The organism is Clostridium sp. D53t1_180928_C8 (genome assembly GCF_015667795.1).
Lineage (GTDB): Bacteria > Bacillota > Clostridia > Clostridiales > Clostridiaceae > Clostridium.
In genome coordinates, this window is sequence record NZ_JADPEL010000020.1 from 1 (window position 1) to 57671 (window position 57671).

General features: G+C 26.9%; 56 protein-coding genes and 1 riboswitch (1 of these 57 running past the window's edge). Of the genes, 12 read left to right on the forward strand and 44 right to left on the reverse strand.

Going from position 1 to position 57671, the window contains the following annotated elements:
• Window positions 1-53 precede the first annotated feature (53 nt).
• Both I4V51_RS12465 and I4V51_RS12470 read left to right on the forward strand, forming a co-directional pair.
• A complete protein-coding gene (locus tag I4V51_RS12465; RefSeq protein ID WP_195988759.1) occupies window positions 54-1742 on the forward strand; it encodes an HD domain-containing phosphohydrolase in 1689 nt (562 codons plus the stop codon).
• A gap of 210 nt (window positions 1743-1952) precedes the next feature.
• On the forward strand, window positions 1953-2297 hold the full coding sequence (locus I4V51_RS12470; protein ID WP_195988760.1) for a hypothetical protein: 345 nt from the start codon (window positions 1953-1955) through the stop codon (window positions 2295-2297).
• Between the two features lie 107 nt (window positions 2298-2404).
• On the opposite strand, the gene I4V51_RS12475 is transcribed toward I4V51_RS12470, so the two are convergent.
• The 6 genes from I4V51_RS12475 to I4V51_RS12500 all read right to left on the reverse strand — a co-directional run bounded on the left by I4V51_RS12475 (window position 2405) and on the right by I4V51_RS12500 (window position 10589).
• Window positions 2405-2968, reverse strand: a complete 564-nt coding sequence (locus I4V51_RS12475) for a hypothetical protein (protein WP_195988761.1) — start codon at window positions 2966-2968, stop codon at window positions 2405-2407.
• Between the two features lie 123 nt (window positions 2969-3091).
• Complete coding sequence (locus I4V51_RS12480; protein WP_195988762.1) at window positions 3092-5353, reverse strand: glycogen/starch/alpha-glucan phosphorylase; 2262 nt, start codon at window positions 5351-5353, stop codon at window positions 3092-3094.
• A gap of 284 nt (window positions 5354-5637) precedes the next feature.
• Window positions 5638-7113 carry a UDP-N-acetylmuramoyl-L-alanyl-D-glutamate--2,6-diaminopimelate ligase gene (locus I4V51_RS12485; protein ID WP_195988763.1) on the reverse strand — a complete coding sequence of 492 codons (1476 nt, stop codon included), beginning with the start codon at window positions 7111-7113 and terminating at the stop codon, window positions 5638-5640.
• A 633-nt stretch (window positions 7114-7746) separates the two neighbouring features.
• On the reverse strand, window positions 7747-8106 hold the full coding sequence (locus I4V51_RS12490; protein ID WP_195988764.1) for a hypothetical protein: 360 nt from the start codon (window positions 8104-8106) through the stop codon (window positions 7747-7749).
• Window positions 8090-8587, reverse strand: coding sequence for a hypothetical protein (locus tag I4V51_RS12495; RefSeq protein WP_195988765.1), 498 nt, complete (start codon window positions 8585-8587; stop codon window positions 8090-8092). Before I4V51_RS12495 ends, I4V51_RS12490 begins: the two co-directional genes overlap by 17 nt.
• Entirely contained in the window at window positions 8577-10589 is a 2013-nt protein-coding gene (locus I4V51_RS12500; protein WP_195988766.1) for a leucine-rich repeat domain-containing protein, read from the reverse strand. Before I4V51_RS12500 ends, I4V51_RS12495 begins: the two co-directional genes overlap by 11 nt.
• A gap of 358 nt (window positions 10590-10947) precedes the next feature.
• Here I4V51_RS12500 and asnB point away from each other — a divergent pair, with 358 nt between their 5' ends.
• Window positions 10948-12534: an asparagine synthase B gene (gene asnB, locus I4V51_RS12505; RefSeq protein WP_195988767.1), complete on the forward strand. Its 1587-nt coding sequence runs from the start codon at window positions 10948-10950 to the stop codon at window positions 12532-12534.
• 45 nt (window positions 12535-12579) lie between these two features.
• Here asnB and I4V51_RS12510 read toward each other — a convergent pair whose 3' ends face one another.
• Window positions 12580-13431, reverse strand: a complete 852-nt coding sequence (locus I4V51_RS12510) for a hypothetical protein (RefSeq protein WP_195988768.1) — start codon at window positions 13429-13431, stop codon at window positions 12580-12582.
• A 76-nt stretch (window positions 13432-13507) separates the two neighbouring features.
• A complete protein-coding gene (locus I4V51_RS12515; protein WP_195988769.1) occupies window positions 13508-14338 on the reverse strand; it encodes a hypothetical protein in 831 nt (276 codons plus the stop codon).
• Between the two features lie 243 nt (window positions 14339-14581).
• Here I4V51_RS12515 and I4V51_RS12520 point away from each other — a divergent pair, with 243 nt between their 5' ends.
• Window positions 14582-15538: an alpha/beta hydrolase gene (locus tag I4V51_RS12520; protein WP_195988770.1), complete on the forward strand. Its 957-nt coding sequence runs from the start codon at window positions 14582-14584 to the stop codon at window positions 15536-15538.
• Between the two features lie 110 nt (window positions 15539-15648).
• Here I4V51_RS12520 and I4V51_RS12525 read toward each other — a convergent pair whose 3' ends face one another.
• Both I4V51_RS12525 and I4V51_RS12530 read right to left on the reverse strand, forming a co-directional pair.
• A complete protein-coding gene (locus I4V51_RS12525; protein ID WP_195988771.1) occupies window positions 15649-15858 on the reverse strand; it encodes a DUF1450 domain-containing protein in 210 nt (69 codons plus the stop codon).
• A 127-nt stretch (window positions 15859-15985) separates the two neighbouring features.
• Window positions 15986-16804 (reverse strand): alpha/beta hydrolase-fold protein, encoded by an 819-nt coding sequence (locus tag I4V51_RS12530; RefSeq protein WP_195988772.1) that lies wholly within the window; start codon window positions 16802-16804, stop codon window positions 15986-15988.
• A 338-nt stretch (window positions 16805-17142) separates the two neighbouring features.
• Between I4V51_RS12530 and I4V51_RS12535 the strand changes: the two genes are divergently transcribed.
• Window positions 17143-17301 carry a DUF1540 domain-containing protein gene (locus I4V51_RS12535; protein WP_195988773.1) on the forward strand — a complete coding sequence of 53 codons (159 nt, stop codon included), beginning with the start codon at window positions 17143-17145 and terminating at the stop codon, window positions 17299-17301.
• A gap of 136 nt (window positions 17302-17437) precedes the next feature.
• Entirely contained in the window at window positions 17438-18097 is a 660-nt protein-coding gene (locus I4V51_RS12540) for a hypothetical protein (protein ID WP_195988774.1), read from the forward strand.
• Between the two features lie 65 nt (window positions 18098-18162).
• Here the strand turns inward: I4V51_RS12540 and I4V51_RS12545 are convergent, their stop codons facing one another.
• From I4V51_RS12545 to I4V51_RS12555, 3 genes are all read right to left on the reverse strand, one after another.
• On the reverse strand, window positions 18163-19404 hold the full coding sequence (locus tag I4V51_RS12545; protein ID WP_195988775.1) for a Gfo/Idh/MocA family oxidoreductase: 1242 nt from the start codon (window positions 19402-19404) through the stop codon (window positions 18163-18165).
• Window positions 19405-19528: 124 nt separating this feature from the next.
• Window positions 19529-20359, reverse strand: coding sequence for a phosphatase PAP2 family protein (locus I4V51_RS12550; RefSeq protein WP_195988776.1), 831 nt, complete (start codon window positions 20357-20359; stop codon window positions 19529-19531).
• A gap of 16 nt (window positions 20360-20375) precedes the next feature.
• Window positions 20376-21566, reverse strand: coding sequence for an amidohydrolase (locus I4V51_RS12555; protein ID WP_195988777.1), 1191 nt, complete (start codon window positions 21564-21566; stop codon window positions 20376-20378).
• Between the two features lie 127 nt (window positions 21567-21693).
• Between I4V51_RS12555 and I4V51_RS12560 the strand changes: the two genes are divergently transcribed.
• Window positions 21694-22437 (forward strand): hypothetical protein, encoded by a 744-nt coding sequence (locus tag I4V51_RS12560; protein ID WP_195988778.1) that lies wholly within the window; start codon window positions 21694-21696, stop codon window positions 22435-22437.
• Between the two features lie 57 nt (window positions 22438-22494).
• Here the strand turns inward: I4V51_RS12560 and I4V51_RS12565 are convergent, their stop codons facing one another.
• The 19 genes from I4V51_RS12565 to I4V51_RS12655 all read right to left on the reverse strand — a co-directional run bounded on the left by I4V51_RS12565 (window position 22495) and on the right by I4V51_RS12655 (window position 40477).
• On the reverse strand, window positions 22495-23457 hold the full coding sequence (locus I4V51_RS12565; RefSeq protein WP_243281504.1) for an aromatic acid exporter family protein: 963 nt from the start codon (window positions 23455-23457) through the stop codon (window positions 22495-22497).
• Window positions 23458-23641: 184 nt separating this feature from the next.
• Window positions 23642-24337 (reverse strand): CbiQ family ECF transporter T component, encoded by a 696-nt coding sequence (locus tag I4V51_RS12570; protein WP_195988779.1) that lies wholly within the window; start codon window positions 24335-24337, stop codon window positions 23642-23644.
• A complete protein-coding gene (locus tag I4V51_RS12575) occupies window positions 24306-24590 on the reverse strand; it encodes an energy-coupling factor ABC transporter substrate-binding protein (protein ID WP_195988780.1) in 285 nt (94 codons plus the stop codon). Before I4V51_RS12575 ends, I4V51_RS12570 begins: the two co-directional genes overlap by 32 nt.
• Entirely contained in the window at window positions 24590-25315 is a 726-nt protein-coding gene (locus I4V51_RS12580; RefSeq protein WP_195988781.1) for an energy-coupling factor ABC transporter permease, read from the reverse strand. Before I4V51_RS12580 ends, I4V51_RS12575 begins: the two co-directional genes overlap by 1 nt.
• 87 nt (window positions 25316-25402) lie before the next feature.
• Window positions 25403-26167 carry a cobalt-precorrin-6A reductase gene (locus I4V51_RS12585; RefSeq protein ID WP_195988782.1) on the reverse strand — a complete coding sequence of 255 codons (765 nt, stop codon included), beginning with the start codon at window positions 26165-26167 and terminating at the stop codon, window positions 25403-25405.
• A gap of 53 nt (window positions 26168-26220) precedes the next feature.
• Window positions 26221-26940, reverse strand: coding sequence for a precorrin-3B C(17)-methyltransferase (cobJ, locus tag I4V51_RS12590; RefSeq protein ID WP_195988783.1), 720 nt, complete (start codon window positions 26938-26940; stop codon window positions 26221-26223).
• A 10-nt stretch (window positions 26941-26950) separates the two neighbouring features.
• Window positions 26951-27970, reverse strand: coding sequence for a cobalt-precorrin 5A hydrolase (gene cbiG / locus I4V51_RS12595; RefSeq protein WP_195988784.1), 1020 nt, complete (start codon window positions 27968-27970; stop codon window positions 26951-26953).
• Window positions 27971-27972: 2 nt separating this feature from the next.
• Window positions 27973-28719, reverse strand: a complete 747-nt coding sequence (cobM, locus tag I4V51_RS12600; protein ID WP_195988785.1) for a precorrin-4 C(11)-methyltransferase — start codon at window positions 28717-28719, stop codon at window positions 27973-27975.
• A 4-nt stretch (window positions 28720-28723) separates the two neighbouring features.
• The gene (locus tag I4V51_RS12605) at window positions 28724-29392 is read right to left on the reverse strand and encodes a cobalt-factor II C(20)-methyltransferase (RefSeq protein WP_195988786.1); all 669 of its coding nucleotides are present in this window, start codon (window positions 29390-29392) and stop codon (window positions 28724-28726) included.
• A gap of 1 nt (window position 29393) precedes the next feature.
• Window positions 29394-29972 carry a precorrin-6Y C5,15-methyltransferase (decarboxylating) subunit CbiT gene (cbiT, locus tag I4V51_RS12610; RefSeq protein WP_195988787.1) on the reverse strand — a complete coding sequence of 193 codons (579 nt, stop codon included), beginning with the start codon at window positions 29970-29972 and terminating at the stop codon, window positions 29394-29396.
• Between the two features lie 9 nt (window positions 29973-29981).
• A complete protein-coding gene (cbiE, locus tag I4V51_RS12615) occupies window positions 29982-30590 on the reverse strand; it encodes a precorrin-6y C5,15-methyltransferase (decarboxylating) subunit CbiE (RefSeq protein ID WP_195988788.1) in 609 nt (202 codons plus the stop codon).
• A gap of 74 nt (window positions 30591-30664) precedes the next feature.
• A complete protein-coding gene (gene cbiD, locus I4V51_RS12620; RefSeq protein WP_195988789.1) occupies window positions 30665-31792 on the reverse strand; it encodes a cobalt-precorrin-5B (C(1))-methyltransferase CbiD in 1128 nt (375 codons plus the stop codon).
• Between the two features lie 42 nt (window positions 31793-31834).
• Window positions 31835-32458 (reverse strand): precorrin-8X methylmutase, encoded by a 624-nt coding sequence (locus I4V51_RS12625; RefSeq protein WP_195988790.1) that lies wholly within the window; start codon window positions 32456-32458, stop codon window positions 31835-31837.
• Window positions 32459-32497: 39 nt separating this feature from the next.
• On the reverse strand, window positions 32498-33781 hold the full coding sequence (locus I4V51_RS12630; protein WP_195988791.1) for a cobyrinate a,c-diamide synthase: 1284 nt from the start codon (window positions 33779-33781) through the stop codon (window positions 32498-32500).
• Between the two features lie 66 nt (window positions 33782-33847).
• A complete protein-coding gene (locus I4V51_RS12635) occupies window positions 33848-34690 on the reverse strand; it encodes a sirohydrochlorin cobaltochelatase (protein ID WP_195988792.1) in 843 nt (280 codons plus the stop codon).
• Between the two features lie 145 nt (window positions 34691-34835).
• Window positions 34836-35025, reverse strand: a riboswitch (cobalamin riboswitch).
• Between the two features lie 116 nt (window positions 35026-35141).
• Window positions 35142-35618: a glutathione peroxidase gene (locus I4V51_RS12640; protein ID WP_195988815.1), complete on the reverse strand. Its 477-nt coding sequence runs from the start codon at window positions 35616-35618 to the stop codon at window positions 35142-35144.
• Window positions 35619-35745: 127 nt separating this feature from the next.
• Entirely contained in the window at window positions 35746-36177 is a 432-nt protein-coding gene (locus I4V51_RS12645; RefSeq protein ID WP_195988793.1) for a MarR family transcriptional regulator, read from the reverse strand.
• A 163-nt stretch (window positions 36178-36340) separates the two neighbouring features.
• Window positions 36341-37975 carry an aspartate 4-decarboxylase gene (aspD, locus tag I4V51_RS12650; protein ID WP_195988794.1) on the reverse strand — a complete coding sequence of 545 codons (1635 nt, stop codon included), beginning with the start codon at window positions 37973-37975 and terminating at the stop codon, window positions 36341-36343.
• Window positions 37976-38107: 132 nt separating this feature from the next.
• On the reverse strand, window positions 38108-40477 hold the full coding sequence (locus tag I4V51_RS12655) for an immunoglobulin-like domain-containing protein (RefSeq protein WP_195988795.1): 2370 nt from the start codon (window positions 40475-40477) through the stop codon (window positions 38108-38110).
• A 220-nt stretch (window positions 40478-40697) separates the two neighbouring features.
• On the opposite strand from I4V51_RS12655, the gene I4V51_RS12660 reads away from it, so the two are divergent.
• Window positions 40698-42212 carry a bifunctional UDP-sugar hydrolase/5'-nucleotidase gene (locus I4V51_RS12660; protein ID WP_195988796.1) on the forward strand — a complete coding sequence of 505 codons (1515 nt, stop codon included), beginning with the start codon at window positions 40698-40700 and terminating at the stop codon, window positions 42210-42212.
• A gap of 52 nt (window positions 42213-42264) precedes the next feature.
• On the opposite strand, the gene I4V51_RS12665 is transcribed toward I4V51_RS12660, so the two are convergent.
• The 8 genes from I4V51_RS12665 to I4V51_RS12700 all read right to left on the reverse strand — a co-directional run bounded on the left by I4V51_RS12665 (window position 42265) and on the right by I4V51_RS12700 (window position 50663).
• On the reverse strand, window positions 42265-42987 hold the full coding sequence (locus tag I4V51_RS12665; protein ID WP_195988797.1) for a glycerophosphodiester phosphodiesterase: 723 nt from the start codon (window positions 42985-42987) through the stop codon (window positions 42265-42267).
• 24 nt (window positions 42988-43011) lie between these two features.
• Entirely contained in the window at window positions 43012-43797 is a 786-nt protein-coding gene (locus I4V51_RS12670) for an HAD family hydrolase (protein ID WP_195988798.1), read from the reverse strand.
• 32 nt (window positions 43798-43829) lie between these two features.
• Window positions 43830-45170 carry an ABC transporter substrate-binding protein gene (locus tag I4V51_RS12675; RefSeq protein WP_195988799.1) on the reverse strand — a complete coding sequence of 447 codons (1341 nt, stop codon included), beginning with the start codon at window positions 45168-45170 and terminating at the stop codon, window positions 43830-43832.
• A 47-nt stretch (window positions 45171-45217) separates the two neighbouring features.
• On the reverse strand, window positions 45218-46042 hold the full coding sequence (locus I4V51_RS12680; protein ID WP_195988800.1) for a carbohydrate ABC transporter permease: 825 nt from the start codon (window positions 46040-46042) through the stop codon (window positions 45218-45220).
• Window positions 46042-46968, reverse strand: coding sequence for a sugar ABC transporter permease (locus I4V51_RS12685; protein ID WP_195988801.1), 927 nt, complete (start codon window positions 46966-46968; stop codon window positions 46042-46044). The genes I4V51_RS12680 and I4V51_RS12685 overlap by 1 nt, the downstream gene beginning before the upstream one ends.
• Before the next feature lie 197 nt (window positions 46969-47165).
• Complete coding sequence (locus tag I4V51_RS12690; protein ID WP_195988802.1) at window positions 47166-47795, reverse strand: HAD-IA family hydrolase; 630 nt, start codon at window positions 47793-47795, stop codon at window positions 47166-47168.
• A 134-nt stretch (window positions 47796-47929) separates the two neighbouring features.
• Window positions 47930-49903 carry an ABC transporter permease gene (locus tag I4V51_RS12695; RefSeq protein WP_195988803.1) on the reverse strand — a complete coding sequence of 658 codons (1974 nt, stop codon included), beginning with the start codon at window positions 49901-49903 and terminating at the stop codon, window positions 47930-47932.
• Window positions 49893-50663 (reverse strand): ABC transporter ATP-binding protein, encoded by a 771-nt coding sequence (locus I4V51_RS12700; protein WP_195988804.1) that lies wholly within the window; start codon window positions 50661-50663, stop codon window positions 49893-49895. The genes I4V51_RS12695 and I4V51_RS12700 overlap by 11 nt, the downstream gene beginning before the upstream one ends.
• A gap of 180 nt (window positions 50664-50843) precedes the next feature.
• Here I4V51_RS12700 and I4V51_RS12705 point away from each other — a divergent pair, with 180 nt between their 5' ends.
• Window positions 50844-51245, forward strand: coding sequence for a DUF2871 domain-containing protein (locus I4V51_RS12705; RefSeq protein WP_195988805.1), 402 nt, complete (start codon window positions 50844-50846; stop codon window positions 51243-51245).
• Window positions 51246-51311: 66 nt separating this feature from the next.
• On the opposite strand, the gene I4V51_RS12710 is transcribed toward I4V51_RS12705, so the two are convergent.
• The 3 genes from I4V51_RS12710 to I4V51_RS12720 are packed head-to-tail and all read right to left on the reverse strand — an operon-like array spanning window position 51312 to window position 53558.
• Window positions 51312-51857, reverse strand: a complete 546-nt coding sequence (locus I4V51_RS12710; protein WP_195988806.1) for a GNAT family N-acetyltransferase — start codon at window positions 51855-51857, stop codon at window positions 51312-51314.
• A 22-nt stretch (window positions 51858-51879) separates the two neighbouring features.
• Window positions 51880-52890, reverse strand: a complete 1011-nt coding sequence (locus tag I4V51_RS12715; RefSeq protein WP_195988807.1) for a sensor histidine kinase — start codon at window positions 52888-52890, stop codon at window positions 51880-51882.
• Complete coding sequence (locus tag I4V51_RS12720; RefSeq protein ID WP_195988808.1) at window positions 52887-53558, reverse strand: response regulator transcription factor; 672 nt, start codon at window positions 53556-53558, stop codon at window positions 52887-52889. Before I4V51_RS12720 ends, I4V51_RS12715 begins: the two co-directional genes overlap by 4 nt.
• 183 nt (window positions 53559-53741) lie before the next feature.
• Between I4V51_RS12720 and I4V51_RS12725 the strand changes: the two genes are divergently transcribed.
• Both I4V51_RS12725 and I4V51_RS12730 read left to right on the forward strand, forming a co-directional pair.
• Window positions 53742-54851 carry a glycosyltransferase gene (locus I4V51_RS12725; RefSeq protein ID WP_195988809.1) on the forward strand — a complete coding sequence of 370 codons (1110 nt, stop codon included), beginning with the start codon at window positions 53742-53744 and terminating at the stop codon, window positions 54849-54851.
• Between the two features lie 12 nt (window positions 54852-54863).
• Window positions 54864-55508 carry a glycerol-3-phosphate acyltransferase gene (locus I4V51_RS12730; protein WP_195988810.1) on the forward strand — a complete coding sequence of 215 codons (645 nt, stop codon included), beginning with the start codon at window positions 54864-54866 and terminating at the stop codon, window positions 55506-55508.
• A gap of 84 nt (window positions 55509-55592) precedes the next feature.
• Here the strand turns inward: I4V51_RS12730 and I4V51_RS12735 are convergent, their stop codons facing one another.
• On the reverse strand, window positions 55593-56441 hold the full coding sequence (locus tag I4V51_RS12735) for an AraC family transcriptional regulator (protein WP_195988811.1): 849 nt from the start codon (window positions 56439-56441) through the stop codon (window positions 55593-55595).
• 151 nt (window positions 56442-56592) lie between these two features.
• On the opposite strand from I4V51_RS12735, the gene I4V51_RS12740 reads away from it, so the two are divergent.
• Window positions 56593-57671: the 5' portion of an ABC transporter ATP-binding protein gene (locus tag I4V51_RS12740; protein ID WP_195988812.1), read on the forward strand. Its footprint extends 664 nt past the window's final position; 1079 of the gene's 1743 nt are visible here — the first part of the coding sequence; its start codon is at window positions 56593-56595; its stop codon lies off the right edge, out of view.

Below are 57671 nucleotides of genomic sequence, written 5' to 3' on the forward strand. Positions count from 1 at the left end.
TATATAATTAATAATAATAGGTAATATAAATAATTAATAGGTTGAGGTTAAATATGTTAAAACTTATTTTAAAACTAATAGAGTCATTAAGTTATCCTGCTTGGATAATTAAAAATAATCAATTAATACATTTTAATAATGAATTATCACTACTTTTTAATACAAAAATATCTACTATAGATTATAGTAATAATAAACTAAAAATAAATAATAATTTAATACAAAATTCTTCAAATAATTTTTTCTTGATTAATAATACTCAATATTCTCTCAGTTATATTTCAGAGTATATTAATGATATAAATTATAAGATCTATTTTCTTAAAAATGACCTTACTAATTTATCAGAAAATCCTATAGAATCAAATGAAATTCTTAAGACAGTTATAGATAACGTTCCCCAACTGATCTTCTTTAAAGATACTCAAGGTATCTATAAGGTTGCAAACAAAACATGTCTTGATTTTTATTCAGAAAAAGGTATAAATAATATAATTGGAAAAAGTGATTCTGAATTAAAACTAGATAAAGTTTTTTTAAATACATGTGAAAAAAATGATAAAATTGTCATTTCTAAAAGAAAACCTTTATACATAGAAGAACGAATTAATTCTAATAACACACAACAAATATTTCAAACAATAAAAACACCAGTAATAGATAAGAATAATGACTTTATCGGAATAGTTGGGGTTGCACATGATATTACAGAACAGAAAAAATTTGAAGAAAACCTAAAACACTTAAGCTATACCGATTCCTTGACTGGCCTTCATAACAGAGCTTATTTTACTAAAAAAGTTAATGAACTTATAGAAGAAGAGGCTTTTCCAATCCGAATAATTATGGGTGATGTTAATGGATTAAAAATGGTTAATGATACCTTCGGCCATATAGAAGGTGATAACCTAATAATAGCAATATCAAATAAACTTAAATCTCTTTATAATAATGATTTAATATTTAGATGGGGAGGTGATGAGTTTATTTTACTTGTGCCTAATTGTAATTCTTGTGTTGAATGTGATTTAATGAAAAAAATTACTACCATTGATAATGCTTCACTAACTACAAACTTCACTCTTTCCCTATCTATAGGTTCATCAATTATAAAAAACAAATATGATAATCTTGATGATGCTCTAAAGGATGCTGAAAGTAAACTTTATAGCCATAAGCTTTTAGTGGGAAAAAATGTTCGAATAGCTATTTTAACTAACTTAATTAAAACATTACGTATAAAAAATATTGAAAATATCGAACATATAGATCGCGTTATAAACTTATGCTTAAAGCTTGGTAAAAAGCTTAAGTTATCTTTAGAAACTTTAGATGAATTAGTTTTAATCGCTAAACTTCATGATATAGGTAAAATTGCTATTCCTGAAGAAATTTTGTTGAAACCAGGAAGCTTAAGTTATGAAGAATTTGAAATAATTAAGACTCACTCTGAAAAAGGTTATCGACTATTAATGACAATTCCTGAGCTTAACCATATTGCAAAAGGGATATTATCTCATCACGAAAATTATGATGGTAGTGGATATCCCCTTGGATTATCAAAGAGTGAAATTCCTTTAATTTCAAGGATTTTTTCTATTGTTGATGCCTATGATACAATGACTAATAAGTCACTTTATAATAAAACTAAAACAAAATTTGAAGCTATAGAAGAACTAAAAAAATGTTCCGGAACACAATTTGATCCTAAAATAGTTGAATTGTTTTGTTCTATTCTGTAATTTTTTATATTAATCTCTTGTTTTTTTTTGTGTTTTTTTATCTAATTTACTTGTATAAAATTGGTCAACCTTATATTTACTTTAATTTCCATAAATGTTATTATATATAATTGTAGGATGGCCAAACTACTGCCAAAGAATTTGAAATTAGATGAAATTAATGAGTATTAATTTTTAAAAATATAACTTAAAATAGGGAGAGATTTTTTTATGAGATATTACATTCTTAGGACAAATGCAAAAACAGAGGGTACTCCTCACAAGTTACTTAATGGATACAATTTTAAAATAAATAATTTAAATGCAGAAAGATTAATTAGTGATGCCAAAGATGAAGACATTTTCTATTTACTATATAACATTTCAGAAAAAAAATTTGTAGAACAAGGATTAATTAAAAGCATTGAATCAAATAGACCTACAAATAAATATGAAGCTTTATTTCAATCAAGAAAACCTTTAAATATTCAGTACTTACCATATTCTACTCCTAACTGTTGTATAATTCCTACATCTAAACAAAGAGTAGAAGAACTTCTTAATATTGCAGTTTAATCAAATTGCATATTATATATTATTTTAAGTAATACTAGTTTAAAGCTTGGAATAATAAAGGAGCTTATATTTGGGCTCCTTTAAATTTTCCTTTTCGTACATTATTTTTAATTATCCATTTTAGTTGTTAATGGAAAACCTGCATCTGGTGTTATATCTTTATTTAATGTATCTTTAGCTTTTACTGTTGAAATATCAATTTTAGGTTGTAATGTTGCATTTAATGGATAAATTTCATTATCAAATTTTAATACGACATTATACGCTTCATTTATTCCTCCACCTGATACAGTAACAATTAAATCATTAAAGGAATTAGTGACATCAGTGCTAATTATTATAGGCATATTCATTTCAATAGTTTTTGAAATAAATTCATATCCTTCATCAAGAGATTGAAAAATTATCATTGTCCCACCTGCAGTACCACTAAAATCATCACCCCAAAGATAAACTATAACTTCATCTTTGTTATCATCATTTAAATCTTTATAAAAATAAACATACCTATCATTATTCCCTTCCTCAACGCCACTAACATCAAAAATAGCTTCTACCAACTTAGGATTCGATTTTGAATTATCATTTGGCGCTTCAGTATCCTTTTTCGTACATCCAACTAATACTACTAATAAAATTAATGAAAATAATATAATATTCGTTTTTCTCATTTTAATTTTCTCCTTTCTTAAGTTTAATCAATATATAGATAGCTTCTTATATTATTTCCAATATTAAATATTTAATTAATAAAAAAAAGATTAGCACAAATATGTACTAATCCTTTTTTATTATTATTTTAATTTCCAGATATCATTATTGTATTGAGCAATTGTTCTATCTGAAGAGAAGAATCCTGCTTTACTTATATTTATTAAAACTTTTCTATTCCAAGTTTCTCTGTCTGAATAGTCTTCAAACACTTGATTTTTTGTTTTGATATAATCTTCAATATCAAGTAAAGTCATAAACCAATCTTTAACTATTAATTCATTGTGAAGTCTATTTAAGTTCACTTCATCTCCAACCTTTAACATTTCATCACTTACGATAAAGTCAACTAATTCTTTAATGTTTTCTTTTTCGTAATATTTCTTTGAAACATAATCAGCTTTTTTATAATGTTCAATTACTTGTTCACTTGATTCACCAAAGATATAGATGTTTTCATCTCCAACTAATTGATGAATTTCAACGTTTGCTCCATCTTCAGTTCCTAAAGTTAAAGCACCATTTAACATAAATTTCATGTTACCAGTTCCTGAAGCTTCTTTAGATGCTAAAGAAATTTGTTCTGAAACATCACAAGCTGGTATTAACTTAGATGCCATAGTAACATTATAATTTTCAACCATAACAACTCTTAAATGTTTATTTACTTCTGGATCATTGTTAATGATTTCTTGTAAACAAAGAATTGTATGAATTATATCCTGTGCAATTATATAAGCTGGTGCAGCCTTTGCTCCAAATATCATTGTTATTGGGGTTGTAGGAATCTTTCCTGCTTTTATATCTAAATATTTATGAATGATGTATAAAACATTCATTTGTTGTCTCTTATATTCATGAAGTCTCTTTATTTGAATATCAAATATTGAATTTTCATCTATTTCAATATTTTGCTTTTCTTTTAAATAATTCTTTAATGCAATCTTATTGTTCTTTTTAATTTCTCCAAGCTTTGATAATACATCTTTGTTATCAATATATTTACCTAAATCCTCTAACTTAGTTGCATCTACCTTGAAGTCTTCTCCAATAAGTTCAGTAATATAATTAGTTAATTCATTATTACAGTGGATTAACCATCTTCTGAAAGTTATACCATTTGTTTTATTATTAAACTTTTCTGGATATATATCATAGAATGGCTTTAACTCTTCTTGTTCTAATATTTCTGTATGAAGAGCCGCAACACCATTTACACTAAATCCATAGTGAATATCCATATGAGCCATGTGTACTCTATCATCTTTATCTATAATATAAACTCTTTCATCATCAAATTTTTCTCTTACTTGATTATCTAACTCTCTAATTATTGGCATTAGTTGTGGAACAACTTTTTCTAAGTACGCTATTGGCCATTTTTCTAATGCTTCTGCTAATATTGTATGATTTGTATATGCACAAGCCTTGGTAACGATACCGATAGCTTCATGCATTTCTATACCCTTTTCTCCTAATAATCTTATTAATTCTGGTATAACCATTGAAGGGTGTGTATCGTTAATTTGAACTACTACATGCTCATGTAATTTGTGTAAATCATATCCGTTTTCTTCTGCTTCTAAAAGAATTAATTGTGCTGCATTACTTACCATGAAATATTGTTGATATATTCTTAATAAGTGTCCTGCTTCATCACTATCATCTGGATATAAGAATAAAGTTAAATTTTCTTTAATATCTTCTTTATCAAAATTTATTCCATCTTGTACCAATGTTTCATCAATAGTATCTATATCAAATAATCTTAATTTATTTGAAGCTTGATTATATCCTGTAACATCTATGTCATATAAAGTTGAAGTTACTTTAAATCCACCGAATAAAACATCAAATTTAATATTAGATTTATTTAACCAACTTTCTGGAGTTATCCATGGATTCTTTTCTGCAGTTTGTTTATTATTTTTAAATACTTGCTTAAATAATCCATAGTGGTAGTTAAGTCCAACCCCATCACCATTTAATCCTAAAGTTGCTATTGAATCTAAGAAACATGCAGCTAGTCTTCCAAGACCACCATTTCCTAATGAAGGTTCTAATTCCATTTCTTCTATTTCAGTTAAATCTTTACCATTAGCAGCTAATACTTCTTTAACTTCATCATAAAGTCCTAAATTTATTAAATTATTTGATAATAACTTCCCAATTAAGAATTCTGCTGATATATAATATAATTTTTTATTTCCTTTATTTGTACCTTTATTATTAATGCATCCCTTTGTCATTTCTAACAATGCTAAATATACTTCTTCGTTAGTTGCATTTTCTATTGTTTTTTGAAATCTATTTTTTAAGATTTCAGCTAAATTATTTTTTACCATAATAAATTATCCCACCTTAAATTCATTATTTTCTAATAATATATAATTCAAATTTTTATTTTATGATTAATCATTTACAATTATATAATAACAATTTTTAAAAATAATCCTTGTACATTCTTTTTATTTTTTGTATATTTTTTATGTTATTTTTTTTAATAGTAGTTTTTTTTAAATAGTAGTTTTTTTTAATTTTTACTTAGCTTTTGTAAACATTTTCATTTTTATGTTAAATTTTTCTAAAAATAATAGGTATAAAGAAATTTATACCTATTATAAAAATATTATATTGTATTAAAATAATTTATAACCGTCTCCTTATCACTAAAATGATGTTTAACAGTTCCAACTATTTGATAATCTTCATGTCCTTTTCCTGCAATTACAACTATATCATCATGTCCAGCAATTTTACAAGCATATTCTATTGCATCTTTTCTATCCTCAATCACTGTATGACTATCTGTAATTCCAACTATAATATCATCAATTATTTGTTTAGGATCTTCAGTTCTTGGATTATCTGAAGTTACTATAGCTATATCACTATACTTTGCCGCAATATTTCCCATTATGGGTCTCTTTGTTCTATCTCTATCTCCACCACAGCCGAATACAGTTATTATTTTTCCTTTAGTAACTTCCTTCATAGTTTTTAAAATATTTTCAAGCGCATCTGGAGTATGTGCATAGTCAACTACAACTGTACACTCCATTTTATCATGATAAACTCTCTCACATCTTCCATCTACAGCTTTCATAGTCTCAAATGCTTCTATAACATCTTTTACAGATACATATTCACCTACTACTAACATTCCTATAACACCTAAAGCATTATATATATTATAAAGTCCTGCTATGTGAAGCTTAACTCTTCCCTTAAACTCATCACCAATATATAAATCAAACTCTGAACCATTTGCTGCTAAATCTAAATTTTCTGCTCTAACATATCCATGTTCTACTCCGTAAGATGTTACAACTTTATCATCCTTATTAGTTTCATGTAATGTATTTAACATTCTCTTTCCATATTCATCATCACAATTTATAACTGTACTTTTAGCCTCTTTAATAAATTTAAATTTTGCATTATAGTAATTTTCAAATGTTTTATGATAATCCATATGATCTTGAGTTAAGTTTGTAAACATACCTCTGCTAAAGTTTAACCCTTCAACTCTTCCCATTGCTGACGCATGAGATGATACCTCCATTAAACAGTATGTACATCCTGCTTCTCTCATATCTTTAATAAGTCTAAATAATTCTATCGCTTCAGGAGTTGTCATAGCTGTTGGTATTTTTTTATCTCCAATATAATTAGCAATAGTTCCTATAAGTCCAACTTTATCTCCTGCATGCTCTAGTATATGCTTCATCATATATGTTGAAGTAGTTTTTCCATTTGTACCTGTTACACCTAAGAAAACTAAATCTTTATCTTGAATATTAAAGAATACTTTTGCAATTATAGCCATACATTCTCTAGTATCAGCAACTTTTATATATGCGATTCCATCTTTAATATCTTTTATTTCTTTACTATGGATAATAACTTTTGCCCCTTTTTCTATTGCATCATTTATTAAATCATGTCCATCAACTTTTACACCTATAACTGCAATAAATAAACTTCCATTTACCACCTGTCTTGTGTCTCTTGTAATATCTATAACATCTATTTTTGAATAATCTATTTCATTTGTAGAAGTATAATCTAACTTTGAACTTTTTAATATTTCACTTAATACCATTTTTAAACTCCCTATATTAAATTTATTTTTAACTATTTTTATAATAGTATATTTTCTTACTCATAATATTGTACATCATTTATTATTCTTTATCTATAAAAAGTGAGACTATTACTATAATAAACTCCTATTATTAATCTTAACCTTTTATTTTTATATTAAACACTTCCATCATTAACAATGCCAATCTTCTGAAAAATCTAATTCATCTCCAATGTGATTACTAACCTCAACTTTTCTTTTTATAGCTTGTCCTAAAGTTACCTCTTTATTATTTATAATAATGACTATTTTTATTATTTACTCTCACTCTTCTAAACCTAATATATCATCTCTAAAATACTCTGAATACCTTCTTATTAGATTCTTTTATACTCTGAAGCATTTTTTCTTACATCAATCATCTTAATATTAAATTTAAATTTGCTAATGTGTTTAGTACTGAAAATTTAATTCTTATTTGCAAATAAAAAAAACTATCCCTATTTTATTAAAGGATAGTTGCATTTAATTTCGTCAACTGCCTAGCATAGTTATAAAAATCATTTTCAATTATTTCTTTCTATAATTTAGTTAAAATTAATATTTTTTATTACTAAACAATAAAAAATGTATACTTACGACTTGCTATTTTTATATCAACTCAAATTCTAATGTCGCTTTTACAGTTACTTCCCTAGTATTTTCATCTATTTCATATCTCCAGCTAACACTACCTATTACTACGTCTGTTGGCTTAAATCCAATATTATTATAGGTTGTATTGTATTCAACCTGTTCTTCTCCTATAATATACTCAATTCCACCATCTTCACCACATTGTCCCGTATCTATTCTATAGGATTCCCATAATACTATCTTAATACTTACAATTTCTGAACTTATAACACAAGAAGCCTCTATATCATCCTTCTTAATGGCAATCCACTCTAATTGCTCTGGCTTTATTAATTTCGCATCTAATGTATATATAATATCAACAGTCTTTTTCATTATTACCCTCATACTTTAAATTAGCTATTGCTTTAATAACTATAACTACTTGATTATCCCCCTCAAAATAATAAGATGCATATATACTATTATTATCTATTGTAACATTAGGTGTTTCACCAATAATTCTACATAATTTATTAGTAAATTCAACATTAGTTCTTAACCTTTTTATTAAAGAATCACCTCCATCTTTATAAGTTATAACTTGTTTTATAAATCCATTAATAATCAAATATCCTTCCGAATTAACCGACTTATTAGAAATTATAATATCTGTAGTTATATTACTAATTACTGAAGCTTTAGATAATTTTCCCTCAATAAAATAATTTAATGTTGCACTATAGCTTTCACCTTGAGGAAACACGTATATATATCCTTTACTTGAATCTAATATGCAGTTATCTTCAGCATTATTTGTTTCAACTTTATATTTATATTCTATATTTCCGGAAGTGACTACTAAGTCACCTATCATTAATGTTCTCTCCTTTATATTTTATTGCTTTATAACTAAATATATTTATTCCTCTCATAACATTATTATTCAATGTTGGAACTTCTGCATATCCTGCTGTAGTAATAATATTAATTTTACCTCTTGTATTTCTACTGTCTTTATCTAAATTAAGTTTTATTTCATAATTAAAAGTTAAAATACTATTTGGTGCTACTTTACTCCAAATAATTTCATTGTTTTCTCTATATCCACCATCAGAAATACCAGTTATATTAGCTATATACTCCTTACCACAAGCTAATAAATCCAAAGATATTTTTACTATACCATCGATTCTTATCTTTTGAGATGGATAGCTTACCCTTTGCTTGCTACTTATTACGTTACTTAAATACTCTAATCTGAACAATGGACTTAAATCATAAATCTTATTTCCACTTATATCTACACTAATTAAAAGTTTCATATTTTCTAATTGATTTATATTTTCTATATTATTATTTGATATATTTAAAACCTCAACATTTTTAGCATATTCTAAACCCGATAAATCACTAATATTGGCATTTGATAAATTAATATTCTTTAAAGTCATCATATCTTTATTAGTTATTCTATCGTGGCTTATTTTATTTAGTATTACTAACAACATACTTTCTAAATTACTATCTATAAAACTAATAAATATAACTAATAATACAGTTCCTGAAAAAAATACATTACTAGCCATATTATTTATATAAGTACCATTTGAAAAATCAAATGTTAGATTATCATCTTCTGTAACACCACTCCATATTATAATATTATTATTTTCACTATAATACATTGGTTGTATATTTTTTATTTTAGGAATAGTATTGTCTATATCTCTTAATATAGTATTAAGCTCTAAAATACAAGTACCGTTTATTATTGGTGGGCTTTGAATTTTTATGCTTTGATTATTAACTGCTACTCCATTGTATGGAAAGCTCAGACCTCCAATATTACTAAGGAAATAAATATTACTAATAAAGTTATTATCTATGGATAAACTTGTTAAATTTTTAAGATATGATAATGGTTTTACAGATAAGATTTTATTATTGTCTAACTTTAATATTAACAAAGACATTAGATTTTTTAGAGGTTCCAAATTACTAATACTGTTATTATTTAAAGATAACATTTCTAACTTTTTATTATTAGCTAACAAACTCAAATCACTAATTTGATTATTATCCATATACAAATTTTTTATATTATCTAAGGTTGATATTGTTGATATATCATTTATATTATTAAAACTTAAATACAATGTAGTAATTGTATTTAAATTTGCAATTACTGTAATATCACTAATACCATTATTATTTAAATATAAATATATAATCTCTTGCAAATTTCTTAATAATGAAATTGATTGTATTTGATTTTTAGATAACCCTAAAGAAAGTAATCCTGATAAGTTAGGAAGTAACGATTCCCCATTATTATTAATACTTTCTATACCATTTCCACTTAAATCCAATGTTTCTATAGTACTTAAGCTAGATAAAGAAAAAGCTTCTAATTCTATAAGACTCTTAGAAATATTTCTCATTCTAAGAACCTTTAAAAATTTAAGTTTTTCAAATGAACTTATATTACTTATTGGATTATTACTTATATTTAATCCTTGTAAATTTATTAAATTAGCAATAGGTGTTATATCTTCAATTTTATTCATATTAACTTCTAACCAAGTTAATTGTTTTAATCCAGATAACTCACTAATATCACTTATGTTATTATCCGTAAGATATAATTGACCTATATTAGTTGCATACCTTAATCCATCTAGAGTATCTAAGGATACCCCTGTGTTATATAATGATAAATCTAAATATCCTGTTAAACTTTCCATATCCTCTATGCTTTTAACCAAAACTCCTGTAGCAATAAGTATAGCCTGTTGTAACTTAGAATTTATAGTACTAGTATTTGCTAATATATTTATTTTTTTATCTATTTCATTACTCCTTTCTAAATTGCTCAACTTACTTTCTCTCCTCTTGCTCTACTAATTTGCATATTTAAATTCACAATTCATTATATTCACCTCTTATACTCTCGTTCCCCAATTTTATAATTATATTTTCCCACTGCCGTATTATTAAATTTATATATTTGCCTAAAGTTTTGTTGCATTTTAATACCATTTATAATATAATTTAACAAATAGTTTTTTTATAAAATTTCATCAAAGGCGATGATAAATTAATTTAAAAGTTAAAAATAATATTTTATTTTTAATTTCTATGTTTATTTATCTTTGAGCCTTTGTCTAGATAAGAATTGTTTTCAAGGCTCGCTTTAAGCGGGCCTTTATTATTTTATAAAAGGGGGCAAAAAAATTGTGTAGTTTTGTTGTATTTTCTTCTACCAAATTAAATTTATCTGATTTCTCAAAAAACCTAAAAAAGGTTGAACATAGAGGACCAGATAATAATTATTCTGCTATTGAAAATGGTTTATCATGGGGCTTTAACCGCTTATCAATAATGGACTTATCTTCCAACGGAAATCAACCATTTAAATATAATTCATGTGAGCTTGTTTGTAATGGAGAAATTTATAATTATATATCTTTAAAAGAATTGTTATCTAATGAATATACTTTTCATTCCAATAGTGATTGTGAAATTTTAATACCCTTATACTATAAATACGGTATTGAAATAATGTGTAAAATGCTTGATGCTGAATTTGCTTTAGTTTTATATGATAGTGAAACTAACTCTATAATGGCTGCAAGAGATCCTATGGGAATCAGACCTATGTTTTATGGATATACAAAAGAGGATCATAAAATCTCTTTTTCAAGTGAAGCAAAAGGGCTAATTGATTATTGTAATGATATTATGCCATTTCCTCCAGGACATTATTATAAAGATGGGAATTTTATCTGCTATAACGATTTATCAGACTCAAAGTTTATTAATAATGATAATTTAAATGTTATATTTACTAATATAAAAAACAAACTTATATCTGCCGTTGAAAAAAGATTGCATGCAGACGCACCTATTGGATATTTATTGAGTGGAGGCTTAGATTCTTCTCTCGTATGTTCTATTTCTCAAAGACTTATGAATAAACCAATTAAAACTTTTTCTATAGGAATGGAAACTGATCCCATAGATTTAAAATATGCAAAGCAAGCAGCTGAATTTCTAGGAACAGATCATACTGAAGTTATAATAACTAAAAATGATGTTTTAAGTTCTTTAGAAGAGGTTATTTATCATTTGGAGACTTTTGATATTACTACTATTAGAGCTAGTATAGGAATGTATTTATTATGTAGATATATTCATAAAAATACTGATTTAAAAGTTATTTTAACTGGCGAAGTTAGTGATGAATTATTTGGCTATAAGTATACTGACTTTGCACCATCTCCAAGTGAATTCCAAAAAGAATCTCAAAAGCGAATAAAAGAATTGTATATGTATGATGTTTTAAGAGCCGATAGATGTATTTCTGCTCATGCATTAGAGGGACGAGTTCCCTTTGCTGATATTGATTTTGTTAACTATGTAATAAGTATTAATCCTGAAACAAAAATGAACACTTATAATAAAGGTAAGTACTTATTAAGAAAAGCATTTGAAGAAGAAAATTATTTACCTAATGACTTACTTTATCGTGAAAAGGCCGCCTTTAGTGATGCTGTTGGTCATTCTCTTGTTGATTGTTTAAAGGAGTATGCTGAAGAAAAATATACAAATATTGACCTTGAATTAGCTAAGGAAAGATATGAATATTGTACTCCTTTCACTAAGGAGTCTCTTCTTTATAGAGAGCTATTTGAAAAATATTATTCTGGAAATGCTAAATGGATTAAAGATTTCTGGATGCCCAATGGAGAGTGGTCTGGTTGTAATGTTAATGATCCAAGTGCTAGAGTTCTTTCTAATTATGGAGATAGTGGAAAATAACTAAAAATTTAAGGAGCCTTTTACTCTAGGCTCCTTTTATATTTTTTATAAATTAACAGTAACTTGTACTCTAACATAATATTTTCCTCCATAAGCTAAAATATTATCATCAATAATAAATTGAACTATATTTCCACTTAAATATAATATATTATTTAAATTTTTATCATATCCATATCTAACTTCGCTTATACTACAATAATTTAAATCTAAAACTTGTGAAAAATAAATACTATTCGCACCTATATTTCCTTCATTTGTTATTTCTGTTAAATAATAAACACTCTTACCTGCTGTAATATTAACTGGTTGTGATTTTTCATTATTATTCATATCAACCATAGTAACTACACCTTGTAGACTAGCATAAGTTGCTGTTATTTTTATACTTGGCATATTTAATATATTAAATATTTCCTCATATTCATAAGCATTTATTTGTAATGTAATAGTATCTCCTGGCTTATTTCCTATATACTCCATTAATATTTCAACTTCTTTTACACCATTTATATTATTAATTTTAGCTGGAACCTTTCCTATATTTATATAAGTTCCCATAATATAATTAGATGTAGTATACTCTTCCTTAAATATTTTATTTATCCTAAAAACATTATTTAAATTACCTATTAATTTTATATATACATCTTTTGATTCTTCTAATGCTGTATTTAATAATATTATTTTAAACTTTCCTAATACCTGAACTTTACTATTTTTTTTATTAGTCTCCGATGTAATTATTGATATAGGATCATAATCTATAGATGTTTTTACAATATACATTTCTATATTGCTAGTAAAATCGCATTGTCCTATTCCATCTTTACTATTGTTAACATCATATTTAAATTCTACCTTTTCTTTTACATTAGAAACTTTAGTCTGTATCATTTAACTTCCCTCCTCTCATATTTAAGTAAAGGTACTAGAATATATTCTAGCACCCAACTATAATTAGACTAGACTATTATTTTACAGTTTCAGGAACCCTTACATAATATACACCATTTGTTGCCGCTATATCTGATGGAAGTGTATATACATTATCTACTGGAGTAAGAGTTATTGAATCTGAAAAATCTGAATTTACAGAACCTATTACAGTTCCTATTGTCAAATTAGCTGCATCAGGTTCTATTGTAATTTTAGTATTTTTAGAAGCCGCATTACCAGTATTGGAAATTGTTATATCATATTTAAATGAAGCTCCTGGCTTAACATAATATGCTCCACCTATAGGAGCTGGTCCATCTGTTATAATTGTAGTAAGTCCTAATAGAGCTGCAGAAACACTTACTTGTACTGTACCTTTTAATGTTGGAGTAATATTCTCATATGCTGCATTCCAACTTTCGTATAAATTGATTGTAAATGTTGCTGTATCACTAAGTGCTGTACCTATATGAGTAACTTCTATTGTAGCTGTTCCTATTCCCCCTGGAGCGAGTATCCCATTATTACTAGTTGTAACTAATAATGTTTTCGTATTATTTATATTATTAGTAAATTCGGTTGCCCCTGTATTTGTAGTTACATCAAAATATATAGGTTCAGTTGTTGCAGTTGAGCTATTATTAGTAACTGTTACTACTAAATTACCCTTTACTTGAGTGTGTCCAGTTTGATGAATATCTGTCTTACTTGAAGCATCTCCATATTTAATATTTGCTGCTGAATAAATATACATTGTTAATCCTGCATTTTGTGCTGTACCTCCAAAAGTACCATCAGCTATTCCATTAACATCATAATTAAAATTTAATGTTTCTTTCATATCTGTAACTTGAATCTTTGCCATAATATGGTTTCCCCCTTGAATTTTCATTTGTTTGAATATTTTCTACATGATAATTTATTCATTCTTTAAAATTAAGTTACATAAATCAAAAATGTTGTCAAATAATATTTTTATTATAAATTTACCCTTCTTTTATTTATAATTTCAAAAAAAAACACCGTTATTATTAAGCATTTCTTAACACATATTATCTACTTTTTCATGATATAATTAATATAAAAATTCTATTTTAGAGGTGAACGTATGAAGGAAATCATAATAATTTTATTATGTATTATACTTATAGCTTTAATAATAGTAATTTGCTATGGTGGAAATTACTTATATAACTTAGGTATAAACCCAAAATATCCTAAAGATTTAATATTTAAAAGCAATACAGATGAAGAAACAAAACAAAGTGAAACTAGTGGGGTTACTACTATAGACAGTAAAACTTGGTTACTTAAATATAGTAACTACAAAGACTTATTCATTAACTCCAAGGATAATTTAAAGCTACACAATTTTCTAATAAAAAATGAAAACAAATCTAATAAATGGGTTATAGCTGTTCATGGATATACCTCGCAAGGTACATACATGGCTTCTTATGCACAAAACTTTTATGATATGGGATACAACATTATAATTCCAGACTTAAGAGGGCATGGCAAAAGTGAAGGAAATTATATAGGAATGGGCTGGGATGAAAGATTTGATATTATTGATTTAATAAATTACATTAATGATAATTTTAAAGATTCTCAAATTGTTCTTTTTGGTGTTTCCATGGGAGCTGCAACTGTTATGAGTACTTCTGGTGAGAAGCTACCTAGAAATGTTAAAGCAATAATAGAGGATTGTGGATACACATCCACTTGGAACCAATTTGCTTATCAATTAAAAGCATTATTTAAATTACCATCATTCCCTATGATGCATACTGCAAGTATTATTTGCAAACTACGCTCTGGATATTTTATTAGTGAAGCATCACCTATTAAACAAATAAAAAAATCAACAATTCCAATACTTTTTATTCATGGAGATAAAGATAGCTTCGTTCCATTTTTTATGCTTGATGAACTTTATAATGCTTCACAAACAGAAAAAGAAAAGTTAATTATACCTGAGGCTAAACATGCTAGAGCTAGTTATGTTAATCCTAAATTATATTGGGAAACAGTTGAAAAATTTTTAGAGAAATATATTAACTAAACTGTGAACTAAGGCTTAGATGCCGCGATGCCGAAAATTAATGATATAACCTCTTTTGCTTATATCATTAATTTTTCGTTATCACTGTAGTTCACAGTTTTATTCAAGTGTTACTTAGAACTTACTATTGCTCTTGTCTTAATAATAAACTCTGCTTCGCTTTTTGCTTCAACAAACTCACCATTAACCATAGCAACTATAGTCTCATCCATTCTTCCCCCACATTCTCCAATACATCCACATACTATTTTCTCATCTTTAAATTCTCTTTTTATTACATCAAGATCTATTCCTGAGCAACCTGGACACATTACTATCATACTTTTTTCTCCTTTGTTTTATATAATGATTTATCTCTAATTATAAACTAAAAGTATTTCTAATAAAATATTCTTTACACTAAAAAAAGATGTCTAAATTTAAACATCCCTTTAACAACTTTACTTTTTATTTTTCTAAAATCCATTCTAAAAATCCTGGAAATCTTCTTTTCCAAGAATCCTCAGAATGATTTGCTCCTTCTTCAATTACAACCTTTATATCTTTTTTATCTTGTCCTAAATTTAAAAGCAAATTTTCTAATTCCTTAGTATCATTAACATAAATTTCATTAAATTCACTTACTTCACTATCAGATGTTTCTTTAGTTCCTGAATCTAAATAAATCTTCATGTTATCTTTATAATTTTTCTTTATAAATTCAATTAAATTTTCCTTACTAAACCATGCTGCTGTAGAAAAAGCTCCTATAATAGAAAATACTTCAGGATACTTATATCCAGCATATAATGATATAAATCCGCCCATTGAAGAACCTACTATAAATGTGTTTTCTCTAGTTTTTAATGTTCTATATTTTTTATCAATATATGGCTTTAATGAATTTACTAAAAATTCAACATATAAATCTCCTTCTCCACCAGCTATTTCTATACTTCTACTTGGAATAAACTTTTTAAGATTTTCATTTACCCAAGGTGAATATTCATCAAGTCTACCAAATGTAGTTTCATTATTACAATCTATACCAACAACTATAATACCATCGTTTCCAGACTCTTCACTTTTACTCATTGAGTTTTGTATATCCCATATACCCCCATAAGCTGAAGTTTCTTTATAAAATAGATTATGTCCATCATGCATATACATAACTTTATAATATTTATTTACATTTTTATCATAATCATTAGGTAAATATACTCTAATCATTCTTTTTCTATTTAATTCTTTTATTTCTACCTCAAAATTTTCAATACGATACATTTTTTCCCTCCCTAACTTATATCTCTACAAAAATATTATAATTAATTCAGTTTAATAATTATAGTGTAAAACTTACCATATAATATTGTGAATTTCATTATATAAATCGCCTCTTAAACCATTAATAAACAGTACATATTTCTCACATATATATTTGTTTATATCAATACTACTGTAATCTTTTTAAATATATAGTTTCTTCTTAATTAAGAATAATTTATTTTTCTAAGGATAAAATAAATTAGAATGAATCAATAATATAGTTAAGTTAATATAATATATACTCCTACCGTTATATTACTTAACTATACTATTTTCTTAAAAGAGGAGGATTAATTATGAAACATAACGAAAGTATCGGTTGTACTGTTACTGAATGCAAATTTCATTGTACAGATGATAATTACTGTACCTTAACTCACATTAAAGTTGTTAGTCATACTACCTGTACATCTAGTAAGGAATGTACTGATTGCGGTAGCTTCGTAAAAAAATAATATTACGAGCATATATTTTCTTAATATAAGGGTGGTTAAAATTACTGCCCTATTTTAATCTTTTTAATTATTTATAAATAAAATTTTATTTTTTAAAACATACTAAATATTATTAATAATTTAAGGAGTGAAACAAATGAAAAGATTCTTAAGTTGCCTTTTATCAATATTAACTTTATTATCTATTATACTTTATACTTTACCTGTATCTGCATCTTCTATCGAAAATCCTTATTCTCAATTTGTAGATGATCCATATTATGAGGTTACAAGTGACTTTATTACTGGTATAACAGATAAACTTTCAAAGCTTCCAGCTTCAGGTAGTGTTTGCATAGACTATTTAGGAGAAGAGATATTATTACATAGAGCTATATTGTTTGCTACTAATAATATAGAAAGTTATTCAAACAATCCCGAACTAATTGATATTAGCGATGATATAATTGATAATTATACTGGTGAATTAAAAGAAATGAGAATTGAGCTAGGTAGATTAATAGATACTTATGGAAAAAATAAAGAGTCCCTTAAAGAAGATGATGATTATATTAAACAATATAAAGTAATTGTTGATAAACTAATTAAAGACTTATCAGAAATAAAAGAATCTGAAAGTAATGAAAAGACATACATAAAACAAGCAATTGCACTTTTACAAGCTTCTCATGATATTTCATCAATGAATACTAAATGTGCTAAAAGTGAATTAGTTAAGGAAATTGCTAAAGATGAAATTACAAATACTCAAGAATATATTTCTAGATTAAAAACTCTTGAAACAGCATTAAAATAATTAAAAATTAAGAAGTTAAGTACTAAACTTAACTTCTTAATTTTATATATTTATATTTTATAAAATTAAAACTTATTTAAATTTATAATTCTATTTTTAACTCTAGATTCTTCTGCTGCAAAAGCCATAAGATGACTTTCTAATGATTTTCTTCCACTTGATAATGAGTCCTTTTCTTCATTCTCTAAAAGTTTGAATAATTCTATCATTAAGCCTCCATCTCCACCGTTATGTCCTGTAGTAGACTTTTCAATTTTATATAACTTTTCTTTTCTCTCTTGCTTTAAATTTGACCTAAAAGTAATAACTTCTATTTCATTTTTACCCTCATGACCTCTAATTTCCCCTTTAGTACCCATTATTTTTATTGTTCTAGAAATTTCATCTGTAAATCCTGATAAATTAAAAGTAGCAGTAACTCCATTTTCAAACTTTAAAATAGTACTCTGATGATCACAAACATTATTATCACACTCAAATACACATCTACCATAATTATTTTTTTCTAATGAAGATAATATACCTTCTTTAGTTTGAACATTACTTACTACTGTTGCTGGCCATTTACCAATAACATCTAGATATACTTTTCTTGCATCAAACATACAATTATCAATCTTACAATTTATACACCTATCTGAAGCTCCAATTGGCTTATGCTTTTTATTAAAAAACGTTAACTCTCCAAAAGATGCAACACTATCACACTTACTTTCAATAATCCATGATAAAATATCTAAATCATGACAACTCTTTTGCAATATTATAGACGATGTCTCTTCTGAATTTCTCCAATTTCCTCTGACAAAACTATGGGCCATATGGAAAGCACCAACATTTTCATTATGTTGAATAGTTATAATATCACCTATTTCACCCCTCTTAACTATTTCTTTTAACTTTTTAAAGAAGCTTGTATATCTTAATACATGACAAACCATTAATAATAAACCTTTTTCTTCAGACTTATTAACCATATCCATACACTCTTCTTTATTTATTGACATTGGTTTTTCTAATAAAATATTATATCCCTTATCTAAAGCTTTCATAACAGGTTCATAATGTTGTCTATCTAATGTTGATATTATAACTATATCGGCTAATTTTTCTCTTTTAAAGAAATCCTTAATATTAGTAAATACATTTTCTATTCTTATATTATGTTCAAATTTCATCTTTTCTCTTCTAAAGTCATTTGGCTCAACAACTGCTACTACTTTTCCTAAATTACTATTATTCTTTATAAATTCCCCATAAATATCTTGTCCTCGTTGTCCTGCACCAATTATTGCTACAGTTTTCATGCTCATCCCCCTCATATAATATTATTACTTATTTTACCATAAATTACATAAAAAAACGCCCCAGAGGCACAATAAATTAGTTATATAGTACTATTACTAATTTATTGTGCCTCCCAAGCACACTTTAAAATTTAAACTTCTTAAATATCATAGGATATACTCCTATTCCAACAAAACTAATTAATGCATATCTTATAAATGAAAATATAGTTTCACTTGGAAATATTGCTTTTAATCCAACCTGCAATACAAGTAATATTAATATACCTAATAATACTCTTATCACCTTAACTTTAGTACTTTTTTCAGTTGAAAAATTAACATATTTCTTTTCAATATAGATTCCAATTACGAACCCTAAATAAGTTCCCATACCTTTAATAAAGTCTGCTGAATGTGCAAAAGTTAATGCTGGAATAAATACTATAAATGTTATTACATATAATAACATTTTATTTTTAAATCTATTATATAGCTTATAGCATATTAAAGATGTTAATACCCCTAAAATTCCTCCAACTATAACATCCTTTGGATAATGAACTCCTAAGTATAACCTTGAAAATCCTATTAGCATAATAATTATAGTTGCAATAATATACATTGCTTTTTTCTTTATATAAATTGCCATAGCACTATAAAATGAAGCTGCCCCTTGAGTATGACCACTTGGGAATGAATATCCTGTTGCTGTTTCTGATCTTAAAGTTCTAATTCCTTCTTCCCCTATTGGTCTTTTCATCTTAAAAATATCTTTTATTGCATTATTTAAAAGTACACTAGTTAAAACAGAATATGCTATATATTCCCCGAACTTTTTATCTAATGCCCAATAAATAATTGATATTATTGAAATTAATACTATTTGCTCTCCACACATAGTTATAAGTTGAAATAAAAAATCAAAAAATGGATTTGCTATACTTTGAATATGTCTTAAAATTTCTAATTCCATAAATTTCGCTCCTTAATTAATGATGAAAAAGATGTCTTCTCGGCTCTTTTACAGTTGCCTCTAAAGCATAAGCAACATATAACTCTGTACTTATTAACACAGCTTTTTCATCTATATTAAATTTATCATTATGATTAGGATAATCCCTACCTATTTCTTCATTACCAGCTCCTACAAACACAAATACACCTGGAATTCTTTTTTGATATATTGAAAAATCTTCTCCAAGCATCATTCTTGGTACCTTTATGATATCTTCTTCGTTAAATATTTTCTTTGCAGCATCTAAAGCAGTTTTTACCGCACTAGCATCATTAATTACAGCTGGATGATGTGCTACATCATACTCAACAGTAGCAGTCGATCCATATGCTAATGCAGTGCTATATGCTATTCTTTTAATTGATGTTTGTATATGCTTTGCTGTTGATGCATTAAAAGTTCTTATTGTTCCCTCTATTATAGCCTCACCTGAAATAATATTATGTGTTTCTCCTGATTTAATATGCCCTATAGTTACTACTGCCGAATTTACAGGATTTATTTCTCTACTAATTATAGATTGCAAATTCATTACTATTGCAGCACAAACTAAAGTCGCATCTACACATTGATGTGGTTTTCCTGCATGACCTGATTTACCTGTAATTTTTATAGTAAATTTATTTGATGCAGCCATTCTAGGCCCTTCTTCAATAGAGATTTTACCACATTCTATATCTCCAAACACATGTAATCCAAAAATTTCATCTGCATCATCTAAATAACCATGCTCAGTAATTAATTTTGCCCCACATGAATTTTCTTCAGATGGTTGAAATACAAGAATAATTTTTCCTGGAATACTGTCCTCATATTTTTTTAATATCATCGCTGCACCAAGTAATGATGCCATATGCGCATCATGTCCACATGCATGCATTACTCCATTATTTACCGAAGCATATCTAACATCAGTATTTTCTTGTATTCTTAAAGCATCCATATCTGCTCTTAAAGCTATTACCCTACCATCTCCCTTACCAATAGTTGCAACTACTTCTGTTTTTATTCCCTCTTCATATTCAACACCTATTTTATCTAACTCCTCTTTAATTCTTTTAGATGTTCTATGCTCCTCCATACTTAATTCAGGATACTTATGAAAATCCTTTCTTAATGAAATTATATAATTGCTTATAAGTTTTGTTTCTTTTAAAATATCCATAATCCACCCCCACTACTTAAATTATATAATTTTATGAAAATATTGTATATTATTTTAATTAAATGATTTCATTCTTTGTAAAAATATGGTAATATTTTTATAGTAAGAATTTTTTCGAGGTGAAATTATGAAAAGAAAATTATTAATTCTAAGTTGTACTGTTATTTTATGTTTTTCTCTAACATCATGCGACTTAAAAAGCGCAATTACAGGAGATAAAACACCTAGCACTAAAGAAACAAATACAAAAGAACCAACTACTGAAAATAAAGATGACATAACAAATACTAAGACTACTGATGGAACTAAAAATACTAATTCTGATAACATAACTTCTGATGATGCAGTTTTAACAAATAATAATTCACTTGTAGAAAATAATAGTTCTACTTCTGCTTCTACTATTACCCCTGATAAATCTGCAATTTCATCAACTAGTAACACAGTAAATAGAAACTGTAGAGTTTTCTACTTTAACAAGGTAGATCTTAAAACTTATTGTATTGATACAAGTGTTGCTGTTACTGATAATGCCTTCGTTACTGCATTAACAGACCAATTATATTCAGCACCTAAGGGTAATTCTAATTTTTTTGTTTTATCTAAGGATTATGGAGTAACTTCAGCAACATTAAATTATGATAGTAATATTTTAACTGTTGTATTTAATGAAAACTTTATTAAAGATATGGACCTTTCTACAGAAGTAGCTAACGGAGTTGTAGCTGCAATAGTAAATACTTATGGATATAACTATGGTGTAGATAAAGTTGCTGTTTATTTTGGAAGTGAATTGTACACTGGTCTTGAAGGTACATCTTCCGCTGGATATTCTACAGTAAACTATACTAATTCATTAAAACTTGATTAAAAAATTTAAAAACAGTAAATAGGTTACATAACTTTTAATCTATTTACTGTTTAAACTTTAATGATTTTTACTACTTATAAAGAAATTTCTTTTTATTAATAAAAACTCTTCCATATCATTTAAAAATTGAAGTAATTGTGCCCTACTTTCAAACTCCTCTCTTGACTTTGGTAGTTCCATCTTTTTAAATTCATTTCTTAAACCCTCTAACTCCTGTAATAATTCTTTACAGTCATTAACTTCTCTTATATTCTCAGCAACACATAATGTAAAATCTGCCATAACATTCATTTGTTCAACTGGCATATTAAATCTTTGAAAATGTAGTCTCATTCTATTTATTGTATCAAATTGATTTATTCTCATATTTATGTAATCAGTATAATAAGATGAACTTCTAAAGAAATTATTATTTACTATTTTATAAGCAGTTTCTTTACTTTCATATAATCTTTTTTCTACTTCATCTATTATTTTTTGCTCATCAATATCAACAGTATATGTTACTAATGATTTTGACATTTTACTAATAATTATCCTATAATGCTCCTCTATCCATTCTATATCTTTTCTAAATTTATCTTCAAGTGATGGCATAAATGCATTTGCTATAGCCGCAACCCCTATACCAATTAACATCAATAATAACTCATTAATTACTAAAGATATGGTTATTGTTTTTGCTATTAAAATATGTGTTGAAAGTACCGCTGCTGGAACCATTCCTTCTTGTATTTTTAACTTTGATGTTGTCGGTATTAAAATTAATAAGAATATTCCAAATGCTATAGAACTATTTCCTATTAATTCATATAAAATTACAGATAATAAAATTCCCATGGTGCAAGCTACTATTCTTCTATAACTAACTACTAATGCTTTTTTTCTAGTATCTTGTATGCTTAAAATTGCAATTACTGCCCCTACAGTTGCATACTGTAATCCTAAAACATTTCCTATAATTAAAGATATAGTTGCTGATATAGCCATTTTAAAAGCTAAGTTATATATATACTTCAAACCTATTCATCCCCTCTTTATATATATTCCATATTATATACTAATAATTTAAGGTATAAAAATATTTTTTTCAATTTACTATATACTAACGAGTTAATTATTAAAAGAGGAGCATATCAACCTGCTCCCCTTTTCACACTCTTTCTTATATATTAATTTATAATTTAATATAATAAACATAGCCTTAAATAAAACAACATAAACTCATCAAAATAAAATAACCTATTATAAAAGCAACTCTATATTTACTTGATTCAAATTTATAATAATAATTATGCCTTCCAATATAACATCTATTTTTTAACGAAAGGTTTATTTCTCTCCATCTAAAAATCAAGGACCTAAAAACCAATCCACAAGTTCTTCCAAAATCCCTTATACTATTTTTACATCCACAAAATCCAGCTCTAGATTTTATAGCCTTAAATGTAGTATAAAAATCCTCTTCAATAATTATTATAAATCTCTCCATAGACTTCATAATATCACCAATATCTCTTGTCCATTTATTTTTACTCATCAAATATACAATATGATTAATTGGTGTTGTTAAAGTTAAAAATCCTATACTTAATGCTCCATTTATACCTCTTAATACCAAAGTTAATATATAAATAAAGTCATATCCTTGCCACCATAATGATAAGGCTGTAAAAGTTCCAAAAAACAATGCTATACATATAAATTTATTAATTATACTCTTTGGATTTTTACTTAAGATATTTAATATAATAAAAAATAATATATTAATACCTAAAATATAGTTATTATTAATATAGCTTGCTCCAATTAATGATATTATAGTTAAACTTAGCTTTTCTAATGGATGAATGTCTGTAAGACTGCTATTAATGCTGTACAGACTTATTTCTCTTATCATTACGCTTGCTTCCCACAAAATATCCAATAAAACCTGCACCTAATGCTGCTTGAGCTGCAAAAATAAAACTTTCTACCTCTCCTGATGGTGGTTCCCATAAGCTATTTGCCCATGGCTCATATTCACTATTTATTTCATTAATTATTCCTTCAGCTTGAGCATCTGCACCTTCATATTCTCCATTTGCATTTATTATAAATGGAACAATAATTAATAAAGCTGCAATGCAAAGTAAAATTATAGTTTTTTTCATTATAATAACCCTCCTTCTAATTGCACTAGTTCTTCACTGCAATGTTTCTTAATAAAGTCATATATAACAACTGAAATTATTCCCTCTACTATTGCAAGTGGAATTTGAGTTATTGCAAATACACTCATAAATTTTACTGCAGATGCTAATACGCCTCCTACACTTGATGGATAAGCTAAAGCTAACTGTATTGACGTAACTATATAAGTTGCTAAATTTCCTAAAGCACATCCTGCAAAAATTGCAACTGATACATTCTTTTTCTTTAATAATTTATATATAAAATATGCAACAAATGGGCCTACTATCCCCATTGATAATGTATTTGCACCTAATGTAGTAAGTCCTCCATGAGCTAATAATAAAGCCTGGAATAATAAAACTACTACTGATATTATAGTCATTATAACTGGACCAAAAACAATTGCTCCAAGTCCTGTTCCTGTTGGATGAGATGAACTTCCTGTTACTGATGGTAATTTTAATGCTGACATCATAAATACATATGCAGCCATAAGTGCTAATAACATTTTTATGTCATGATTCTTTTTAATAAGCTTTCTTAATTCTCTTATACTTAATATAATAAACGGTGCTGAAAGTATAAAATAAAAAACTACCCAGCTTAATGGTAAATACCCTTCTGCTATATGCATTGCATATGCATTACTTGGTATTGAAAATGATAGTGCTAAAATAAACACTATGTATAAAAATTTTTTCATTCCTAATTCCCCCTATAAATACGTTTTATTCTTAATAAAATTGATTTTAGAACCCTATCGGTATTCCTGTTTCCCTTAGTCTGTATATTATTTAAAAATTATAAAATTAAGCATTTCTCTTATATTATTAAATTTTCTTCCGTAGTTTATTTCTGGTCTTTTTAGCACTATTATTTTTACATTATTTAATAATGCACTCTCAACCTTTTCCTTCATTCCCCCCTCTTCTCCACTATCTTTTGTGATTAATGCTTTTATTTTATATTCTTTTATAATCCCATTGTTAATTTCAAAGCCAAATGGCCCTTTAATTGCAATTATATTATCCATTGATATACCATTATCTAAAAGTTTACTTATTACCTTTGGCGATGGTAGTATCCTATGAATAATTCTATTTTTCTCACTTTTTAAACCTTCTATCTTTAAAGCATTATTACTTCCAGTTGTATTTAAAATATTCCCATCTATATTCTTAAATACTTCTTCTAAATCCTCATACTTATCCATAAAAATAATATTTTTATTATCTTTTAAATCATTAAAATAACTTTTTCTTTCATATCTTATATATTCAACATTTAGATCATTACAAACCTTAATTAATGTTTTACTTACCTCACTGGCATAAGGATGAGAAGCATCTACAAAAACATTAATTCCAAACTTTATTATTAAATCTTTAAATTCATCTTCATTTAAAGGCTTATAATTAAAATGTTTTGCCTTAAAATTCTTATAAATCTCATACCCATATTCAGTAGCTGTAGAAACTACTATTTCATCGGTATATTTATTTACATGTGATAATATATCTCTTCCCTCACCTGTACCAAGTACAAAACCAATCATAAAATCACACCTATCTTAATATTTAAATTCATAATTTACCTCTTTACTACTAACTAGACATTATATCCTCTTGGAGTAATAAACTTTCCTTCTTTAATAAAGCTTTGAGAATTTCCTACAATAACTATAGAAAACATATCTACAACCTCTTCATCAAAGTTTTCTAAGGTAAATAATTTATAATCTTGTCCTTCTCTTAAAGCATGCCTTACAACCGCTACTGGAGTACTTAACTCTCTATACTCTTTAATTATTTCAATTACCTCTCTTAAATAATGTGGTCTTCCTTTACTTCTTGGATTATATAAAGAAATAATCATATCAGCATCTGCTGCATTCCTTACTCTTTTCTTTATTAAATGATATGGAGTCATTAAATCACTTAAACTTATATTACAGTTATCATGCATTAATGGTGCTCCAACCACTGAACCGGCTGCACTTGATGCAGTAACTCCAGGAATTATTTCAACATTTTCATTTTCCTTCATTTGAAGAATAAGCCCTGCCATTCCATAAATGCCTGAATCACCAGTACTTATTAACGCCACAATATTATTTTCTTTAGATAATTCTAAAGCTTTTCTGCATCTTGATTCTTCACCCCTCATCCCTGTAGAAAACAACTCCTTATCTTCTACAAGAGGCTTTATCATATCAATATATTTGTTATATCCAACAATAATATTACTTTCTTCTATAGCTTCCTTAGCCCTTAAAGTCATATGCTCTAAACCACCTGGTCCTATTCCTATAACATATAATTTTCCCATTTTACTCTCCTTAACTTAGCTCACCAATAGCTAATGTCATTCCATCTCTTTTTATTTTCTTAACAATTATATTTCCACCAGCTAACTCAATAACAGGTTCACTTACAGCAGAAACTCCAGTTGATTTTTTTACAAATTCACTACCCTCATATTTATGTTCAACTTTAGCTATTTCTTGGCTCGAAAAAAATATAAGATCACATTTTAGATTTACTGCTAAATCTAAAATTGCTTTTTCATCACTTTTTATATTAATAGAAGCAATTTTCTCTACAGCTCTTATATCAATATTTTCTTGCGCTAAAATATCGCTTACAAAATCAAATAATTTTTCACTATCTGTATTTCTTTTACAGCCAATTCCTAAAATAATATCTTTTCTAATTAATTTAAGTACTGTTCTAGTTTCGTATTCACTTAAACAACTTATTACTTTACTTTCCTTAACCTTTTGCTCTCTTAATTTTTTATGTGTAATCCAAATAGCATTTCCATGTAGCTCATCTGTTTCTATGTATCCATTAGGACATTTAATTATAGATTTATCATCCTTAAAATAAACATCTTCTCTATTAACAAGCCTTCCTGCAATAACCTTAGCTATTTTTAAATCATCTATAATAAGATTATTATTCATCGCAATTATATCTGGTGCTAAAATATCCATATTATCTGTTGCCGTAGTTATTACAGGAGTATTTCCTAATACTTCAGAAACCATTAAGGTTAATTTGTTTGCTCCGCCTAAATGTCCTGAAACTAAGCTAATTGAAAATTTATTACATACATCAACAACAACTACAGCCGGATCTTTATCTTTGCTTACTAAATATTTAGATATAGCTCTAACTGCAATCCCAGTTGAACTTATAAATATTATTGAATCATATTTTTCAAAGCATTCTTTTGTTATATTATTTAACTTAAAATTCTTAATTTTAGACTTTAAAATTAAATCTCCACCAAGTATATCTTTTATTTTCTCTCCTAAAATATCGCCCTTTTCAATAACACTTATAATACCAATCATAATTACTCTTTAGCCTCTCTAAACATATGTGTAAAGGTCTTATCATATAAAAGACTTTTATCATAATCACAATCTATAAAATCACCAACTAATATTTGAGCACATTTAGTTATATTAGCTTCTTTAACCTTATCTACAATATCATCTAAAGTTCCAACTATACTTCTTTCATTATCCCAAGTAGCTCTTTCAACAATAGCTATAGGAACATTTCTTCCATAACCTATTCTTAACTTTTCTACGACTTTATCAATCATAGATATAGATAAGAAAATACACATTGTTGCTCCAACTTGTGCAAGTTTCTCTAAATCTTCACTTTCTGGTACTGGAGTTCTTCCTTCAATTCTAGTTAAAATTATTGTTTGAGTTACTCTTGGAAGGGTTAGCTCCTTCTTTATGGCTGCCGCTGCTGCAGTAAATGAGCTTACTCCTGGAACTACCTCATATTTAATATTAAGCTTTTCAAGTTCATCCATTTGCTCTTTTATAGCACCATATATTGCCGGATCTCCAGTATGAAGTCTTACTATTACCTTATCTTTATTATCATTCATTACTTCAATAACTTCCTCTAAAGTCATCTTTGCTGAATTATATATTAGTGCCCCTTCTTTACAATAGTCCATATGCTCTTTTGCAACTAAAGAACCTGCATATACAACTACATCAGCCTTAGCTAATATATCTCTTCCCTTAACAGTTATTAAATCTACATCTCCAGGCCCTGCCCCTATAAAATAAACCATAATTCTACTCCCTACTCGCTAATATTAATGACATATAATCTCTTGAACTTTTAATCTCATCTTTATCGGTTAATATAAGTTGTCCTTCTCTTCCTGCCCTACTTACATAAACATAATCAAAGCCTTTTTCCTCTAGTAAATCTACTACTGTTTCTTCATGTTTATAAACCTTCATTATTACAACATATTTTTCATCTTTAATATCTTTTACCCTAGTTGCAGGTAATATCATTAAAGGATTATCTCCAACAACTAAAGTTCTATCCACTAAGCTTGCTGCTGCACAAAATGAAGTTATTCCTGGTACTGTTTCAACATGAAATCCCCTCTCCTCCATATGCTTTAACATATGAATATAAGTGCTATAAACATATGGATCTCCAATTGTAAGGAAGGATATATTTTTACCTTCATTTAATTTTTCTTCTATAAACTCATAAGCTTCTTTTGCTTTTTCAACTCTATTCTTTTTTCCCATAGGAAAATGTTTTATAACTACTTCTGTTCCTTCTTTTATATATTCTTTTGCTGTTTCTAATGCAATGCTATCTCCATCCTCTAAGGCACTTGGTGCAATTACAACATCACTATTTTCTATTGCTCTTACTGCCTTTACAGTTAATAATTCTTTATCTCCAGGTCCTACCCCTATTCCATATAACGTTGCTTTCATATTATTTTACACTCCTTATGCCTTGTACTATATATATGGGATTATTGGCTATCATCATATAGCTTTCTCCCCTATTTTTACTTATATTTACTTGTGAAATATCTACTTTATAATTTAGTTTTTTAATTGTTTCAATTGCTTTATACGCATTATCTAAGGTTATAAAATTCATAACTATAGTGCCTTCACTTTGTAGTAAATCATTAGAAAGTAAAATTATTTCTTCTAAATTCCCACCTGATCCACCAATAAATATTGAATCAAATCTTTTATTTTCATCCTTATAGGTCTTTAATATATCTAGAGCTTCACCTTCATCTAAAACAACATTGTTACATTTAAATTTTTCTAAGTTATTCTTAGTTGTAATTATTGCTTCATTATCCTTTTCAATAGCATATATAATCCCTTTTCTTGCAATCTTAGATGCTTGTACCGTTATTGTTCCTGTTCCAGAACCAATATCAAGCACTATAGCACCTTCCTTCAAATTCATCTTCCATATACTTAAAGCCCTAATATCTTCCTTAGTCATTGGACAATTTCCTCTTATGAATTCACTATCCTTAATTAAAATCATAAACTTTTACTACCCTTCTTTCTCAACAATTAATATTGCCATATCACTAACTTTTTCACGTAAAAATTCTTTTGGTTTACCCTTTAGTATTCTTTCATTTTCATATGATAAATACTCGCCTATAATTACATTACATTCAATATTATTCTCATTTAATAAATTGCATAAAAATGTGCAATTATTTTTATTATCTGTAAGCCATATAGATAATTTATGTTCCTTAACTTTAGCTATAAATTCTTCCTTCCTACCATGTACACTTCCTGTAAATGAATAACTCCAACTTTTGTTTAACTTTGATGTTAAATATTGAAAGGAACTTAATCCTGGTACCACTTCTATATTCCCCTGATAGTTTTTTCTTATATATTCACTTATTCCAAAAAAAGTAGGATCTCCAGATGCAACTAATGAAATAACATTATCTTGTCCATTTGCTTCCATATACTCTATTATTTCCTTTAATGAATTCATTATTGTTTTTTTGGTATTAATAAAATTCAAATCATTAATTACTCTATTAAATCCAATAATCTCATTACTTTTTTTTAATATTTCTATTGCTTTAGGTAATATATAATCTTTACTTCCAGGGCCTATCCCAACAATATAAACCATATTATGCTCCTTTATATATTAAATAAAATTTTCACTTACTTCTTATGTTTTACTATATATATATTTCACTTTTCTCACTCTAATGAGTTATATAAAATGTTATAGTCTGAAAAACCGTAATACATTATTGCATTACATTTCATTTGCCCATAAGTATAAATATTCAATCTTTCAATAATTTTATTCCCTATATTTTTATAAAGCTCTTCATAGCCTTTCCCTAAAAATTTTACAGCTCCTTCACTTGTTTTCTGCTGTAAAATAGTTTTTATAATATTTGTATCATACCCTAAAAGTGCAAGCTCTAAAGCTATAACTTCAAGTCTTACATCATTTACTCTACTATGGGTATTGAAACATCCATAAGCCACTTTACTTACTTTCCCTATATGTCCAACAAGAATAACTTCATTTATCTTTATTTCTAAGCAACACTCTAATGCAAAACCAACAAAGTTTGATATAATAACTATTTCATCTTCATTAAACCCTTGATCCTTAGCACATTTTTCACCTATATTTCCAAAGGTAAGTACTAATCGTTCTTTTTCTTTTCCCTTTTGTCTTATCTCTATTCTTATAGATTCCTTTAATGCCTCTTCTGACATTGGTTTAACTATCCCTGATGTTCCAAGAATAGAAATCCCACCAACAATTCCAAGTCTAGGATTAAATGTCCTTTCAGCTATTTCTCTCCCCTGAGGCGCACTTATTGTTACCTTTATAGGACATTTTTTCTTAATTTGTGCCTTTTCCATATACCTAGACGGTAGGTTCTCCCTTACCGCTTGTTCTATAGTTCTTCTTGGAGTTGGGTTTATAGCATGAAGTCCTTTTTCTATAAATAATCCATCCTTTGTTACAACTCCAATACCCTCTCCCCCTACTAATAAAAAATCTGCTTCTTTATTCTTCCCTTTTATAATTTCCACTTTAGCGTATATCTCTATTCCATCTGTTATATCAGGGTCATCTCCTCCATCTTTTATTACGGAGACTATACAATAATCTTTACATTTCTCTACTGAATTTATAGGTATCGTTATTTTTACTCCCTTGGGTGTTATTATTTCTACATCTTGTAACTTAACATCATTAAAAAGCATAATTGTTGCTGCTTTTGCTGCTGCAGTTGCACAAGATCCAGTGGTATAACCACATCTAAGTTTTTTTCCATCACTCATAACATAAAGGTCTAACATTCTAATAAACTCACCTCCTAATTTCTTATATTTTAATAAATCTTATCTTTCAACCACATTATACATAAGTGCATTTACTATAGAAGCTGCCACAGTACTTCCACCTTTTCTTCCCTTAACTCTTATATACGGAACATTAAGTTCATCTAAGTTCTCTTTACTTTCAGCAGCTCCAACAAATCCTACTGGTACAGCTATAATAAGCTTAGGATTTGCTTTTTTACATTTTATTAATTCTTTTAATTTAAATAATGCTGTAGGAGCATTTCCAAATACAAAAATATCAACATCATCATTGCATGCCTTCTCTACAGCCGCCATAGAACGAGTTATACCTTTTTCTTTTGCTTCCTTATGTACTTCATCTAAATTTACATAACAAATAGCTTTTCCATTTAATTTTGATAAAGCCATCTTATTTATTCCTGATAAAGCCATATTAGTATCTGTATAAATTGTGAAAGGACTTTTAAAAACCTCTTTTGAGGCTTCTATAGCATCTTTACTTATTTCTACTAAATCTTTATATTCAAAATCTGCTGTAGTATGAATAGTTCTCTTTATTATAGAAAGCTCTTCTTTACTAAAATTATGCTCTCCCATTTCACTTTCTATAATCTTCATACTAGTATTTTCTATTTCCATTGGATTTTTAATATAGTCCATATTATATTCTCCTTATTTCCCCTTTAAATAAGCTTTATATTACTTCAATAATTCCTTAATAAACTCAATGTTTCCAAAGAAATGTACATGCGGATAACCAGCTAAAGTATTTTTCTTTTTATATCCACACTTCCAACTAACTTTATCACCAGCATATGTTGTTTTAGTAATATCATATACTGTACTTTCATTAGAATTAACCTTTGATTTATGAAATTCATGACAATTAATTTTTATATTATTAAAGTCTAACGTTGCATATCCAAATCTATTTAACCTTTTAGTCATTTCACTATTTCCTTTGAAGAAACCTACCATATTAACGTTATCTATATTTTCAGTTAAGTACATTAAACCTCCACATTCGGCATAGCAATTTAATCCATTATCAAGGGCTTCCTTTATACTTCTTAACATATCTGTATTTTTACTTAATTGATCCTTAAATACTTCCGGATATCCCCCTCCTAAATATAAGAAGTCAATATTTTCAGGTAGCTTTTTATCTCTAAGTGGACTAAAATAAATAACTTCTCCTACTTCTTCTAATAACTCTAAATTTTCTTTATAATAAAATCTAAATGCCTCATCATAAGCTATTGCAATTTTTTTATTAAGTCTGTTTAAGTGATAATTATCTTCAAATTTCTTTACGTCCTTAAAGCTTTCTATAATTTCATCTAAATTTATATATTTTTCTATAAGCTCTGCTAAGTAATTTATCTTTTTATTTAAGCCTCCAACCTCAACACTTTGAACTAACCCTAAATGTCTACTTTCTAATTTAAGCTCATCATCTTTAGGTACATAACCAAATACTTTTAGCCCACAATGCATTTCTATAGCTGGCTTTAACAAACTATAAAAACTTTCACTTACACAATTTAATACAACTCCAACGATATTAGCATTTCTAAAGTTTTTAATTCCATTAATTTCTGCACATAAAGTCACACTTTGTGCCTTTGGTGTTATAACTAATATAATAGGTGAATCATCTAAAACCTTAGAAACACTATAGGTAGAACATTCCTCATCTAAGCCTTTCCCATCATACAATCCCATAACACCTTCAACTACTGCTAAATCACCTTTTCCTCTAGAGAAGCTAGCCTTAACACCATCCTCCCCCATTATGTGCAAGTCTAAATTTCTTGATACTTTTCCCGTTATTTCAGTATGAAATCCAGTATCAATGTAGTCTGGTCCAACTTTATATCCCTGTACATCATAATTTCTATTTTTTAATGCTTTCATCAATCCAATAGTAAAAGTAGTTTTTCCTCCACCACTACAATTAGATGAAATTATCATTGTCTTCATATATTCTGTCTCCTAACTTTTAGCAGATATTTTAATTATTATTTTCTTTTTCAGAGTATATTCCTATTAATTATTCACCTTAATTCTATGCCCTTTTTTAGTTTCTCCAGCACCTATATATCTATTATTTATAAGGTCTTCAATTCTATTTATATATAACTCATTAAATTTTTCATTTTCTCCAAGCCCCTTCATATGTATATTTACTTTAATTCCCTCTTCCTCTAACATTGATTTCCAAGAATCTTCTTCATCAGAGGCCATATCATTTCTAGCATGATCCCCTGCAACTACCATTAATGGAGCTAATGTTACTTCGTTTACATTTTTTCTTTTTAATCTTTTAAGCACTGTTTCAAAATTAGGATATCCTTCAACTGTTCCTACAAATACATTGTCGTATCCTTCATCCTCAAATATTGCTTGAAGGCATCCATATACCGCATTTGCCGAATGTGCTGTTCCATGTCCTACATATACTACAGCATTATTTTCTTCATATAATTTTTTTGTAGCTTCAATAAACAATGAGTAATCTTGAGGTAATTCCTCTATTCCTTGATAATAAAAAATTGGTCGTCCTATCTTTAGAGATTTAAATTTATTTTTATATAATTCCCCTATTTTATTTATATATATAAATTCTTCCCCTGGTATTATATGCAAAGGTTGCATAATTACTTCATCATATCCCTGATCATGTAGCTTTTCCAACATTTCTTCAGGAGTATCAATTAACATTCCATATTTTTCTTTTAATTTCTTTATTATCTTATAAGATGTAAATGCTCTATAGGTATCATAGTTATTAAAATAATCTCTTATTTGATTCTCTGCCTTTTCAATTGTTACTTTTAAAGTATCTATATAGCTTGTACCAAAACTAACTACTAATATTGCTTTTTTCATTAACTTATTCTCCAATCAAATTTTCATATAAATAAAAAAACACCCTTCACAGGGTGCTTAGACAACACAAATAAAAGCTATATAAATACTATTTTAAAAATTATATTTACTAGTCTTTATCATATCATCCTTACCTTCCCACCGAAGTATAGATTAAAATATAGGCAGGTCTCCTGGCTTAAACTTCATCCTCCTCTCATCCTTCCCAATTTAAAAATCAGTGGATTATTTGAGATTTGTCTGTTATTACAGTAGCGGGGGCTGCAGTGGCATTTAACCACTTTCCCTTTTAATTTTAAAACTTAGTTTTAAAAACCTAAATTTTTTCACTATTCTCTTTTTATATCTATTTAATTAAATACTAAATTAGAATATTATTCAAGTTATATTTAAATATTTTTTACAAAACTAGAATAAAAACCTCACCTAATTAATAATATAGAGTTATTTTTTATTTTAATAACTCTTTAATATCACTTTCTATTTTTAAAGGATTTACTGTAGGTGCATATCTCTTAACCACATTCCCCTCAGAATCAATTAAAAATTTTGTAAAATTCCATTTAATTTCCTTACTTAATAAACCTTTTTTCTCATTCTTTAAGAACTTATATAATGGATGTGCACTTTCTCCATTTACATCAACTTTTTGGAACATAGTAAATGTAACCCCATAGTTTAATGAACAAAATTCTTGTATTTCTGAATTACTTCCTGAATCTTGTTTTGCAAATTGGTTACATGGAAATCCCAAAACTTCTAACCCCTGTTCTTTATATTTTTTATTTAATTCCTCTAATTCTGTAAATTGAGGTGTTAATCCACACTTACTTGCTGTATTAACTACTAATACTACCTTACCCTTAAAATTATTCATCTTAACCTCTTGTCCATTCATTTTTGTAGCTGAAAAATCGTAAAATTTCATACTCATTACTTCCTCTCTTTAATACTTCTTTTTAATTTAATCAAATTTAATTGTATTCAATTAATCGTTTTAAAATAATAGAATTTGCTATTTACACCTTTAATTAAAGGTGTGATTTAACAAACTCTTATTTAAATGTTGCTAATAATTTATCTAATAAACTTTTTAACTCTCTGGCCTCCTCAATATTTTTGCCAAGCTTACAGTACATTTGCTCTGGAACGTTAATAATTTCATCCCTTAACACTTTTCCTTTTTCACTAATTTCAACAACAACTACTCTATCATCATTTTTATCTCTGTATTTTTCTATTAATTTCATTGAAAGTAACTTTTTTAATACAGGAGTTAAAGTTCCTGAATCTAGATGAAGCTTTTGGCCCATTTCTTTTACTGTTATTTTTTCATGTTCCCATACTACTAACATAGCAATATATTGAGTATATGTAAGTCCATACTTATCTAACAACGGTTTATAAATTTTTATTACTTCTCTTGAAGCTGCATATAAGGAAAAACATAATTGATTATCTAATTTTATTTTTTCATATTTATCCATAACAAACCTCTTTTGATTTTTTTAAATTTAATTTAACTCAATTAATTATGTTATGATTGTATTTTACATAAAGCTTTTTGTCAATATTTATTTTCTAAAATTAATTATAATAAAATTCAACTTGTATTTTTAATAAAAATACAAGTTGAATTTTTTAGATTATCTACCATTTAAAAGCTTTCCATTCTTCTGCATATTCATCAAACAACTCATTTATTCCCTTTCCTATAGTTATATATTGTTCATCAGTTAAATTTGCTAAAGATACTCTAATTGACCATGAAGGCCCCTTAAACCCATCTCCATTTAATAAAACAATACTGTATTTTTCTGCCAATTCAAATAAAAATTCAATAGCACTACGTTCTTTCTTTAAGTATTCAACAAATTCCTCTCCATATTTAATCCTAGCCCAAACTAATAAATCATATTCATTATAATAATGTGTACTATATGAATTATCTTTTATTGGTAATCCAATTAAATTTTGATATAATAACTCTTTACGATTCTTACATATCCACTTAGTTTTCTCTTTATATTTATTTTCTTTATCTAATAAGGCAAACACTGAAAAAATAGCCATTTGTACTTGTTGAGGCGTTGAAAGACCTGCTGTATGATTTAATGCAACTTGCCTACTATCAGCAACTAATCTATCTATAAATGGTATTTTCTCTGGCTTTGTACTCAAAGTTGAATACCTTTCATCAACAATATCATTAGATTCTTCATCTAACTCACTTATTAATTTATCAAAAACATTATTTTCAGCAAGCGCTATAACCCCTAGTCTCCATCCAGTTACTCCAAAATACTTGGAGTAAGAATAAACACCAATTGTGTTATATGGCATAGTTACCATAAAGGATTTAAATTTATCACAAAAAGTTCCATATACGTCATCTGTTACTATCATTAAGTTGGGGTTTTTTTCTTCTACAATCTTTCTTATATACTCCATGGACTCTTCATTGATAGCAACTGATGGTGGATTGCTTGGATTAACTATACAAGCTAACTTTATATCTTTATCTGCCAGCTTATCTAACTCTTTTTTAGGATATTGCCAAGTATGTCTTCCTTCTTCATTAAGTTCTGATGCATATATGCTTACAACTTGAAAATTATATCTTGGCAATTCAGGAATATCTAAATATGGTGTAAATATTGGAACTAGTAATGCTATTTTATCTCCTGGACATAACAATCTATTAGCCTCAAGAGAATCAAATATATAACACATTGCCGCTGTTCCACCTTCTACAGCAAAAATATTATGATTATCCTTCTTAAAATCTCCTCCCATCTCTTTAATCAAATAATCCCTTACTACTTTTTCAATATGTATTAACATTCTATCTGGCAAAGGATAATTATCTCCTATTATTCCATCTACAAGTTCAAAAACCCAATTATCCTTATCAAAATTATGTACTTCTATTCCATACTCTATTATTTTATTAAGTAGCTCTATTCCAGGTGCATCCTGATGTTTTTCATAATATATTTTAAATCTATTATAAATTCCTGTATTATGAGGCATGCCTGCTAAATCTTCATCACACCAAGTTCGTTGAGCTTCTTCCACTGCAAATTGACCTAATGTAAAAAAGGCTTGCCTTGGTGTTGCTGCTGTCCAATTTGGATTTCCCCTCCCTGCATTTAATAGTACATTTGTCCCATTTCTTTCTGATTTTAATGCAAGCTCTATTAATTTATCCTTTAACTCAAAAGGACTTAAACTTTTCACTTCTTCTATTAACTTTTTCCTTTTTATTTCTCTAATTGTACTCATCTTTACCATACCTCTTATCTACTTCTTAATAAATTTCTATTATTGCTATTTTTCTCTGTATATATTTAAAATATTCTTATAACTCAAAAGAGAGATTTACAAAAAAATTGTAAATCTCTCTTTTAAATTATTTTATTGTTTCTTTTTTGTTATAATCATTACAGATAATGAACCTATTAGAAGTATTATTATTAATACTCCTCCTACTTTTGCAAAAAGCTCATAGTTTATTATACTGTGATTACTTTCTACTGTAACTACTATACTCTTAGATGCTGTTTTTCCCATGCTATCAGTTACTTTATAAATAACCTTATAAGTTCCTAACTTACTGACATTAACTTCATTTTCTTCAATTGTAATCTTATGAGTTAAATTTCCATCCTCCTCATCTAAAGCCGTTACTCCATCTAACGGATCAAAATAAACACCCTTTTCTATTGTTAGATCCGCTGCATTAATTACTGCTTCTACATTTTGCTCTTTTACAACATCTTCTTTCTTAACATAAACCATCATAGCTTTATTTACTTTATTTCCTGAACTATCAACAACTTCATAAGTTACATGGTAATTTCCTTCTACACTAGTATTAACGTCATTAATTATTACCATTACTCTATTAGTTATATCCCCATCCTCTTTATCTGTTGCTGCTACCCATTCTAATGGATCAAATTTAGTATTTAATGCAACTGAAATATCATTTGCATATATAACAGGATCTTGATTTTTATTTATATCTTCTTTTCCGTAATAATTTTTCACAGTTACTTTAACTACACAAGAAGCAGACATTCCCATGCTATCAGTTACCTTATATCCAACCTTATAAGCTCCTTCTTTATATACATTTACATGATTATATAATACACTTATTCTTCCTGTTATATTTCCGTCTTCATTATCGTAAGCACTTACCATTGCATATGGGTTATACCTACTACCTAATGGAACAATAATATTATCAACATAAATAATAGGCCTTGTATTAGATTTGGGAATTACATTTACATATATAGTTTTTGTTACTTTATATCCACCACTATCAGTAACTTCATAAATAATTCTATAAAGTCCTGTTACATTCGTATTTAAATTATTATATATAACTTTAACTTTATCTGTAATATCTCCATCTTCATAATCACTTGCAGTTACCTCTGAATACGGATTGAATTTACTTTCTGATTTTATAACTTTATTACTTGCACTTATTTTTGGTGCTTTATTAACTTCTACTGCAGCTTTATCTACTTTTACATTTATACTTTTACTGCTCTTTAATCCTGCACTATCAATAACCTCAAAAGTTACACTATATTTTCCTATTGAATTTATATCTACCATATTTTCAACAACTTTAATTTTTGCTGTTATATCTCCATCTTCTGCATCTTTTGCTGTTACACCTGCCAATGGTTCAAACACTTCTCCTACAATTATAGTTTTATCACTTGCAGTTATTACTGGTGCTGTATTTTTAGTTTCATCTTTATTTCCCTCATCTGGCTTAGTAACATCTTCATTATCTTCTTGATTTCCAGGTGTTAATAATGACTCATCAACTAATATATTTATTCTTATAATTGCTTTAATTCTATTACTACTTAACTTTATTTCAACAGGAAATTGACTTTCTTCAAAAGTATCACTACTAAATGTAACTTCATAATTATCAATAGAACATTTGTAGCTTGATATTATTTCACTACTTAATACATTTGCCTTATCTATTTCCTCTGATTGATCTATTAATTTCATTTCATTTATATTAGGTATAGTAAAAGTTTTATTGTTTTTTGTAATTGTAAAATCATCTAGTTGAATCTCAAGAATCTTATCTCCAGCTTGTGCATTCTCTGTTGTATCTTTTACTATCTTTAATTTACTTAATAAATCTTTTGAAATCGTTGTTTCCGGTTGAAATGCATTAAATGTACAACCATTTATTTTTAATTTATTTAATCTTGGTAACTTTGACAACGCTTCAATTCCATCCCATGAATCATCACCTAAATTTAAGGCCTTTAGCGTATTCCATCCTGTATTACCTAGATTTAATTCTTCTAAACTAGTAACATATTGTAATAATGAAAATGAACCTATTGTTATATTTTCAAGATCACTATGCTTTTTTTGAAGTTCTTCAATATCTATTTTTTTTATACTTTCTAACTCTTTTATAGTTATTGATTGTTCTGGTACTTTTTGTAATGTATAAAGAATTACATTATATAATATAGGATCATAACTATTAGGATTTATTGCTTCTTCTGTAACTTGAGCTTCATTGGGTTGCTGATCTTCTTGCTCTCCAACTACTTGACTCTCAGTACCTTGCTCTTCAATAATTTGCTTTTCATCATTCTGTGTTGTTTCATCAGTAACCTCTTCCTGTTCTTGTACCTCGTTCGGCTCTGCTTTAACTAAAGTTGAAGGAATTAATAGTGTTACTATTATCGCTATACTTAAAAATATAGCTAATACCTTCCTCTTCATATATCCTCCATATTATATTAGAAATAGTATAATTCATCATATGCTTAACCCTAATATCAGTTACTCTATTATTCATATAGAATTCATGAACATAATTTTAAATATTTACTCTGAATACTTTCTTAATTCATTTGATACTCAAATATCCTTTAAAGCTATGTTATAATCTAATTAATATAGCTAACAATAATATAAAATCATAAAATTTAAAGAGGTATATATGAAAAGTTTAAAAATTTATTTTACATCTGATATGCATGGATATTTATATCCAACAAATTACATAGATAAAGATATGAAAAATATCGGACTAATAAATATGATTAATGATTTCAACAAAGATGGTAATACATTAATCATAGATGGTGGTGATACTATTCAAGGTTCTCCACTTACTTATTATTTAAGCAATCAAAAATTTAATGTACATCCTATTGCAGATATTATGAATGCTGCTGGATATGACTTTATAACTTTAGGAAATCATGATTTTAATTATGGTTTATTATACTTAAGAAAATATCTTCGTACACTAAATGCTAAATGCCTTTGCGCCAATATTGTTGATAAAACTGGTGAGCTTCCTATTTTACCTTATTCTATAAAAACCTTAGAAAATGGATTAAAGATTGGAGTTATTGGAATAACAACTGATTTTATAAATCATTGGGAAAGACCTGAAAATATAACTAATATAAATATTACTGATACTTTTGACGCTGTAAAATATTATTTTGATGAAGTAAAATCAGCATCTGACATTATAATAGGAGTATATCATGGTGGATTTGAATATGATTTAAACTCACATGAACAACTTATGTTTACAAGTGAAAATATTGCTTATAAATTATGTAAGGAATTTGATTTTGATATATTACTTACCGGTCATCAGCATATGCCGCTGGCAGACACTATAATTAATAATACTCATGTTGTTCAAACACCACAAAGGGCATCTAGTTTTGTAAAAGTCGAATTAAAAGTAGATAATAATAGTAATAAAACTATAACTTCATCTCTGGAAAAGGTTAAATTAAATCCTAAAAATGAAATTTATAATAAATATCTACCACTAGAAGATGATGTACAGAAATGGCTTGATACTCCTATCGGCTTTTTAGATGAAGATTTATATCCTTCATCTCATTTAGATATGGCTTTAAATGGCTCTAATTTGGCTAACTTTATAAACACAGTTCAACTTGATGAAAGTGGCGCTGATATATCTTGTACTTGTTTCTCTAATGAAATAAAAGGCTTTGATAGAAATGTTACTGTAAGAGACGTTGTATCTACTTACATGTTTCCTAATACATTAGTAATAATTGAGATTAATAAATCTCAACTAAAAACTGTTTTAGAAAGATGTGCTAGCTATTTTAGCAATGATAATGGAAATATATCAATATCCGACGCATTCTTAAAGCCTAAAATACAACACTATAACTATGATTACTTTGCAAATATAGATTATACCTTTGATTTAAATAAACCAGTAGGTGATAGAGTAGTATCTATAAAATTTAAAGGAAAAGAATTAGATGAGAATTCTAAGCTTTCTCTTGTTATGAATAACTATAGGTCTACTGGAGTTGGAGGATATGATGTTTATAAGGAATGTCCTCGCCTAAGAGAAATATTAGTTGAAATGCCAGAAGTTATCATTGATTATTTTATAAAACATAAACATGTTAAAGTTGATAAAACTAGATATATTAATATTATTAATTAAACTTTAAAAGCCCTCATAGCTATATAGGCTATGAAGGCTTTTATAACTCCTATTAAATCGAATCAATTATTTCTTTTAATAAATCTGGGTAATCAGTAAATAATCCGCTAGCCCCTGCTTTTATCAACATTCTCATATGAATTGGACTATTAACAGTATATATATTTACTTTTATATTATTTTCTTCAGCTTCTTTTATAAGTTCTTCTGAAACTAATCTAATATCAGGATGTATTGCATATGCTCCGTAACTCTTAGCATATTCAATTACATTTTCTATGGGGTTATAATATAATAATCCTGTTTTAAAGCTACTATCTATTTCTCTACATATTTTTATAGATTCATGATTAAAACTTGATAATATTATTCTATCCTTTAGTTCATACTTATTAACAAGTTCAATTACATCTTTTTCTATTTCATTATAATGTATCTCATCTGTCTTTAACTCTATATTTAATACTACATCAGAAGACTTAACTAGTTTTAAAACTTCTTCTAATGTTGGTATTCTACACTCTAAGTTATCTTGAAAATTTTTATTTCTACACTTAAATCCCTTTAGCTCTTCTAAAGTAAAATCTTTAACTAAACCTTTCCCCTTAAATGTACGTTCAATATCTTCATCATGTATAACTACAAGTTTATTATCTTTAGTTTTGTGAACATCAATTTCAAGCCCATCTGCTCCTGTTTTAAGTCCTTCTTTTAATGATAATATAGTGTTTTCTGGAAAATACTTGCTAGCACCTCTATGAGCAAAATTTATCATAATATCGCTCCCCTTTAATATTTATTATATTATTTTTAATGTTTTTAAAGCATTATATACACCCTTTTGATTAATATGGTCAGTTACTAAATTAGCCTTTTCCTTTAATTCTTTACATCCATTTCCCATTGCTACACCAAAATCAACCGCTTCAAACATCTCTAAATCATTAAATCCATCACCAAAAGCATAATACTTTATACCTTCTTCATGATTACTATTTCTAATATATCTAATTGCACTACCCTTTGTACATTCTTTATTAAAGATATCATACCCATCTTCAATATCTATTAATTTTACAAATTTAAATTTATCATACTTATTCTTTAATTTATCAATATCATTACTATTAATCTTTGCATTTAACTGAAATACTTCATAATCATAAATATTACTCAATACTTCATTTTCAAGTTTATCAATTTTCATATTATATTTTTCTGAAAAACTTCTTACCCAATTATCTTCTATCTTTCCAATACTTCTATCTAATAAATGTAGACAATACGGAATATTATTATACTCAAAATATTTTACCATATTTTGTACTATTTTTCTATCCATACACTTTTTATAAATAACTTTATTATTTACCGTTATTAAAGCTCCATTGGCACTTACTATTGTATTAAACATATTATAGAAATTTTCCTGCCTTACCATAGCAAGTGATCTCCCTGTTGCTATGGCTACATTTATTCCATTATTTTTACACATTTTTATTGCTTTAATAGTATAGTCACACATTACATTTTTTTCTCTACAAACTAATGTGTTATCTACATCGAAAAATATAGTCCTTTTCATTTTATTTCTCCTTTGATTGTTTGTACTATATATTATTTATTTGACTTATTATATTTTTCTAATGCACTATTAATGGTTTTTGCCATATTTTCTACAGCAACTTCCGATGTTATTTCACTATTTAATACTTTTTCAATATTTTCTTCTATTGCTGCTCTAGCCTCTGGGAATACACCTAAAACTGCTCCTGAATTATTATTATCTTCTCTTAATTGTTCTATTGCAGTCTTAAATTGTGGATTTGAATCTAAATATTCAACCATTTCAGGTAACTCATACGCTTCTGTTGAAACTGAGAAATATCCTGTTGCTTGAGCCCATTTAACTTGTGATTCAGCTGATACCATAAACTTAATAAATTCAAAAGCTGCATCCTCTCTCTCTTCATCATCTTTATCCATTATCCATAAAGATGCTCCACCAACAGACACTCCCCCTTTATCTCCCTCTAAAACTGCCGGGAAATATGCTGTTCCTAGTTCAAAGCTATCACCAATTTTACTCTTTAAATCTCCTAAATTAGCAGTTGAAGCAACCATCATGGCTACGCTTCCTGATGAAAAAGCATCTAATGTATTTTGACCATCTCTACCAAAGTTACCAATAACACCAGAGTCTACAAGTGACTTCCATCCCTCAATGATATTTAATGCTCCATTATTAGAATCAAAAACTACCTCTGTAGCATCTCCCGCTCTTCCATTCCCTTCATTAGCATAATCTAATCCTTGCTTAATTAAGAATTGTTCAAAAAACCATCCATATATTTGCATTGAATATCCGTATCTTGTTATTTGATTTCCATTTTTTATAGCCAATCTATTAGCTACTTCAATTATTTCATTAAAATTTGTTGGCAGATCATTTTCTGTTAAGCCAGCTTCTGTTAATGCTGTTTTGTTATAAAATAAAATTGGTGTTGAACTATTAAATGGCATTGAATATAACTTTCCATCTATAGTATAATAATCAGCTATGTTTTCCTCTAATTTTGATATATCATAATCATTTTTATCAATTATATCTTGCATTGGAACAGCATATTCACTATCTATCATCCATTTAGTTCCTATATCATATAACTGCATGACATCTGGTCCTGAATTACTTAATGCTGAACTCTTAAGTTTATTAATTGAATCATCATATGATCCCTGATATTCAGCTACTACTTTAACTTCTTCTTGTGAATTATTAAATTCTTCTACCAATGAATTTATTGCTTCTCCACCTTTTCCTCCCATAGAATGCCAGAATGTAATTTCTGTACTTTCAGTTGTTTTATTAGAACCTACTTGTGTACTTGAACATCCCGTTAATGCTGTAATTCCTAAAATTGTTGTTAATGTTAATGCTATTATTCTTCTTTTCATATTTACCCCTCTAATTTCATTTATATTTTATATTTTTGTATTTTAAATTAGCCTTTTACTGCTCCTGCTGTCATACCCTTTACTAGTTGTTTTTGCCCTAAAATAAATACAATTACTGATGGTATTAATATTAAAATTGCACCAGCTAAAACTACACCATAGCTGCTTCCCTCAGAATATTGAAGCATACTTATTCCTATTTGAACTGTTCTATTATTTCCATTATTTATAGTTAATAATGGCCATAAATATTGATTCCATGTATTAATAAATACATATATAGATAAGGATGCAATTGCTGGTTTTGATATAGGTATTAAAATTCTAAATAGAAACTTTAAATTTCCACAACCATCAATTTTAGCAGCCTCTCTTATTTCTTTTGGTATTGTTAAGTAAAATTGTCTCATTAAAAATATTCCCATAGCCGATGTTAAAAATGGTACTATAAGAACCTTTAAGCTATTGTTCCATCCCCATGAACTTACAGTTAAAAAATTTGATATAACCGTAGTTTCTGCAGGTATCATCATTGTTGATAAAACCATTAAGAACAATAAGTTTTTTCCTTTAAAATCATAAAATGCAAATGCATAAGAAGCTAAACTTGCTGTTATAACTTGTCCTACAGTTACCGCTAATGAAACAACAAAGCTATTTGCTATAAACTTTAAAAGTGGTACTGTATTTAAAGCTGTTTTAAAATTATCTAAAGTAGGCATACTTGGTATAATTTTATGTGGATATTGAGTCATTTCAGCTGGACTCATAAAGCTTAAACTTAATGCATATAAAAGTGGAAAAACAATAACTACGCCTGTAATTACACTTACTATAGTTAATATAAATTTTTTTCTTTTTCTTTTATTCATTATTGGTAATGTACCCCTTTCTTTTCAAACTTAAATTGTAATAATGTTACTATCATCATGATTACAAATAATATAAGTGCTTGAGCACATGCCATTTCAAATCTTCCATTAAAAAACGCTTCTCTGTAAATAGAATGAACTAGTACATTTGTTGAATCTCCTGGACCACCTTGAGTTAATAATTTAATTTGCCCAAAGGCTTGGAAAGCATTTATTAAATTCATAAATATAACTAAAAACATTTGTGGTGATACCATTGGAATAATTATATTTTTAACTTTAGTTAAATAACTTGCTCCATCTATTGATGCACTTTCCATAAGCTCACTTGGTATATTTCTTAATCCAGTTAGTAAGAATATAAAGTTCAATCCTATATTTAGCCAAACAGTCACCATTGCAACTGATACTAATGCAAATCTTGAGTCTGTCAGCCATCCAATTTGTACCCCTAATACATAGTTAAGTATTCCATTTGTAGGATGAAATATCATTGTCCATATTACAGCTGCTGGTGCAGATGCTATAGCCATTGGTAATGAAAACATTAGTTCAAAAATCCTATTTCCCCTTAATTTATTGTTAGCTAATAAAGCTAATAAAAAGCCAATAAGTACAGATGGTACTGCAACCATAGCTACAAATTTTAAACTTACAATTATAGAATTATAGAAATTTGGCGAGCTTAAAATCTCTTTAAAATTTTCTAACCCAACAAACTCATTAATTTCTCCTCTTATATTAGTAGTACACATACTCATTATTATTGTTTTTACAAAAGGATAAAATACAAATAGACCAAATATAACAAATGCAGGTATTAAGTAGAAATATGGTTCCATTTCTCCTTTAGTTATTTTTCTTCTTTTTACTAATATAGCTTTATTAGATTTTATATTATTTATTTCTAGATATTGCTCTGTCATTTTAATCCTCCTTAACTTCTCTTCCTCATATAGGTTACCTTACCTATATTAAGAAAATATTAGAGGCTAGTTAACTTATTTTAACAGCTCATTTGCTTTTGTTAAAATAAGTTAACTTTAATAATAAAAAAAATTGCCATATCAAAATTTTGATATAGCAATTTTTTTATTAATCTAATTTATTTAATTATATACTATTATAAATTTAATACCTTCAAAATATCTTTTGGCGTATTTAAATAATGATCGGCTTTTATACCATCAAGATCAGTCGCTCCCCATACAGCTAACCCAAAATCCATTCCTGCTGCCTTAGTAGATTTGTAATCTGCAACAGTATCTCCAACATACATTGCATCCTTAGGCTCTATATTTAATATTTCTATAGCCTTAAGTAATGGTTCTGGATGTGGCTTATGATTTTCTGTATCTTCTGCTAAAATTACGCTTTTCATATAACTTTGAAGACCTGTTTTCAAAAAATCTATTTCATATTGAGACTTCATTTTAGAGCTAGCTATCCCACAAAGTATTCCATTTTCATCTAACCCTTTTATAACCTCATCAAAACCTTCATATAGCTTTGCCCCATCTTCATATTCGTTAACATATTTAACCCATTTACTATAAGAAGCTTCAATATCTTTAAATCCTAGCATTTTTAATGTTGTCTTTCCTGCATAAGCTCTGTACTTTAGTAAATCTTCGTACTTAATATCAATTGATAGCTCTTCTTTAATTAATCTTTGTAATGGTATCATATTCATTTTTTCTGTATCTAACATAGTTCCATCTAAATCAAATATTATACACTTGTATTTTTTCATCTCTTCTTCTCCCGTAACTCCCCATTTATATTGACTTCATATAATATATTAAAAGTCTACGATAAAAGTATCCTACATAATGAAAATAATTTCAATAATAAAAATATATAATTAATTAAATTTTATTATTTATTCTATCTAACAATCTTCTTTGCACCATTGTATGTTGCCATAAAGTATCCTCCATAAACTATTACTAGCAATAATAATGTAATTAATATATACTTCATCATACTTCCATCACCAACTATAGAAACTACTCCTTGTGCAAATTTTAATCCAACTATAGAGTGAACTAACGCAATACTTAAAGGCATCATAAAGTATATTCCTATTTGAGTTAATAGTGATTTATTTATTATTTTTTCATCTACTCCAACCTTTTTTAATAATTCATATCTATACGTATTATCTGCTGATTCACATAGTTGTTGAAGTGCAAGTACTGCAGCTGATGTTATTAAAAATATAATTCCCATATATATAGCCAAATAAGACACCATAGCACCAAGACCTGCTGTTGTTGCTTCTACAGTTTCTTTATTTATATAATATACTTGATATCCATTTTTATCATTCTTACTTTTTATTATATCTTGCATACCTATTTCTGATAATGATTTATCGTCTTTATAATTTACATTTAAATAGGTATTAACAGTTGGTAATTCATTTACTAAATCATCATTAACCACAAATGTACATATATTACTTTTCATAGTTGAGTCATAGCTAGTTATATTAAGAACCTTAATATCTGCTGGAATTAATTCTTTTCTATTTATATTTATTTTAGTTTTATCATTTATTGATTCTTGAATAATTTTTTGCATATCACTTATATCCGTAAAAGTTAAATATTCATTTTCCTTTAATGATACCTGCTCTTTTCCTAATAATCTTAATATATTATTAAAATCAGTAAGACTAATTGCCATAATATCTGCATCAGTAAAAATTGGATAATAACTGCTTCCCTTTTCAATTCCATCTGCAGTTAAAAATTTGCTATAAGGAACTTCACTATCATAGTTTGTATATTGTGCATAATCAGCAATACTATCTATACTACTCTTTCCTAATGAATCAATTAAACTATCACCATTCAAATTCCATATAGTTGCATCAAATTGAGTTAAATCTGCTACATCCTTATTTAACCCTCTACTAATTCCAAGGCCGCTTGAAAAAGTACATATTGCAACAAATAACATTAAACAAATAAATGACATTGAAATAAAAGCGGTGTTTATCTTACTATTAATTTGTCTTAGAATAAACATATTTAAATCTTTTAAGTAAAACTTCTTATTACTTTGAATAACTTTAAGTAAAAACCCTGATAATGAAAAGAAAAATAAAATTGTTCCTACTGATCCCAATAATACTGGAATACCTATAGCTGATGGGCTTATTATTGCTATTCCATTTTTTATAACTAAATAATATGCCATACTTATCATTGCTATACTAATTAAAAATACTACAACTGAAACCCAAATATTTTTTACTTTTAACTTTTCATTTTTCTTTGCAGATGTTAATAAATCTATTAACTTAATCTTCCTTATAGTAAATGAATTAAATATTAAAACTACTAAATATATTAATCCAAAACACATAACAGTCTTAACAAATGCTAATTTAGAAAACACAAATGTAAAATTTACTAGCTTCACTTTAAATAAATTAGCTGTAAATATTGATAATCCCTGAGAAAGTATAGTTCCTATTCCTATTCCAACAGCTAAAGAAATTAAACCAATTAATATTGTTTCTATAAATATTATTCTTGAAAGTTGTTTATTTTCCATACCTAATGTCATGTAAATACCAAATTCCTTTTTTCTTCTTTTTATCAAGTAATTATTAGCATAAACTATTAAAAATCCTAAAATAAAAGAAATAAATACTGATGCTACAGACATAAATACATCTATTATTTGAAATGCTCCAGCTTGAATTTCACTTAAATCCATCATCACTTTTTGAGATTCTATAGAATTAAAAGTATAGAAAATACAGATACCAAATACTAATGTTAAAAAATAAATCGTATAATCCTTAATACTCTTATTCAAATTTTTACTAGCTAATTTAAAATACATCTCTTTGGTCACCTCCAAGAAGAGTGACAACCTCAATTATCTTATTAAAGAAATCCTTTCTGCTATCATTTCCTCTAACTAATTCATTAAAAATCTTTCCATCTTTTATAAATAAAATTCTACTTGCATAACTAGCTGTAAATGCATCATGAGTTACCATCATAATAGTTGCATTAAGCTGACTATTTAAGTGCTCTAAACTCTCTAAAAGCATTTTAGCCGATTTGGAGTCTAAAGCACCTGTTGGTTCATCAGCTAATATTAATGATGGCTTTGTTATTATTGCCCTAGCACAAGCTACTCTTTGCTTTTGTCCTCCTGATACTTCATAAGGATATTTATTTAATATTTCCCCTATTCCTAATTTATTTGCTACCTCTCTAACTCGTGTATCGATATCCTTATGATTAACTCTTGAAATAGTTAATGCCAATGCAATATTTTCATAACATGTTAATGTGTCTAAAAGGTTAAAATCTTGAAATATAAATCCAAGTTCTTCTCTTCTAAACTTCGCAATTTTTTTAGAGTTTAATTTTGTAATATCATTATTATTTATATAAATATGTCCACTACTTACTTTATCTATTGTTGAAATACAATTTAATAATGTAGTTTTACCGCTACCTGAAGCTCCCATTACTCCAATGAATTCTCCCTCTTCTACTGTAAAACTAATATTATTAATTGCCTTTGTTATATTACTCTTACTTCCATAATATTTTTCTATATTACTTACTCTTAAAACTTCATTTTTCATATTTACCTCCAAATTTTAATTTATCTTTATATATCTAAATATATCCTTGCTATATCTTAATTCTATATTTATAATAACTCCCTATCCATAGAACTATATAACAGAAACCTTACATTTTTGTTATATTAATTGTATAATTGTTATTAAAGGATAATAATTTTCTATTAAGAGGTGAAATATATGAAAAAACTATTTAACTTATCATTTTTCTATCTAATTTTAGGACTAGCATTAGGTGTATTTTTTAGAGAATTTACTAAACTTAATGATTTTACTGACATTACAACATTAAGTGTAGCTCATACACATACTTTAGTTTTAGGATTTATTTTTTTCCTAATTCTAATTATTTTAGAAAAACTATTTAATATTTCAAATGTTAAATACTTTATTGGTTGGCTTATAACTTATAATATTGGTTTACTATCTTTAATTTCTACTTTAGTTGCACGTGGAATATTAGAAGTGCTAAATAAATATTTTATAGGTCTTCCTCATATTGCAGGAACTGCACATGCCATTTTAGGGGTATCTCTTATTTGGTTTATGATAATATTAAAAAAGTCAATTTTTACTAAATAAATAAAAAAAATAGTTAACCCATAACAACTAATAATTATTTGTTATGGGTTAATTTATCTTTAGACTTTATGCTTTTTTTAAATATTCTTCCCTTGAAATATTGTAGTATAATTCATTAACTTTCCTATTATTTAATAATGTTAGTTCTCTATTCTTTTCAAATTTAAAATTAAACCCACACTTTTCAATTACTCTTCTAGATTTAGAATTGAAATCAAAATGACCACACCAAACTAAATCTAGGTTTAATTCTTCAAATCCAAATTTTATTAACCCTTTAACAGCTTCTGGAATATACTCATTTCCCCAATATTTTGGATTTAAAACATATCCTATTTCTCTTACATTATTTCCTTGCATATTTTTATCAATTTTCTTATAATGTAGTCCAACTCCACCAATTACTTTATTTTCTTTTTTTAGAACTACTGCATACTCCTCATCTCCAGCTATAAACATATCAACTATTGCTTTACTATCTTCTATAGATTTATGTACAGGCCATCCTGCATTAGGCCCTACTCTATCATCACTAGCATAATCATACATATCTAAATAATCATCTTTACACCATTTTCTTAATATCAATCTTTTTGTTTCAATAGTTTTCATAAACCTCTTCCCCCTTTTAATATTAAAATTTCATCATATCATTTATAGGAAATAATATAGAAACTTCTGTACCGTAATTTTCTTTCGATTTTATATTTATTCCTAGTCCTAATTTTTCACAAAGATTTTTACATAAATATAATCCAATACCAGTTGACTTTCCAAATTTTCTTCCATTTTCACCTGTATATCCCTTTTCAAAAGCTTTAACTACACATTTTTCATCCATTCCAATTCCATTATCACAAACTTTTAAAAGAATATCATTTCCTATAATTTCACTATATATTTTTAAAATACTTTCTTTTTTATCCATGTATTTAATACTATTACTTATAATTTGTCCTAGAATAAATTCAATCCACTTACTATCACAATAAACCCTTTTATCAATATCTTTTATATCAACCTTAATTTGTTTTTCTATTAAAACATTAGCATTTTTTCTTATAACAGAATTAATGCATTGATTCAATTTAATCTCCTTAATTATATAATCCTTTTCTATATTACTACTTCTAGCATAAAATAAAACCTGTTCTATATAATCTTCAACCTTTGTTATCTCCTCATTAATACTATTAGTAACTTCATTTTCATTATTTTCTATAAGCAACTTACATGTTGCTATAGGAGTTTTTATTTCATGGACCCAAAGTTCAATATACTCCTTATAATCCTTGCTATTCATTATAGCTTCACTAATATCATCCTTCATTGATTTTGTTGCTTGTTCTATAATTTCATATAAAATTTTACCTTCTATAAACTCACTTTCTTCAGTAACATCAGCTATAAAATATTTTTTATCTAATGACTTTGTTCTATCTAATAAAATTTTATAATATTTATTTTTATTAAAATAATCATAAATAAAAAAAGCTATTGCTGATAAAAAATTTAATATACATATTAAAATTATTCCATATGAATATAGCCCTAGTCCATTTAGTAGATAACCTGTAATGATTAATACTAATATGTTTATCATTATAAATATAGCTTTTTCTTTAAAGTATTCTATAAAACTCATATTAAAATATATCCCTGTCCCCTCTTAGTTTGAAGATAATCTTTTGCCCCAATTTCCTCTAGCTTTTTTCTTAATCTATTAATATTAACAGTTAAGGTATTGTCATCAATAAATTCATCACTTTGCCATAATGCCTTCATTAAATCATTTCTTGATACAATCTTTTCTTTATTTCTAATTAACGTTGCTAAAATTCTACTTTCATTTTTAGTCAACCCTATTTTTTTATCATCAAACTCCATCTCACTAGTAGACATATTGTATTTTAATCTTCTAAATTCAAAAACTTCTGATTCTATATTTTCATATACTCTTCTTATTATTGATGAAATTCTAGCTAAAAGAATTTGAGTATTATAAGGCTTAGTAATAAAATCATCTGCACCTAAATTCATACTCATAAGTTCATCTATTTCACTATTTCTACTCGTTACAACTATTATTGGAATATTAGAAACCTTTCTTATTTCTCTGCATATATAATACCCATCATAATATGGCAAATTTATATCTAGTAAAATAATATGTGGTTTTTCTCTTAAGACAATTTCTACTATATTTTCAAAATCATCAGAATAACTAGTTTCATATCCATATCTATTTAAAAATGTACTTAACTCTAATCTTATTTTTTCTTCGTCTTCTATAATAAAAATCTTTTTATTCATTTTATCTATCCTTTCTTTATTCTATTATATCCATAATTTTCATAAAAACAAATATGGTATATAGTTAGGTATTATCACAAACTGTTTTTATGATAAAATATAACTTAGGATAATACTAAATATAAATTATATGTAAATCTTACTTATTAACTAATGAATTTATATTTTAAAGGATGGTGTTTTATGAAAGCTCTTATTTTATATACAAACACTGGGGCTGGTCATGTATCGGCTGGAAAAGCTATTTGTGATGCTCTAAAAAAGTTTAATGTTGATACTGTAGAAATAGATACTTTAGCATTTGCCGGTAAATCCACTTCTAAAAAAGTAGAAAATATTTATGTTAAAACAGTAAAAAAGAGTCCAAAATTCTTTGGCTTACTTTATAGAGCTGGTGAAAAAATTAGTAATCCTAAAATTAAATCTATAATATATATTTTAAATACTCTTTATTCTAAAAATATATATAACATAATAAAAAAAGAAAAACCGGATTTAATAATTTGTACACATATATTTTGTGCTCAAACCATTTCTTATCTTCAAAAAAAATATAATTTTAATGCTATAACTGCTGCTATAATTACAGACTATACCTGTGCCCCATTTTGGGAAGAAACATGCTTAAATTATTATTTTATTCCTCATAAAGACTTAATTACTGAATTTGTTAAGAAAGGTTTGGATAAAAATAAAATTTTATCTTTTGGATTACCTGTTCATTCTAAATTTAAGTGTCACTATACAAAATCTGAATTAAAAAAAGAATTAAATCTTAATCCTAATATGAAGCATATTTTAATCATGGGTGGAAGTATGGGTGCCGGTAATCTTCTTGAAACTACTTTAGAATTAGCTAAAAATTTACTAAATGTTGAATTTACAGTTATTTGTGGACATAACAATGATTTATTTGAAAAGTTAAAAAGAAATAATTTAAGCAAAAATGTTAATTTATTATCATTTAGTGATTCCATTGATAAATTAATGAATATTAGTGATATTTTAATTACTAAACCTGGCGGACTCACATCTACTGAAGCAATGGTAGAAAATCTGCCTATGATAATGATAAATCCAATTCCAGGTGTTGAATCTGCCAATTGCGAGTTTTTCAACATACATAAAATGGCTTTACCATCTAATTCTATTGATGAAACAATTACTATATGTAACTTATTACTTGCTGATATAGAAATATCAAATGAACTAATTTCATCTCAAAAGGAAAATGTTAATCCTAATGCAGCAGATGATATTGCTATTTTCTTAATAGATAAATTAAATAAATAGGAGGATTCACTTTTGTTTATTATTGATATTTTATTAATAATTATTTCATTTTTATCTGGCTCTATTATGTATTCATATATTATTCCAAAACTATTAAAAGGAATCGATATTACAAAGGTTTCGGATGATAAAAACCCTGGTTCAGGAAATGTGATTAAATATTGTGGAATTTTTCTTGGTTTATTATGCATAGCATTAGACTTATTTAAAGCTTTTATACCAATTTTTATTTCAATTAAATATTTTGACATAAATAACGTTACTCTAATTTTTATTGCTATAGCTCCAATTATTGGCCATGCATACTCTCCATTTTTAAATTTCCATGGTGGTAAAGCAATAGCTTCAACCTTCGGTACTTTTTTAGCACTTTACCCTATAAGCAATGTGGCTTTAGTATTTGCACTTATTTTAATATTTTTTAAATTTATATTAGTTATAAAACCAAATTCAAGTGTTATGTTAGTTAGTTTATTATTTTTAGATATTTTAGTTATAACTTTTAATCATAATATCCATATAAAAATAATAGTCTTAATAATTTCTATAATTTTAATTCATAAACATAAAATTAATAGAAATGAAGGTGATATAACCATTTCATTATTCAATAAATTCTTAAAAAAAACACTATATAACCAACACCAATATAACTAATCTGCGAACTACGGCTTATATTTCACCATGCAGAAAATAATATTCTATTTTTCATTTTCACTGTAGTTCGCAGTTTATTTCAATTTATCTAAATGATGATGGTGCAATTCCATAGTATTTTTTGAACAATTTACTAAAATGATATGCATCATTGTATCCAACCCTTTTTGCTACGACTTTAACTGGCAATGTGTTATCTTTTAATAATTCCTCTGCTTTTGATAATCTTATTTTTATTAAATAATTTATCGGTGAATCCCCAATTTCCTCTTTAAATATCTTTGATATATATACAGGGCTTAAGTACATATTCTTAGATATCTTGTCCAAAGAAATATCATTCATATAATTATCATTCATATACGTAATTATTGATTTTACTATATTCTGCTTTTCATTTGATTCTAAAGAACAATTATATATATTCTCTTCTATTGCCTCATTTTCATCCTCAAGCTCTCTACAAATTATTATTAATAGCTTCATTACTAAAGACTTAAGGACTAATGGATATCCCATTCTCTTTAGTTTTTCTTCTTTAATAATTTCATCACAACACTTTAAAAATTCATTTCCATGCTTTCTAAATTTTAATATAGGCCCTAATCCTTTATTATCTATATAATTCTCTCTTATATCACTTAATTTAAAATTATTAATTCCTATATGTAATTGAGTGTATCTAGATGTATCATTTGGTATTTCCATATGATACAACCCTGGATTAGATAATAATAGATCTCCTTTATTTAAAATATACTCATTTCCATCAATATAATATTCAACTTTTCCAGATGTCACTATAGATAACTCTAAAAAATCATGGCAATGATATTTAAAATCGTATTCTTTTTTTGTCGCATCAACTACTCCTTGAAATGCAAATAATAGTTCTGGATTATAATTTTCTGTACATAAACCATATTCAAACATAATTTTCTCCTTATACCATATAACTCCATATAATTATAACTTTATATAATAATATACATCAATAGTTTAAGATATCACATTTCATTTTTATCCTATAAATAATAATCTATATAAGGAAATTATATTAATTAGTTATTCGGAGGTAACTCAAATGGAAAGCTTAAAATGGATAATGGGCTATTTAAAAAAACACATACTAAAATATAGTATTTCTTTAATACTAGTATTAGTAACTTCATTACTTTGCATGATTAATCCATTCCTTGCTGGCGATATTGTAGACAAGGTATTAAATGGAAATCAAAAAAACATATTGATTCCAATTCTTATTGCTATGATTATTGTTGTTGTAATAAAGGGATTAATAACGTACTTATATCAAATTATCTTTGAAAAAGTATCTCAAGACATTCTTCTTGAAATTAGAGAAGATTTATATTCAAAATTATTAAAGTTAGATTTTGATTATTATAACAATACAAAAACTGGTGATATTATGGCTAGAATGACTGGAGATACAGATGCCCTACGCCATTTTATAGCTTGGGTTGTCTATAATATTCTATCAAATGTTAGCATATTTATATTTGCAATTATATCAATGACATATGTTAATTTACCACTAACACTATTTATGTTATCAATATGCCCTATAATTGCCATACTTACGGTAAAAATGGGTATTAAAATTTCTCCAACTTTTTATAACATAAGAGAAGCTTATTCTAGACTTAATTCTATTACTCAAGAAAATATTAGCGGAAATAGAGTAGTTAAAGCCTTTAGCCGTGAAGACTATGAGATTGAAAAGTTTGAAAAAGAAAACTTAAATTATAAAAACAAAAATTTAGATACTACAAAAGTTATAGGTAAGTACATGCCTGTTCTTGAATATTTATCAAGCTTCTTATCTATAATAATGATACTTATTGGAGGAATATTAGTAATAAATAAATCTATGACTTTAGGTGATTTAGTAATATTTAATGGATTAATATGGGCATTAAATAATCCCATGCGAATGGCTGGTTACTTAATAAACGATACTGAAAGATTCGTTGCTTCTTCTATTAAAATAAGAGAATTATTGAATACTGAATCAACTATTAAAGATCCTGAAGCTCCAATAAAATCTGAAAGAATACGTGGAGATATTATATTTGATAATGTTTCTTTTAGTTATGGAGATACTACTGCATTAAAGAATGTTTCTTTCCAAGCTAAAAGAGG

Bases quoted from the DNA above. Each gene is read 5' to 3' on its own strand.
- I4V51_RS12465 (WP_195988759.1), top strand. From the start codon at position 54: ATGTTAAAACTTATTTTAAAACTAATAGAGTCATTAAGTTATCCTGCT.
- I4V51_RS12470 (WP_195988760.1), top strand. From the start codon at position 1,953: ATGAGATATTACATTCTTAGGACAAATGCAAAAACAGAGGGTACTCCT.
- I4V51_RS12475 (WP_195988761.1), bottom strand. From the start codon at position 2,968: ATGAGAAAAACGAATATTATATTATTTTCATTAATTTTATTAGTAGTA.
- I4V51_RS12480 (WP_195988762.1), bottom strand. From the start codon at position 5,353: ATGGTAAAAAATAATTTAGCTGAAATCTTAAAAAATAGATTTCAAAAA.
- I4V51_RS12485 (WP_195988763.1), bottom strand. From the start codon at position 7,113: ATGGTATTAAGTGAAATATTAAAAAGTTCAAAGTTAGATTATACTTCT.
- I4V51_RS12490 (WP_195988764.1), bottom strand. From the start codon at position 8,106: ATGAAAAAGACTGTTGATATTATATATACATTAGATGCGAAATTAATA.
- I4V51_RS12495 (WP_195988765.1), bottom strand. From the start codon at position 8,587: ATGATAGGTGACTTAGTAGTCACTTCCGGAAATATAGAATATAAATAT.
- I4V51_RS12510 (WP_195988768.1), bottom strand. From the start codon at position 13,431: ATGATACAGACTAAAGTTTCTAATGTAAAAGAAAAGGTAGAATTTAAA.
- I4V51_RS12515 (WP_195988769.1), bottom strand. From the start codon at position 14,338: ATGGCAAAGATTCAAGTTACAGATATGAAAGAAACATTAAATTTTAAT.
- I4V51_RS12520 (WP_195988770.1), top strand. From the start codon at position 14,582: ATGAAGGAAATCATAATAATTTTATTATGTATTATACTTATAGCTTTA.
- I4V51_RS12525 (WP_195988771.1), bottom strand. From the start codon at position 15,858: ATGATAGTAATGTGTCCAGGTTGCTCAGGAATAGATCTTGATGTAATA.
- I4V51_RS12530 (WP_195988772.1), bottom strand. From the start codon at position 16,804: ATGTATCGTATTGAAAATTTTGAGGTAGAAATAAAAGAATTAAATAGA.
- I4V51_RS12535 (WP_195988773.1), top strand. From the start codon at position 17,143: ATGAAACATAACGAAAGTATCGGTTGTACTGTTACTGAATGCAAATTT.
- I4V51_RS12540 (WP_195988774.1), top strand. From the start codon at position 17,438: ATGAAAAGATTCTTAAGTTGCCTTTTATCAATATTAACTTTATTATCT.
- I4V51_RS12545 (WP_195988775.1), bottom strand. From the start codon at position 19,404: ATGAAAACTGTAGCAATAATTGGTGCAGGACAACGAGGACAAGATATT.
- I4V51_RS12550 (WP_195988776.1), bottom strand. From the start codon at position 20,359: ATGGAATTAGAAATTTTAAGACATATTCAAAGTATAGCAAATCCATTT.
- I4V51_RS12555 (WP_195988777.1), bottom strand. From the start codon at position 21,566: ATGGATATTTTAAAAGAAACAAAACTTATAAGCAATTATATAATTTCA.
- I4V51_RS12560 (WP_195988778.1), top strand. From the start codon at position 21,694: ATGAAAAGAAAATTATTAATTCTAAGTTGTACTGTTATTTTATGTTTT.
- I4V51_RS12570 (WP_195988779.1), bottom strand. From the start codon at position 24,337: ATGATAAGAGAAATAAGTCTGTACAGCATTAATAGCAGTCTTACAGAC.
- I4V51_RS12575 (WP_195988780.1), bottom strand. From the start codon at position 24,590: ATGAAAAAAACTATAATTTTACTTTGCATTGCAGCTTTATTAATTATT.
- I4V51_RS12580 (WP_195988781.1), bottom strand. From the start codon at position 25,315: ATGAAAAAATTTTTATACATAGTGTTTATTTTAGCACTATCATTTTCA.
- I4V51_RS12585 (WP_195988782.1), bottom strand. From the start codon at position 26,167: ATGATTGGTTTTGTACTTGGTACAGGTGAGGGAAGAGATATATTATCA.
- cobJ (WP_195988783.1), bottom strand. From the start codon at position 26,940: ATGGGAAAATTATATGTTATAGGAATAGGACCAGGTGGTTTAGAGCAT.
- cbiG (WP_195988784.1), bottom strand. From the start codon at position 27,970: ATGATTGGTATTATAAGTGTTATTGAAAAGGGCGATATTTTAGGAGAG.
- cobM (WP_195988785.1), bottom strand. From the start codon at position 28,719: ATGGTTTATTTTATAGGGGCAGGGCCTGGAGATGTAGATTTAATAACT.
- I4V51_RS12605 (WP_195988786.1), bottom strand. From the start codon at position 29,392: ATGAAAGCAACGTTATATGGAATAGGGGTAGGACCTGGAGATAAAGAA.
- cbiT (WP_195988787.1), bottom strand. From the start codon at position 29,972: ATGATTTTAATTAAGGATAGTGAATTCATAAGAGGAAATTGTCCAATG.
- cbiE (WP_195988788.1), bottom strand. From the start codon at position 30,590: ATGGTTTATATTGTTGGGATAGGCCCTGGAAGTAAAGATTATATATTA.
- cbiD (WP_195988789.1), bottom strand. From the start codon at position 31,792: ATGTTAGACCTTTATGTTATGAGTGATGGAAAAAAACTTAGATGTGGT.
- I4V51_RS12625 (WP_195988790.1), bottom strand. From the start codon at position 32,458: ATGGACTATATTAAAAATCCAATGGAAATAGAAAATACTAGTATGAAG.
- I4V51_RS12630 (WP_195988791.1), bottom strand. From the start codon at position 33,781: ATGAAGACAATGATAATTTCATCTAATTGTAGTGGTGGAGGAAAAACT.
- I4V51_RS12635 (WP_195988792.1), bottom strand. From the start codon at position 34,690: ATGAAAAAAGCAATATTAGTAGTTAGTTTTGGTACAAGCTATATAGAT.
- I4V51_RS12640 (WP_195988815.1), bottom strand. From the start codon at position 35,618: ATGAAATTTTACGATTTTTCAGCTACAAAAATGAATGGACAAGAGGTT.
- I4V51_RS12645 (WP_195988793.1), bottom strand. From the start codon at position 36,177: ATGGATAAATATGAAAAAATAAAATTAGATAATCAATTATGTTTTTCC.
- aspD (WP_195988794.1), bottom strand. From the start codon at position 37,975: ATGAGTACAATTAGAGAAATAAAAAGGAAAAAGTTAATAGAAGAAGTG.
- I4V51_RS12655 (WP_195988795.1), bottom strand. From the start codon at position 40,477: ATGAAGAGGAAGGTATTAGCTATATTTTTAAGTATAGCGATAATAGTA.
- I4V51_RS12660 (WP_195988796.1), top strand. From the start codon at position 40,698: ATGAAAAGTTTAAAAATTTATTTTACATCTGATATGCATGGATATTTA.
- I4V51_RS12665 (WP_195988797.1), bottom strand. From the start codon at position 42,987: ATGATAAATTTTGCTCATAGAGGTGCTAGCAAGTATTTTCCAGAAAAC.
- I4V51_RS12670 (WP_195988798.1), bottom strand. From the start codon at position 43,797: ATGAAAAGGACTATATTTTTCGATGTAGATAACACATTAGTTTGTAGA.
- I4V51_RS12675 (WP_195988799.1), bottom strand. From the start codon at position 45,170: ATGAAAAGAAGAATAATAGCATTAACATTAACAACAATTTTAGGAATT.
- I4V51_RS12680 (WP_195988800.1), bottom strand. From the start codon at position 46,042: ATGAATAAAAGAAAAAGAAAAAAATTTATATTAACTATAGTAAGTGTA.
- I4V51_RS12685 (WP_195988801.1), bottom strand. From the start codon at position 46,968: ATGACAGAGCAATATCTAGAAATAAATAATATAAAATCTAATAAAGCT.
- I4V51_RS12690 (WP_195988802.1), bottom strand. From the start codon at position 47,795: ATGAAAAAATACAAGTGTATAATATTTGATTTAGATGGAACTATGTTA.
- I4V51_RS12695 (WP_195988803.1), bottom strand. From the start codon at position 49,903: ATGTATTTTAAATTAGCTAGTAAAAATTTGAATAAGAGTATTAAGGAT.
- I4V51_RS12700 (WP_195988804.1), bottom strand. From the start codon at position 50,663: ATGAAAAATGAAGTTTTAAGAGTAAGTAATATAGAAAAATATTATGGA.
- I4V51_RS12705 (WP_195988805.1), top strand. From the start codon at position 50,844: ATGAAAAAACTATTTAACTTATCATTTTTCTATCTAATTTTAGGACTA.
- I4V51_RS12710 (WP_195988806.1), bottom strand. From the start codon at position 51,857: ATGAAAACTATTGAAACAAAAAGATTGATATTAAGAAAATGGTGTAAA.
- I4V51_RS12715 (WP_195988807.1), bottom strand. From the start codon at position 52,890: ATGAGTTTTATAGAATACTTTAAAGAAAAAGCTATATTTATAATGATA.
- I4V51_RS12720 (WP_195988808.1), bottom strand. From the start codon at position 53,558: ATGAATAAAAAGATTTTTATTATAGAAGACGAAGAAAAAATAAGATTA.
- I4V51_RS12725 (WP_195988809.1), top strand. From the start codon at position 53,742: ATGAAAGCTCTTATTTTATATACAAACACTGGGGCTGGTCATGTATCG.
- I4V51_RS12735 (WP_195988811.1), bottom strand. From the start codon at position 56,441: ATGTTTGAATATGGTTTATGTACAGAAAATTATAATCCAGAACTATTA.